Annotated in this window: 51 protein-coding genes; 25 read left to right on the top strand and 26 right to left on the bottom strand. The window is 35.1% G+C overall.

The features are described 5' to 3' along the window. Nucleotides 1-84: 84 nt before the first annotated feature. Entirely contained in the window at nt 85-654 is a 570-nt protein-coding gene (locus ACHRV5_RS21445) for a DUF3109 family protein (protein ID WP_395428128.1), read from the bottom strand. A gap of 258 nt (nt 655-912) precedes the next feature. Here ACHRV5_RS21445 and ACHRV5_RS21440 point away from each other — a divergent pair, with 258 nt between their 5' ends. The 3 genes from ACHRV5_RS21440 to ACHRV5_RS21430 all read left to right on the top strand — a co-directional run bounded on the left by ACHRV5_RS21440 (nt 913) and on the right by ACHRV5_RS21430 (nt 2,406). Next, the gene (locus ACHRV5_RS21440) at nt 913-1,491 is read left to right on the top strand and encodes a MarC family protein (RefSeq protein WP_047778984.1); all 579 of its coding nucleotides are present in this window, start codon (nt 913-915) and stop codon (nt 1,489-1,491) included. Between the two features lie 104 nt (nt 1,492-1,595). Then, on the top strand, nt 1,596-1,796 hold the full coding sequence (locus ACHRV5_RS21435; protein ID WP_047778985.1) for a hypothetical protein: 201 nt from the start codon (nt 1,596-1,598) through the stop codon (nt 1,794-1,796). Nucleotides 1,797-1,800: 4 nt separating this feature from the next. After that, complete coding sequence (locus tag ACHRV5_RS21430) at nt 1,801-2,406, top strand: FAD-dependent oxidoreductase (protein WP_230005129.1); 606 nt, start codon at nt 1,801-1,803, stop codon at nt 2,404-2,406. A gap of 248 nt (nt 2,407-2,654) precedes the next feature. Here the strand turns inward: ACHRV5_RS21430 and ACHRV5_RS21425 are convergent, their stop codons facing one another. Genes ACHRV5_RS21425 through ACHRV5_RS21410 form a run of 4 tightly spaced genes read right to left on the bottom strand, consistent with a single transcriptional unit; the run spans nt 2,655 to nt 5,645 of the window. Beyond that, nucleotides 2,655-3,020 (bottom strand): nuclear transport factor 2 family protein, encoded by a 366-nt coding sequence (locus ACHRV5_RS21425; RefSeq protein ID WP_047778987.1) that lies wholly within the window; start codon nt 3,018-3,020, stop codon nt 2,655-2,657. A gap of 16 nt (nt 3,021-3,036) precedes the next feature. Continuing rightward, on the bottom strand, nt 3,037-4,614 hold the full coding sequence (locus ACHRV5_RS21420; RefSeq protein ID WP_230003605.1) for a S41 family peptidase: 1,578 nt from the start codon (nt 4,612-4,614) through the stop codon (nt 3,037-3,039). Beyond that, nucleotides 4,615-5,046 carry a dCMP deaminase family protein gene (locus tag ACHRV5_RS21415; protein WP_047778989.1) on the bottom strand — a complete coding sequence of 144 codons (432 nt, stop codon included), beginning with the start codon at nt 5,044-5,046 and terminating at the stop codon, nt 4,615-4,617. 5 nt (nt 5,047-5,051) lie between these two features. Further along, on the bottom strand, nt 5,052-5,645 hold the full coding sequence (locus tag ACHRV5_RS21410; RefSeq protein WP_047778990.1) for a HupE/UreJ family protein: 594 nt from the start codon (nt 5,643-5,645) through the stop codon (nt 5,052-5,054). Nucleotides 5,646-5,816: 171 nt separating this feature from the next. Between ACHRV5_RS21410 and ACHRV5_RS21405 the strand changes: the two genes are divergently transcribed. Then, nucleotides 5,817-6,248, top strand: a complete 432-nt coding sequence (locus tag ACHRV5_RS21405) for a TerB family tellurite resistance protein (RefSeq protein WP_047778991.1) — start codon at nt 5,817-5,819, stop codon at nt 6,246-6,248. A 106-nt stretch (nt 6,249-6,354) separates the two neighbouring features. Here ACHRV5_RS21405 and fbp read toward each other — a convergent pair whose 3' ends face one another. After that, nucleotides 6,355-7,362 (bottom strand): class 1 fructose-bisphosphatase, encoded by a 1,008-nt coding sequence (fbp, locus tag ACHRV5_RS21400; RefSeq protein ID WP_047778992.1) that lies wholly within the window; start codon nt 7,360-7,362, stop codon nt 6,355-6,357. 171 nt (nt 7,363-7,533) lie between these two features. Here fbp and ACHRV5_RS21395 point away from each other — a divergent pair, with 171 nt between their 5' ends. Both ACHRV5_RS21395 and ACHRV5_RS21390 read left to right on the top strand, forming a co-directional pair. Continuing rightward, on the top strand, nt 7,534-8,007 hold the full coding sequence (locus ACHRV5_RS21395; RefSeq protein WP_047778993.1) for a GNAT family N-acetyltransferase: 474 nt from the start codon (nt 7,534-7,536) through the stop codon (nt 8,005-8,007). Between the two features lie 64 nt (nt 8,008-8,071). Beyond that, nucleotides 8,072-9,331 carry an aspartate kinase gene (locus ACHRV5_RS21390; RefSeq protein WP_047778994.1) on the top strand — a complete coding sequence of 420 codons (1,260 nt, stop codon included), beginning with the start codon at nt 8,072-8,074 and terminating at the stop codon, nt 9,329-9,331. A 111-nt stretch (nt 9,332-9,442) separates the two neighbouring features. Here the strand turns inward: ACHRV5_RS21390 and ACHRV5_RS21385 are convergent, their stop codons facing one another. The 3 genes from ACHRV5_RS21385 to ACHRV5_RS21375 form a co-directional block, all read right to left on the bottom strand. Continuing rightward, nucleotides 9,443-11,377 (bottom strand): OmpA family protein, encoded by a 1,935-nt coding sequence (locus tag ACHRV5_RS21385; protein WP_395428124.1) that lies wholly within the window; start codon nt 11,375-11,377, stop codon nt 9,443-9,445. 11 nt (nt 11,378-11,388) lie between these two features. Further along, nucleotides 11,389-12,306, bottom strand: coding sequence for a type IX secretion system membrane protein PorP/SprF (locus ACHRV5_RS21380; protein ID WP_395428123.1), 918 nt, complete (start codon nt 12,304-12,306; stop codon nt 11,389-11,391). Nucleotides 12,307-12,407: 101 nt separating this feature from the next. Continuing rightward, nucleotides 12,408-12,788, bottom strand: coding sequence for a helix-turn-helix domain-containing protein (locus ACHRV5_RS21375; protein WP_395428121.1), 381 nt, complete (start codon nt 12,786-12,788; stop codon nt 12,408-12,410). A 377-nt stretch (nt 12,789-13,165) separates the two neighbouring features. On the opposite strand from ACHRV5_RS21375, the gene ACHRV5_RS21370 reads away from it, so the two are divergent. From ACHRV5_RS21370 to ACHRV5_RS21360, 3 genes are all read left to right on the top strand, one after another. Further along, nucleotides 13,166-16,597, top strand: coding sequence for a hypothetical protein (locus ACHRV5_RS21370; RefSeq protein ID WP_395428119.1), 3,432 nt, complete (start codon nt 13,166-13,168; stop codon nt 16,595-16,597). A 62-nt stretch (nt 16,598-16,659) separates the two neighbouring features. Further along, complete coding sequence (locus tag ACHRV5_RS21365) at nt 16,660-17,253, top strand: hypothetical protein (protein WP_047778884.1); 594 nt, start codon at nt 16,660-16,662, stop codon at nt 17,251-17,253. A 235-nt stretch (nt 17,254-17,488) separates the two neighbouring features. Continuing rightward, nucleotides 17,489-18,559, top strand: coding sequence for a glycosyltransferase (locus ACHRV5_RS21360; protein ID WP_395428117.1), 1,071 nt, complete (start codon nt 17,489-17,491; stop codon nt 18,557-18,559). Between the two features lie 2 nt (nt 18,560-18,561). Here the strand turns inward: ACHRV5_RS21360 and ACHRV5_RS21355 are convergent, their stop codons facing one another. The 3 genes from ACHRV5_RS21355 to ACHRV5_RS21345 form a co-directional block, all read right to left on the bottom strand. Then, on the bottom strand, nt 18,562-19,857 hold the full coding sequence (locus ACHRV5_RS21355) for a porin (RefSeq protein WP_047778886.1): 1,296 nt from the start codon (nt 19,855-19,857) through the stop codon (nt 18,562-18,564). A 168-nt stretch (nt 19,858-20,025) separates the two neighbouring features. Continuing rightward, the gene (locus tag ACHRV5_RS21350) at nt 20,026-21,105 is read right to left on the bottom strand and encodes a cell wall metabolism sensor histidine kinase WalK (RefSeq protein ID WP_047778887.1); all 1,080 of its coding nucleotides are present in this window, start codon (nt 21,103-21,105) and stop codon (nt 20,026-20,028) included. A gap of 229 nt (nt 21,106-21,334) precedes the next feature. Then, on the bottom strand, nt 21,335-22,018 hold the full coding sequence (locus ACHRV5_RS21345) for a response regulator transcription factor (protein ID WP_047778888.1): 684 nt from the start codon (nt 22,016-22,018) through the stop codon (nt 21,335-21,337). A gap of 231 nt (nt 22,019-22,249) precedes the next feature. Between ACHRV5_RS21345 and ACHRV5_RS21340 the strand changes: the two genes are divergently transcribed. From ACHRV5_RS21340 to ACHRV5_RS21325, 4 genes are all read left to right on the top strand, one after another. Beyond that, nucleotides 22,250-25,027 (top strand): TonB-dependent receptor domain-containing protein, encoded by a 2,778-nt coding sequence (locus tag ACHRV5_RS21340; RefSeq protein ID WP_395428114.1) that lies wholly within the window; start codon nt 22,250-22,252, stop codon nt 25,025-25,027. A gap of 205 nt (nt 25,028-25,232) precedes the next feature. Further along, the gene (locus ACHRV5_RS21335) at nt 25,233-26,372 is read left to right on the top strand and encodes a hypothetical protein (protein ID WP_230003620.1); all 1,140 of its coding nucleotides are present in this window, start codon (nt 25,233-25,235) and stop codon (nt 26,370-26,372) included. Between the two features lie 318 nt (nt 26,373-26,690). Continuing rightward, the gene (locus tag ACHRV5_RS21330; RefSeq protein WP_230003622.1) at nt 26,691-27,032 is read left to right on the top strand and encodes a T9SS type A sorting domain-containing protein; all 342 of its coding nucleotides are present in this window, start codon (nt 26,691-26,693) and stop codon (nt 27,030-27,032) included. 576 nt (nt 27,033-27,608) lie between these two features. Then, nucleotides 27,609-28,589: an acyl transferase gene (locus ACHRV5_RS21325; protein WP_395428112.1), complete on the top strand. Its 981-nt coding sequence runs from the start codon at nt 27,609-27,611 to the stop codon at nt 28,587-28,589. Here the strand turns inward: ACHRV5_RS21325 and ACHRV5_RS21320 are convergent. Both ACHRV5_RS21320 and tyrS read right to left on the bottom strand, forming a co-directional pair. Continuing rightward, the gene (locus ACHRV5_RS21320) at nt 28,586-28,930 is read right to left on the bottom strand and encodes a hypothetical protein (RefSeq protein ID WP_230003626.1); all 345 of its coding nucleotides are present in this window, start codon (nt 28,928-28,930) and stop codon (nt 28,586-28,588) included. The two genes, ACHRV5_RS21325 and ACHRV5_RS21320, sit on opposite strands and share 4 nt — an antisense overlap. Nucleotides 28,931-28,969: 39 nt before the next feature. Beyond that, on the bottom strand, nt 28,970-30,265 hold the full coding sequence (gene tyrS / locus ACHRV5_RS21315; protein ID WP_395428110.1) for a tyrosine--tRNA ligase: 1,296 nt from the start codon (nt 30,263-30,265) through the stop codon (nt 28,970-28,972). Nucleotides 30,266-30,513: 248 nt separating this feature from the next. On the opposite strand from tyrS, the gene ACHRV5_RS21310 reads away from it, so the two are divergent. Continuing rightward, nucleotides 30,514-31,761 carry an outer membrane beta-barrel protein gene (locus ACHRV5_RS21310; RefSeq protein ID WP_395428108.1) on the top strand — a complete coding sequence of 416 codons (1,248 nt, stop codon included), beginning with the start codon at nt 30,514-30,516 and terminating at the stop codon, nt 31,759-31,761. Nucleotides 31,762-31,937: 176 nt separating this feature from the next. Next, nucleotides 31,938-32,939, top strand: coding sequence for an NAD-dependent epimerase/dehydratase family protein (locus ACHRV5_RS21305; protein WP_395428106.1), 1,002 nt, complete (start codon nt 31,938-31,940; stop codon nt 32,937-32,939). A 2-nt stretch (nt 32,940-32,941) separates the two neighbouring features. Here ACHRV5_RS21305 and ACHRV5_RS21300 read toward each other — a convergent pair whose 3' ends face one another. Genes ACHRV5_RS21300 through ACHRV5_RS21290 form a run of 3 tightly spaced genes read right to left on the bottom strand, consistent with a single transcriptional unit; the run spans nt 32,942 to nt 35,520 of the window. Further along, nucleotides 32,942-33,433: a DUF4296 domain-containing protein gene (locus ACHRV5_RS21300; protein WP_047778898.1), complete on the bottom strand. Its 492-nt coding sequence runs from the start codon at nt 33,431-33,433 to the stop codon at nt 32,942-32,944. 10 nt (nt 33,434-33,443) lie between these two features. After that, the gene (locus ACHRV5_RS21295) at nt 33,444-34,784 is read right to left on the bottom strand and encodes a dihydroorotase (RefSeq protein WP_230003635.1); all 1,341 of its coding nucleotides are present in this window, start codon (nt 34,782-34,784) and stop codon (nt 33,444-33,446) included. Nucleotides 34,785-34,794: 10 nt separating this feature from the next. Beyond that, nucleotides 34,795-35,520 (bottom strand): polyprenol monophosphomannose synthase, encoded by a 726-nt coding sequence (locus tag ACHRV5_RS21290; protein ID WP_047778900.1) that lies wholly within the window; start codon nt 35,518-35,520, stop codon nt 34,795-34,797. Nucleotides 35,521-35,625: 105 nt separating this feature from the next. Here ACHRV5_RS21290 and ACHRV5_RS21285 point away from each other — a divergent pair, with 105 nt between their 5' ends. From ACHRV5_RS21285 to ACHRV5_RS21275, 3 genes are all read left to right on the top strand, one after another. Next, nucleotides 35,626-36,294 carry a DUF4271 domain-containing protein gene (locus ACHRV5_RS21285; RefSeq protein WP_047778901.1) on the top strand — a complete coding sequence of 223 codons (669 nt, stop codon included), beginning with the start codon at nt 35,626-35,628 and terminating at the stop codon, nt 36,292-36,294. 14 nt (nt 36,295-36,308) lie between these two features. Beyond that, on the top strand, nt 36,309-37,058 hold the full coding sequence (locus ACHRV5_RS21280; protein ID WP_047778940.1) for a uroporphyrinogen-III synthase: 750 nt from the start codon (nt 36,309-36,311) through the stop codon (nt 37,056-37,058). Between the two features lie 154 nt (nt 37,059-37,212). Then, nucleotides 37,213-37,683 (top strand): Lrp/AsnC family transcriptional regulator, encoded by a 471-nt coding sequence (locus ACHRV5_RS21275; RefSeq protein ID WP_047778902.1) that lies wholly within the window; start codon nt 37,213-37,215, stop codon nt 37,681-37,683. Nucleotides 37,684-37,827: 144 nt separating this feature from the next. Here the strand turns inward: ACHRV5_RS21275 and ACHRV5_RS21270 are convergent, their stop codons facing one another. From ACHRV5_RS21270 to leuS, 5 genes are all read right to left on the bottom strand, one after another. Next, nucleotides 37,828-38,517 (bottom strand): zinc metallopeptidase, encoded by a 690-nt coding sequence (locus ACHRV5_RS21270; RefSeq protein WP_047778903.1) that lies wholly within the window; start codon nt 38,515-38,517, stop codon nt 37,828-37,830. Nucleotides 38,518-38,616: 99 nt separating this feature from the next. Then, entirely contained in the window at nt 38,617-39,213 is a 597-nt protein-coding gene (locus ACHRV5_RS21265; RefSeq protein ID WP_230003637.1) for a hypothetical protein, read from the bottom strand. After that, nucleotides 39,203-39,673: an RNA polymerase sigma factor gene (locus tag ACHRV5_RS21260; protein ID WP_230003638.1), complete on the bottom strand. Its 471-nt coding sequence runs from the start codon at nt 39,671-39,673 to the stop codon at nt 39,203-39,205. Before ACHRV5_RS21260 ends, ACHRV5_RS21265 begins: the two co-directional genes overlap by 11 nt. Beyond that, entirely contained in the window at nt 39,673-40,524 is an 852-nt protein-coding gene (locus ACHRV5_RS21255) for an alpha/beta fold hydrolase (RefSeq protein ID WP_395428102.1), read from the bottom strand. Before ACHRV5_RS21255 ends, ACHRV5_RS21260 begins: the two co-directional genes overlap by 1 nt. Nucleotides 40,525-41,163: 639 nt before the next feature. Then, entirely contained in the window at nt 41,164-44,067 is a 2,904-nt protein-coding gene (gene leuS / locus ACHRV5_RS21250) for a leucine--tRNA ligase (RefSeq protein WP_395428100.1), read from the bottom strand. Between the two features lie 718 nt (nt 44,068-44,785). Here leuS and ACHRV5_RS21245 point away from each other — a divergent pair. From ACHRV5_RS21245 to truB, 4 genes are all read left to right on the top strand, one after another. Further along, nucleotides 44,786-45,661, top strand: a complete 876-nt coding sequence (locus tag ACHRV5_RS21245; protein ID WP_047778908.1) for an ABC transporter permease — start codon at nt 44,786-44,788, stop codon at nt 45,659-45,661. 58 nt (nt 45,662-45,719) lie between these two features. Continuing rightward, nucleotides 45,720-45,965, top strand: a complete 246-nt coding sequence (locus ACHRV5_RS21240; protein WP_047778909.1) for a DUF3098 domain-containing protein — start codon at nt 45,720-45,722, stop codon at nt 45,963-45,965. Between the two features lie 83 nt (nt 45,966-46,048). Continuing rightward, on the top strand, nt 46,049-46,846 hold the full coding sequence (locus ACHRV5_RS21235; RefSeq protein WP_047778910.1) for an undecaprenyl-diphosphate phosphatase: 798 nt from the start codon (nt 46,049-46,051) through the stop codon (nt 46,844-46,846). Further along, nucleotides 46,846-47,541 (top strand): tRNA pseudouridine(55) synthase TruB, encoded by a 696-nt coding sequence (truB, locus tag ACHRV5_RS21230; protein ID WP_395428097.1) that lies wholly within the window; start codon nt 46,846-46,848, stop codon nt 47,539-47,541. Before ACHRV5_RS21235 ends, truB begins: the two co-directional genes overlap by 1 nt. Before the next feature lie 362 nt (nt 47,542-47,903). Here the strand turns inward: truB and ACHRV5_RS21225 are convergent, their stop codons facing one another. Then, nucleotides 47,904-48,521, bottom strand: coding sequence for a thioredoxin family protein (locus ACHRV5_RS21225; protein ID WP_395428095.1), 618 nt, complete (start codon nt 48,519-48,521; stop codon nt 47,904-47,906). Between the two features lie 191 nt (nt 48,522-48,712). On the opposite strand from ACHRV5_RS21225, the gene pyrH reads away from it, so the two are divergent. From pyrH to ACHRV5_RS21210, 3 genes are all read left to right on the top strand, one after another. After that, nucleotides 48,713-49,420 (top strand): UMP kinase, encoded by a 708-nt coding sequence (pyrH, locus tag ACHRV5_RS21220; RefSeq protein ID WP_047778913.1) that lies wholly within the window; start codon nt 48,713-48,715, stop codon nt 49,418-49,420. A 75-nt stretch (nt 49,421-49,495) separates the two neighbouring features. Beyond that, nucleotides 49,496-50,059, top strand: a complete 564-nt coding sequence (gene frr, locus ACHRV5_RS21215; protein ID WP_047778914.1) for a ribosome recycling factor — start codon at nt 49,496-49,498, stop codon at nt 50,057-50,059. A gap of 116 nt (nt 50,060-50,175) precedes the next feature. Beyond that, entirely contained in the window at nt 50,176-52,671 is a 2,496-nt protein-coding gene (locus ACHRV5_RS21210) for a DUF5686 family protein (RefSeq protein WP_395428092.1), read from the top strand. Nucleotides 52,672-53,326: 655 nt separating this feature from the next. On the opposite strand, the gene ACHRV5_RS21205 is transcribed toward ACHRV5_RS21210, so the two are convergent. The 3 genes from ACHRV5_RS21205 to ACHRV5_RS21195 form a co-directional block, all read right to left on the bottom strand. After that, nucleotides 53,327-55,597 (bottom strand): cation:proton antiporter, encoded by a 2,271-nt coding sequence (locus tag ACHRV5_RS21205; protein ID WP_047778916.1) that lies wholly within the window; start codon nt 55,595-55,597, stop codon nt 53,327-53,329. A 190-nt stretch (nt 55,598-55,787) separates the two neighbouring features. Then, the gene (locus tag ACHRV5_RS21200; RefSeq protein ID WP_395428089.1) at nt 55,788-56,507 is read right to left on the bottom strand and encodes a LytR/AlgR family response regulator transcription factor; all 720 of its coding nucleotides are present in this window, start codon (nt 56,505-56,507) and stop codon (nt 55,788-55,790) included. Then, entirely contained in the window at nt 56,470-57,231 is a 762-nt protein-coding gene (locus ACHRV5_RS21195) for a sensor histidine kinase (RefSeq protein WP_047778918.1), read from the bottom strand. The genes ACHRV5_RS21200 and ACHRV5_RS21195 overlap by 38 nt, the downstream gene beginning before the upstream one ends. Nucleotides 57,232-57,671: the final 440 nt, after the last annotated feature.

The following is a 57,671-nucleotide window of genomic DNA, read 5'->3' as shown; positions in this document are numbered from 1 at the left end:
TTTTAAACTTTTTTCAATCGTTACTTTTGCTTTTTTCGATCCTTTTAGAAGCATTTCTCAGCAATAGTAAAGGCTGCCGAATTTTTATGAATTTTTAAGTTCTTGTGCTACTTTTTCAAGTTCCATATACCAGTCTTCTCCAAAGCGACGAATCAAGGCTTCTTTGACAAATTTATAAACCGGAACTTCTAACTCTTTACCTAAAGAACAGGCATCGTCGCAAATTTCCCATTTATCATAATTAACTGCTGCAAACTCTGTAAAATCTTTTACACGAATTGGATATAAATGGCAAGAAACCGGTTTTTTCCAATCTACGATTCCTTGATTATAAGCTTGCTCGATTCCGCAAAGGGCGGTTTTTCCGTCAAAAATAACGTAAGCACAATCTTTATTGTCGATTAATGGTGTTTCAAGATCACCATCAGTTCCTTTTACCCAGGCTCCCTGCGCTTCAATGGCCGCAATCCCTTCTTTTCTCAAAAAAGGTTTTACCTTATCGTAAATATCTTCTAAGATTTTTGTCTCTGCTTCACTTAAAGGTGCCCCCGCATCTCCATCGACACAACATGCCCCTTTGCAAGCTGACAAGTTGCACACAAATTCTTTTTCAAGAATATCTTCTGAAATAATGGTTTTTCCTAATTGAAACATGATACTAAAAATACTGAATTTATAAAGTGCAAAGATAGTCAAACTATCTTGATGTCAGTGCGATAAATCCAAAGCAAAAATAATCCCTGCATTTCACCTACAAATCAACAAAACAAATCGTGAAATGTTACAAATATCACTTTTTTAATCCAAAAAACATGTTTTTATAACAAAAATGCAGGATTAGATTTTAAACAATAAAAGCCCTAACTTTATTATTTACATTTGCACCACATTTAACCTCTAAACAAATAAGGCATGTTAGAAATTGATTTTAAGGAAATTATCACTGTTGGAATGGTACTTTTTGCAGTAATTGATATCGTGGGATCTATTCCGATCATTGTAAATTTAAGAGCAAAGGTTGGCCACATCGAATCTGAAAAAGCTTCTCTTGTTGCCGGAATCATCATGATTGTTTTTCTTTTCGTCGGAGAAGGCTTCCTTAACATTATAGGTATTGATGTGCATTCTTTCGCCGTTGCAGGTTCGTTTGTCTTATTCTTTCTTGCCTTAGAGATGATTTTAGGAATCCGTATTTATCGTGACGAAGAACCGGGATCAGCTTCTATTGTTCCTTTGGCTTTTCCACTGATTGCAGGAGCCGGAACGATGACGACTTTACTTTCTTTACGCTCACAATTTCACACCATCAACATTATTATAGCCATTGTACTGAATATCATCTTAGTATATATTGTTTTGAAATCATCTAAAAAAATTGAAACTTTATTAGGAGAAAATGGACTTGGAGTGGTTCGCAAGACATTTGGAGTGATCCTTTTAGCTATTGCTGTTAAATTATTCGCTGCTAATGTTAAAGGTTTGTTCGTCTAACAGATATTTTTATAAATTTACCCCATAAAATTTAAAACAAGTGGTTTTACAGCATGCATTGCAGTAAAATTTCATTTTGTTATTTTAGACAAACAAACAGCCATATGAAAATTTTCACTTCAATCTTAGTGCTTTTAGCATTAGCTTTAATTGTTTTTAATATTACGTTATTGGACTTTAAGAATCCTTTTCAAGGAGACAGTGCGGTAGCTTTTATTGGAATCGCAGCTTCATTTTGCGCCGTTTTGATTCTTTTGATTTTTAGAATTTCCAAAAAAATCGAAGAGAAAACAAATGGCAGATAATAATATGTTTGACACTTTAATTATCGGCGGAGGCGTTTCAGGTATCTCTTGCGCTCTCGTTTTAGGATCAGCTAAAAACAAAGCTTTTGTTACCGATAAAAAAATAGGGATTTTCACACATCAAAAAAATTCTTCTTTACAGGAGGCTATCTTCTATAATGCTTACGGTATATCTCCCGGTAAACTAGGTTCAGAATTACTTTTTGAAAGCACACAGGACTTAGCTCAAAGCTACCCACACATTACACAGATTCCAAACGAAAAAGTAATCAAAGTTGAAGGAGCTTATCCTGAATTTACGGTTACAACAAATAAAAGCACGTACCAAACCAAAAGCATTGTTATTGGAATTGGCTCTGCCAATACTTTTGACATTGAAGGTTTACTGCAATACATTGAGCCTCACAAAAAAGCACTTCCCGAAAAACAACGCATTCAGCTTAAAAATGACGATCATAAAGTAACAGATGGTATTTATGTGATCGGAACTTTAGCAGGCTGGAGAAGTCAATTGGCAATAGCAGCCGGAAGTGGCGCTGCAGTTGCTACAGATATTCTTACTTTATGGAATAATGGTGTGCAGACTCATGCACATGATAGTATTCGATAGAGATACAACTTTCTTATGCTTAACCGCAAGGGTCGCGGGGATTTACGCAAGGTTCGCAAAGGTTTTTTATGCACGCTGATTCTACAGATTTAGCAGATTTACTTGTTTCAGAATAATCGAAACGCTGCCTTTTTTGCTTTCTTCTCTTAAAAAAATAATCCGCTAAATCTGCGAGAGAAAACTAATCACAAGTTTTTAAGATTTATTTCCCTAAGGATAAAGCCGCTACAAAAAAAATTATTCAGAACTTACTTTAGTTCTGTACAGCTACCGGCAATTACTTTTAAACCTTCTTCGAATTGTTTCCAAACACGAATGTATCGAAAAACACCATCGAAAGGCTGATTATCGTAGGCACCTTTAAGCAAAACGGAAACACTGACAACAGCTGTATCTTCAATAACATTAATAAGTTGATCTGACGCTTCAATAACCTCAATTTTCATTAAACCGGAACGATACGAATTCAAATCAAACTCTTTTGTGATCGTTTGTCCGCCAGGTAAATTAAAAAGCAAGTCATCATGCAACATTCTTTCTAAAGCAGACACATCTGCATTTTTAACCGCCAATAAAAGTTCAATCTCTGCATTTACAACATTGCTATCTTCCATAAAAAAAGAGTTTAAGTTACTTTTTTGAGTTCAAAACTGCTTTGACCATGGCATCGTCTTTTAGAATCACATTATAATAATACAATTCGCCGTACAATTGACGGGCAAACTCCGCCGTGATATATCGATTTACCAATGCCTTGGTTTTATCTAATTTTAGATCTAAACCTGTGGCCAGAATGTAATTTTTAAATTTTTTAAAATACACATCTGAGTCTTTCATTTTTACCAAAAACTCATTAAAATGAAGTCCTGCAAAAGTGTTTCTGTTTTTATCGAGTTCTTCAAAAACAAAATGTCCTACGATTCCGGTTTGAAGTAGATAGGCCACATTTTCATTTCCGTGCTCTGCTTCCATCGGCACAAAAACATCCGGAACGATTCCACCACCACCGTAGACAATTTTTCCTTTTGGTGTTTTAAATTTTAAGGTATCGGCTATTTTTATGCTGTCTTTCGCATAAAGTTCACCTGACTTAATACGATCTTCGGACTCTTTGTAATATTCTTCATTTCCTTTTTTATAAGGCTTCTGAATCGATCTTCCGGTTGGTGTATAATATCTCGCTACCGTCAACCTTACGGCCGATCCGTCGTTGAAATCCATTTCGCGTTGCACCAATCCTTTTCCGAAAGAACGACGACCTACAATAGTTCCACGATCATTGTCCTGAAGTGCTCCGGCCAGAATTTCACTTGCTGACGCACTGTTTTCGTTAATCAGAACGTATACTTTACCGTTTTCAAAACTTCCTCCTTTATTGGCGAATGTTTTTTCGGTAGATCCATTTTTGCTTTTGGTAAAAACAATCAGTTGTTTGTCTTTTAAAAACTCATCACCAATAGCCACGGCTTCTTCCATATAACCGCCTCCATTATCACGAAGGTCGATTATCAGGGATTGGATTCCTTTTTGCTGTAAACGGGTTAAACCTGTTTTGAATTCTTTATAGGTTGTTTCCGCAAAACGGTTAATTTTTATATAACCCGTACTTTTATCAAGCAGTATAGAGGCATCGACACTTTTTATTGGAATGATATCTCTTTTAATTTTAAACTTAAGTTTCTTTTGCTCCGATTTTCTAAAAACGGTCAATTCAATTTCAGAACCTTTTATTCCTTTTAGTTTTGAAAACAAACTATCAGAAGGTAGTCTTCTGCCAAATAATTTCGTTTTACCGGCAAATAAAATCCGGTCGCCCGATTTTAATCCGGCTTTTGCTGAAGGTCCATTCTCAACAGGTCTGATGATTGCAACGGAATCTTTGTACATATAAAAATTGATTCCGATACCCACAAAATCACCTTTCATACTTTCAGCCACTTCTGCTTGTTCTGTTGGCGGAATGTAAACGGAATGCGGGTCTAATTTTGAAAGAATATTATCGACCGTCAAGTTTACGATCGAGTCGGTATTCACACTGTCAACATACTCATTATTGATAAAATCAATAAGTTTGTTGAGTTTTGTTTTGGAGTAATTTCTAGCCAACAGCTGATCCTCTACGGGAGCATTCATCAGGCTTCCTAGAACTATGCCAAGAGCAAAAACAGCTCCTACAACAATGGGTAAGTATTTTGAATTAAATTTCATCTATTCTTCTAAAACGGGAATATGTAATACTTCTACACCTGCTTTTATTAAAAACTGAATTCCGGAATCGTCACGGTAACCATTCTGATAAACCACTCTTTTGATCCCCGACTGATGGATTAATTTACTGCATTCTTTACAAGGAGACAACGTGATATACAAGGTTGCTCCTTCGCAAGATTGTGTTGATCTGGCTACTTTCAGAATGGCATTGGCCTCAGCATGCAAAACATCCCAGCGCGTCAAACCTTCTTCATCTTCGCAGCAATTCTCAAATCCCGATGGCGTTCCGTTGTAACCATCAGAAATAATCATCCGGTCTTTTACGATAATAGCTCCTACCTGCTTGCGTTTACAATAGGAGAGCAAACTCCATTCTTTGGCAATTCGCAAATACGCTTTATCGTATTTATTTATTTTTTTTAATTCCATTTATTTTATCTGTTCCAAATAGGGCTTTCAATAATCATGGGAATGACAACTCCCACAATAAAAGCCGACATTACCAGTGCCCAATCGCGTTTTGAAAAACGAAAAACAGTCTGCACTATATAAGACAGTATCAAAACCACAAAAACGACAACTAACTGTGCTACTTCAATTCCTAAAGCAAACTCTCCCAAAGGTAGTAATTTTGAAGTTGCCGAACCACCTAATATAGTCTTGAAATAATTCGAAAATCCAAGTCCGTGTATAATTCCAAAAAACAAGGTCACAAAAAACAATAAATTCACACCATCATTCTTAGATGTCTTTCCTGCCGTGAACAAATGATACAAAGCGGTTATTAAAATCGTAATCGGAATCAAAAATTCAACAAGATCTACTTTTACCGTAATAATGCCAAAAACAGAAAGCACTAAAGCCACTGTATGACCAATTGTAAAAACAGAAACTAAAAGCAAAATACGTTTCCAATCCTTGAAGGCATAAGGAACTGTTAATGCGATTAAAAAAAGAACGTGATCATAGGCGTGTATATCTAAAACATGCTTTAATCCTATTTGAAAATAAATCCAAAACTGTGACATAAAAATTCTACTATTATTGATTAAGGGTCTGTAAACTTACGATTAATTTTGAAAACTAAAAGAGCGGCCGTAGTAAAACAACTTAGAAAAATTATGCTTAATTTTATGAGAAATTTAAAATTGTTAAATTAAAATAAGATTTATCTTTGTTTTATAAAAAACCGATTAATTATGCCATTTTCAGAATTATTTGATAACGAATTCAAACAAAGAAACAGAGGCCATTTCTCTGCAATTGTTCGTGTAGCTTTTGCTGACGGAAAAATTAATGACGAAGAGCAAGCCTTTTTGGACAAACTAGCTTCAAGATTAGAAATCTCGGAAGAAGAATACAAGGAAATCCTTAGTGAGCCTTGGAAACATCCAATAAACCCTCCTTACTTACACATACAACGTATAGAGCGTTTGTATGACTTAGCACGTATGGTACATATCGACCACCATTTGGGAGATCAACAAGAAATTATGTTAAGACGTATGGGGTTAGCTTTAGGTTTTACTCCGGGTAATGTAGATTATATTGTTTCTAAAGCACTAAGCCTGGTAGATAAAAAAGTAGATTTAGATACTTTTTCATTCGAAATGGAGAATATGAACAAATAGAAAGTTTGCAGTATTCAGTCGCAGTAATCAGTTACTGAAACTGGATACTGAAACAAAAAAACATAACCCGACAGGTTTCAAAAACCTGTCGGGTTTGTTTTTTTTATTATTGAGCTTCGGCCATAAATGCTTCAGCTTTCTCAACCATATTATAACTTCCGCAGAAGAACGGTACTCTTTGATGCAATTCAGTTGGTTGGATTTCCATGATTCTTCCAAAACCATCTGTTGCTTTTCCGCCTGCTTGCTCTGCAATAAAGGCCATTGGATTACATTCATACAGCAAACGCAATTTCCCTTTTGGTGCTTTTGAGCTTGTTGGATACAAATAAATTCCGCCTTTAATCATATTTCTATGAAAATCAGAAACTAAACTTCCAATATATCTTGAAGTATAAGGTCTGTCCTCTTCTTCTCTCTGGCAATATTTTATGTAGTTTTTTACTCCTTGTGGAAAATGCACATAATTCCCTTCGTTTACCGAATAAATATGCCCGTCAACCGGAAATTTCATATTAGGATGTGAAAGATAAAACGTTCCGATAGCCGGATTTAAAGTAAAACCATTTACACCATGACCTGTCGTATACACCAACATTGTCGATGTTCCGTAAATGACATAACCTGCCGCAACCTGATTAACTCCCGGCTGTAAAAAGTCCTCGCTGGTAACCGGAGTTCCAATTGGTGTAACTCTTCTGAAAACCGAAAAGATAGTTCCTACTGAAACATTCACATCGATATTTGAAGATCCGTCTAGAGGATCCATTAAAACCACATACTTATTATTATGGGCATTATCACTACCCTGAACAGTAATAAAATCGTCGTTTTCTTCAGAAGCAATACCACAGACAATCTCACGGTTAATTAACGTCTGGATAAATACTTCGTTTGCATAAACATCTAATTTCTGCTGATCTTCTCCCTGAACATTTTGCTCGCCGGCAGCGCCAACGATGTCCACTAATCCTGCTTTGTTTACTTTATAGTTCACGACTTTCGCCGCCAAACGTATAGAGTTGATAATCCGGGATAACTCCCCTGACGAGTATTGAAATGCTTTTTGATTCTCAATAATAAACTCTCCCAGTGTTTTATTGCGTTCTTCCATTACTAAATCGTTGTAGTTTTATTTTTAAGTCACAAATATCGTTTTTTTTGTGAGAATGATTTAAAAATTATTTTGTTAGTTTGCTACTATTGTATATTTGCTAAACAAAAGCAAAAAGCAACCGATAAAAACATAATATTTTAGCTAATAATCGCTTAATAATAAGAATATATGAATATTAGAAAAGGGAATCCTGAAGACATGAAATCGGTTTTAGGACTAATACAGGAGTTGGCTGTATTCGAAAAAGAACCTGAAGCGGTCACCATAACGGAAGATGATTTAATACGTGATGGTTTTGGCACAAATCCTTTGTTCCATGTTTTTGTGGCAGAGGTCGAAAACGAGATTGTTGGAATTGCATTGTATTATTATCGTTACTCTACGTGGAAAGGTAAAACTATCCATCTGGAAGATCTGATTGTAAAGGACAAAATGCGCGGATCCGGTTTGGGATTTGCCCTTTATTCTGAAATTATGAGACAGGGAAAAAGAGATCAGGTAAGAAGAGTGGAATGGAATGTGCTGGATTGGAATACACCGGCGGTTAAATTCTACGAAAATTCAGGAGCAAAAATCCTTGACGGATGGCAGGTTGTTCAAATGGACGAAGACGGAATTAATTCGTTTTTAGAAAAATTATAAAAATAAAAATTATTAAATACCGTAGAGGCGCGGCAGTGCGTCTCCACAATACAAAATTAATATAATGAGAGTATTTAAATTTGGTGGAGCATCGGTAAAAGATGCGGAAGGAATAAAAAACGTATACGACGTTTTACAAAAAGTAGGTTATGAAGATGTGATTTTAATAGTTTCGGCTATGGGAAAAACCACAAATGCGCTTGAGGTGGTGATCAAGAATTATTTTGATAAATCTCAGGAGTTAAATTCGTCTGTTCAGGAAATAAAGAAATACCATAATCAGATTTTGTTAGATTTATTTGAAGATGAAAAAAATGCCGTTTTTACAGCTGTAAAAGAGCATTTTTCTGAATTAGAATTTTTCTTAACGCATAACAAATCACCTAACTATAATTTTGTTTACGATCAGATTGTAAGTTTTGGTGAACTGATTTCAACGACGATTCTAAGTCATTTCATGAATTTCATGGGCATCAAAACACAATGGCTTGATGTTCGTAATTTCATCAAAACCAATGCAAACTACAGAGATGCAGAAGTAGATTGGGAGGTTACACAACAAAACATCAGCAAAAATGTTCCAAGAAAAACATTAAACATCACTCAGGGATTTTTGGGTGCTGATGAAAATAACTTCACTACCACTTTAGGGCGTGAAGGTTCTGATTATACTGCCGGAATTTTTGCTTATTGCTTAAATGCTGAAAGTGTAACAATCTGGAAAGATGTTCCGGGAGTTATGAATGCCGATCCGCGTTATTTTGAAAATGCGAGTTTATTAAACCAGATTTCGTATCGTGAAGCTATCGAATTGGCTTTTTACGGAGCAACGGTTATTCACCCGAAAACGCTGCAACCTTTACAGAAAAAAGAAATTCCGTTATACGTAAAATCGTTTATTAACCCCTTATTAAAAGGAACCTGTGTTTCTAAGGGCGTAGATTTAGAGCCACAATACCCTTGTTTTATCGTAAAAAGAGATCAACTTTTAATTTCGCTTTCTTCGATCGATTTCTCTTTTATTATGGAGGAAAATATCAGTGAAATTTTTGCTTTGTTTCATGAGTTTAAAATCAAAGTGAACTTAATTCAGAATTCAGCGATTAGTTTCTCGGTTTGTGTGGAAGATAAATTTGGGAATTTTAATGAATTGAACACGATACTGTCGAAAAAATTCAAAGTAGATTTTAGCGAAAATGTGACTTTATATACAATCCGTCACTTTACGGAACAAGCTGCGCAAACAGTTGAAGAAAACAAAGAAGTCTTACTGAAACAGGTAAGCCGTGAAACGATGCAAATCGTTACTAAAGAATCTAATTAGTTTTTTTTAGGTTAAAAAATAATTTGCGAAAGAGAAGCCGTCTCAATACTAATTAGTGTTAAGACGGCTTCTTTTTTGTTCTTTTTAAAAAGGCTCAAAATTAAGCTCTTTTTAAAGGGCTGTGATAATAAACTCACTTCGTCTGTTTTGTTGGTGCTCCTCTTCTGTACAAGGAACGCCGTCTGCACATTTGTTTACCAATTGTGTTTCTCCATAACCTTTACTTGTTAATCTGTCCGGATTTATTCCATTTTTTACAAGCCATTGCAGAGTAGATTTAGCTCTGTTGTCAGACAAAACCTCATTGTATTTAAAATTGGCGCGACTATCGGTATGAGAACGAATATCAATTTTCATTGTTGGATAATCATTTAATGTAGCCAGTATTTTTTCTAAATCCAAAGCAGCTTCAGGACGAATGTTATATTTGTCCAGGTCAAAATAGATCATTTTTATACCAAAACATTTTCCTAAATCATCTCCCACTGTTACATTACGGATAGACTTTTCAAGGGCAATAGATAAGGCTGTTTTTCCGGTTGTTTTTCCGGCTGTTTTTTCGATTGTAACGCTCACTTCTCTGGTGGTATAGTCTGTTTTTTCAGCTCTTACATTATAGGTTATACCACATTCGACAGGAAAACTATAAGATCCGGTAACGTCCGCAATTGTCGTAGCTTTTATCTCCATCTGATTGTTAAACAAAGTTACTTTTGCTCCGGGTAAAATGGCTCCTGTTTCAGCATCGGTAATGAGTCCGCTTAGTTCTTGGATGCATCTTAGCCTTTTGGTTTCCAAAAATTTATAAATATCATCAGAACCCTGTCCGCCGTCTTTATTGGAACTAAAATACCCTTTTCTCGAAACAGGATCAATTACATAAGCAAAGTCATCTTTTGGTGAATTAATGTCATTTCCGAGATTTTGAATGTTACGGATGGTTCCGTCTTTTGTAATTTCACCCACAAAAACATCCAGACCACCAAGTCCGGGATGTCCATCAGAGGCAAAATAGATTTCATTCTCGGCTGTTACATACGGGAAGGTTTCTTTACCCTCGGTATTGATACTGTTACCTAAGTTTTCGGGTGTTCCGAAATCACCGTTACTGTTTATAGCTACTTTGAAAATATCAGACTGTCCCAATGTTCCGGGCATATCAGAAGCAAAGTATAATGTTTTTTCGTCCGGACTTAGAGCAGGATGAGCAGTACTGTAATTGTCACTATCAAAAGATAATGGTGTTACATTGGCCCATTTACCATTTTCAAGAGTCGCTTTGTATATTTTTATTAAAGTAGTTTTATTGGCATCTTTTCCTTTTTTCCCTGTTAGATAACTGTTTCTTGTGAAATAAATCGTTTTGCCATCTTTAGTAAAGACCGGTGAAGATTCATGAAATTTTGTGTTTAACGCATTTTTTATTTTTGATACTTTAACAGAATCCACATCGGCCATGTAGATGTTGGTGAAATAATCATTTGTCCATTTGTGTTTGCGTTGCGAAAAATTTCCCGTGTCTCTTGCCGAAGCAAAATAGACTTTATTGTTGTGTACAAAAGTTCCATAATCGGAATACTTTGAATTAATACCTGCGTTTTCAATGGTATAACGACCGGAATTTTCTTTAATCTGATCCAGATAGTTTAAATTTTCTGCATAAAGTTTACCTCTGCTGTCATTTTTGAATTTTGTATCAAATTCATCCAAAATTCTATTTGCTTTATCCATCTGCCCGGTTGACTTTAAAGATTGAGCATATCTGTAATAATACTCCGATTCCACATTGGTATTCATGGCAAATAATTCGCTGTACCATTTTGCTGCACCTTCAAATTCAGAGTTAAAGTAATAGGAGTTACCTAGTTTTTTAAACATATCTTCAGACTTGTATCCTTTTTTGGCAACACGTTCATGAGTCTTTATGGCATCGTAGGCATAATAATCGTATTTTTTATCGTCGGAATTTGCTTTCGACTGCTGAGAATAACTGTCAAATGAAAAAACAATAATAACTGTCAGACAAAGTAGGATATAATTTTTCATGATTATCATTTTTAGAAGAAACGAGGAGTTATCATTTTACCTTTATTGGAGAAGAATTCGTATCGTAAAAATATTTCATGCGATCCTGAATTGTAGTTGTTTAACCTCGTAGTTTCACGATCGTAACCATATCCAATATACAAACCATCTGTGACTTGAAATCCGGCCATCGCACTCAGTGAAGCGTTCCATCTGTACGCTAAACCGGCAACAAATTTATCGTTGAACATAAAATTGGCTGAAACATCTACTTGTAAAGGAACACCTTGTATCATTTTAACGAGTGCAGCCGGTTTAAATTTGATGTATTGGTAATCATCTAAATTAAAAACGTAACCGGTCATGAAATAATAATTGATTTTATCTTTGTAGATCACAATATCATTGTCATCATAACGATTGGTTTCAATAAAGTTTGGTACCGATAGTCCAACATAAGCTTTATCAGAATGCCAGTAAACCCCGGCTCCGATATTTGGATTGAATTTATTGCTGAAATCTTGAAATTGCGGATCTCCCTGATCGGCTAGGTTCAATTTATTGATATCTAAATTGAATAAATTAGCAGATCCCTTGATTCCAAACGAAATCTTAGATTCGGCAGAGACCTGAATGCTATACGAGAGATCTGCAGAAAGCGTGTTTTCATTGGTCGGTCCGATTTTGTCGCTCACCAATGAAACTCCAACTCCCACATTACTACTATTTATAGGTGTGTTAACCGAAAGAGTACCCGTCTCAGGTGCGCCGTCAAGTCCAACCCATTGTGTACGATATAAACCGAAAGCACTTAATACTCCTCGGGATCCCGCATAAGCCGGATTGATGTTTATGGTGTTGTACATGTATTGCGTATACTGTGCATCTTGTTGCGCATGACTGGCAATCGCAGTAAACAGTATGACGAATAAAATTAATTTTCTTCTCATAGTAGTTATTTATTATACCAATTGTTTTTATCAATGTTTATGATTCGATCTCTTTTTTTCTATTTGTTCTTATTTCTTGTCTCTAAGCGCTCTGATTCGGCTTATATGGTTTCACTACAAGTCGAACCTTTTTTATTACTGTTATCCTCCTTTAAATCTCTAATTGATTGCTCCAATTCTAAGATTTGCGTTTCATATTTCTTTATTATTTTTTGATAAACACTGAGTAAAGCATTTTGGGTCATTTCATCGTGTCCGGTTTCCACGCTCTTTATTTCTTCTTCCCTTCTAAATAACACTTCTGGTTTTATCTCAAAGATTTTACATATGTTATCAATATGACCTGCCCACGATTGACTTTGACCATTTTCCATGCGAGCATATGCCGACTGCGAAATAAATAATTGATCAGACATCCGCTCTTGTGTCCATCCTATATTCTTTCTGAAAATCTTTAATTTATAACCTACAAATAAGTTCATTGTCTATAAAAAAATAAAATCTTACCAAGTTGTTACTTTATTTACGTTCAAACCTAAACTAAGATTATTCTTTACCATACAATTATTTTACAGATCAACACATCTACTTTATTTCTGTTACTGAATAAAAACTGACCGTACAAAAAAACAGTCAGAAATAACTATCTGTACTAGATACATTATTGTGTCCTTTCCATCGTGAATAAAATAGAAAAGCGAATCCTCTTTAAAAAAAATACTTAAAGGCGCTCCTTTGAAAAAGATTAAGTCACAAAATCAAAACAACCCAGCGTATTCCACTAAATCACAGTGGCATAAAAGCGCCCTGATTTCCCAATTATAAATACTACTTTTGACTTTTTAGAGTTAAAGTATTTATGTTGAAAAAATTACTGTTTTTTGCGGTGTTTCTTTGCTATTCCGGACTACAGGCCCAGAATACAGAATCAGCATACCAAACCAAAAAAGTAATTGTAACGCGGGATACCATTCACCTCGAAAAATTCAGTATCAATTCCAGTTTTTTTGAGCTTTTAAATACTAAAAAAGAACCAATTGATTCTACTTTCTATAAAATTGACTTTCAAAAGGGAACTTTACTTCTCAACGAAAAATTCACCTCAGCATCCGATACTTTAATTGTAAACTATTTAAAATACCCTGATTTTTTAACCAAAGAATATGGACTTTATAACGAAAGTCAGGTGGTTAGCAATGATATTGGTTCCGAAAAACTATACAAACTGGAGAATACCAATTCAAAAAAAGTCACTCCGTTTGATGGTTTAAATACTTCCGGGAGCATTACTCGCGGTGTGACCATTGGCAATAACCAGAATGCTGTTTTAAATTCAAATTTAGATCTTCAGATTACCGGAAAAATATCCGATAAAGTCAGTTTAAGAGCCTCACTTCAGGACAGTAATATTCCGTTACAGGATGGTGGTTATTCTCAAAAGCTGGATCAGTTTGATAATATTTTCATGGAACTTTTCAGCGATGATTGGAACATTCGTGCAGGTGATGTCTTTTTAGAAAACAGAAAAACGCAATTTTTGAGCTTTAACAAAAAGGTACAAGGACTCTCAACAAGTTTTAATTTTGATACCGAAAAAAGCAAAACCAATATTTTTGCCTCGGTTGCTTTTGTAAAAGGACAATACGCCAAAAGCACTTTTACCGGTCAGGAAGGCAATCAGGGTCCTTATAAATTAAAAGGTCAGAATGGTGAACTCTATGTTTTAGTTATTTCAGGTTCTGAGCGTGTTTATGTCAATGGTATACTACTCAAACGTGGCGAAAACAATGATTATGTGATTGATTATAATGCAGGCGAAATTGTTTTTACTTCACTCTTCCCGATTACTTCAGAAATGCGAATCACTATAGAATACCAATATTCAGATCGCAATTACAACCGACTGGTAACCTATGCCGGCGCCACGCATGAAAACAAAAGCTGGAGTTTTGGTGGTTATTTATATTCCGAGAATGACTTAAAAAATCAGCCTTTACAACAAAACCTTTCTACAGAACAGGTTCAGATTTTAAGCCAAGCCGGAGATGATCCGAATTTAATGACCGCACCATCGGCTTACGAAGACAAATATGCGGACAATAAAATTTTATACAAAAAAACAACTCTTAACGGTATTGAAATTTACGAGTATTCCAACATTCCTACTGATGTTTTATACAATGTAAAATTTAGTCTGGTTGGAAATAATCTGGGCAATTACATCATACAAAACAACAATTCGGTAGAACGCATCTACAAATACGTAGATCCGATAAACGGAATTTTACAAGGAAATTACGATCCAATCGTAAAACTGGTAGCTCCTATGAAAATTCAGGTGGCCACTTTCTTAGGAAAATACAATCCGGATGAAAAGACACTGGTTGATTTTGAAATCGCCATGAGCAATAACGATAAAAATTTATTCTCTCAAATTGATGACTCCAACAATACAGGAATTGCCCTAAAGACCACTATTAAAAAACGTCTTTTTTCCAGAGAATGGACCTTGGATGCTTTTGCCAATTATCAATTTGTACAAGACGATTTCAGATCTGTAGAACGTTTGTATACGATTGAATTTAATCGGGATTGGAATTTAAACGCGACACTTCTGGGCAATCAGAGTTTATTGGTAGCGGGATTAAATTTTGATTTATTCGCCAAGAAAAAAACTGCCAATACTGCTTTTATTACCTATCAGTTTGAGAAATTAGATTTCACAGCAAGCTATTCCGGATCACGGCATACGGTAAATGTTTTCTCTAAATTAAATAAATGGACGATTGAAAATCAGGGCAGTTTCCTGAATTCTGATGCTACTAGTTCGACTTCTAAATTTATTCGGAATTTAACTAAAACCAAGTATCATTTTGGTAAAAACTGGGTTGGCGGAAGTATTCAAATTGAAGACAACCAACAAAAAGACAAAGTTACCAATCAGTTTTCGGCCTTGAGCCAGCGGTTTTCAGAGTACGGTGTTTTTGTTGGCCGTGGCGACAGCACCAAAGTTTTTGTAGAACTGGGTTATTTGCAACGTCGCAATGACAGTTTGCAAAATGGTTTGTTACAGCACGTAAATGATTCGAAAATGTATGTTTTGAAATCAAAATTAATTCAGAACAAAAAAACAGATCTGGCGGTTTATGCCAGTTACCGAACACTGGACTTTACGGATCCTTCCCGAAAGAATGAACCTTCGTTAAATTCCAGAGTACTTTATAACGATCGTTTTTTTAATCAGCTCCTGCAAATCGGAACGGTCTACGAGACCAGTTCGGGAACTATTGCACAACAGGAATTTACTTATATTGAAGTTCCAACGGGGCAAGGAGTTTATACCTGGAATGATTATAACGGCAACGGCATACAGGAATTAGAAGAGTTTGAAGTTGCACTTTTTTCGGATCAGGCAAAGTTTATCCGTCTCTTTTTACCCAACCAGGTTTACATCAAAACCAACCAGAATAAATTCTCGCAATCGGTGACTTTGAATCCGTTGCAATGGCAAAACGAAACCGGTTTCAAAAAATTGGCTTCCTATTTTTACAACCAGACTTCGTTTATTATGGATCGAAAAGTAAAAAATAACGGCGGTCGTTTTGAACTCAATCCGTTTAATTCTTCGGATGAAAATTTACTGGGCCTCAATTCAAGTTTTAGAAACAGTCTTTTTTACAACCGTGGCAAGCAAAAACATTCGGTAACCTATTCGTACCTCATTAATAAAGGGAAAAATCTACTTTCGATTGGCTCGCAGGATGTCCGAAACAAATCGCATCAACTGCAATACACGCATTTGTATCAAAAAAGCTGGTTGTTTAATTTCTTTACCAAAACAATTAAAACCACCTTAGTTTCTGAAGATTTTACCGAAAAGAATTATGATTTGGAAGGCTATCAGATTGCCCCGAAAATCAGTTATTTGTTTTCTAAAAATACCAGTTTGGATTTCTTTTACGAATTACAAAATAAAAAAAATCAGATTGGAAACTTCGAGACTTTGGCACAAAACCGACTGGGAACCTCTTTTTCTTATGCAGGAGACAAAAAAGTAACGGTGAATGGAGAGTTTTCTTTTTATGAAAATAAATTTACCGGAAACGAATTCTCTTCAGTAGGATTCCAGATGTTAGAAGGACTGCAGGCCGGACAAAATTTGGTCTGGAAACTCCTTTTACAGAAGAATCTAACGCAGTTTTTAGATGTCAATTTAAATTATCAGGGACGAAAAAGTGAGACGGGTTCCACTATTCATACGGGCAACGTGCAGCTACGTGCTTATTTTTAACGTGTTGCGAAAAACCTGTCAATAAATTGTTTAACTTTAATTGAATTTTAAACGATACTCTTATGAAAAAATTATTATTACTTTGTCTTATAGTAGTTTTATCTACTAATTTCTACGCTCAGGACGTCACAAAAACAGCAAAAAAAACCGAGGCTTCGGCAAAGAAAACAAAAGCAAGCGCTGACAAAACGAAGGCCGATGCTAAAAAAACTACTGATAAAGCCACAAAAACAAAAGAAAAAGCAGACAAAACAGCTGCTGACGCTACAAAAACAAAGGCAGACAAAACAAAAGCAAGTGCCGATAAAGTAAATGCCAGCGCCAAAGACACTAAAGACAAAACCGCTGCAAAAACTAAAGCAAGTGCTGATAAAACTAAAGCAAGCGCAGACAAAACCAAAGCAAGTGCTGACAAAACTAAAGCAAGCGCTGATAAAGTAAACGCGAGTTCAAAAGCAACACTAGATAAAGCTACAAAAACCACAACGGCTGCCTCAAAAACGACTACTAAAAAAGTCAAAGAGACTAACGAAAAAGCACCAAAAGTGGCCGATAAAGTTACCGGAGAGTACAACGGAAAAAAAGTATATACAGGACCTAAAGGCGGTAGATACTATATCAACTCTAACGGAAACAAAACTTATATTCAGGATTAAATCATTTTTTTACTACGATACAAAGAAAGAACTGCTCAGACAGTTCTTTTTTTTGTTTAAAAAACAAATCTACTGTTAACATACGAGTAACTTTGTCAGCAAATCATGTCATTCCCACTTCTCTTTAAAGTAATTTTGCGGCCTTGACAGCTCTATAGAGTTAATAATTTAGTAATATGTACGAAATAACACAAAAAACATATTTCTTTATCTTCGTCTTAAAAAGCGCTACATTATGAGCATTGACTATTCTGCGAACAAAACTATTTTAGTAGCTCCGTTAAATTGGGGCTTAGGACATGCAACAAGATGTATTCCTATCATAAAAGCGCTTCAGGAAAACAATTACATCCCAATAATCGCTTCTGACGGAATTGCATTGGCTTTACTGCGAAAAGAATTCCCATACATAGAAACACTTGAATTGCCTTCTTATCATATAGAATATGCCAAAAACGGCAAAAACTTCAAATGGAAACTAATTAAAAACCTCCCTAAAATGATTACAGCCATTTTAGATGAGAAAAAAATGGTGAAGGGACTAATAAAAAAACACGGAATTGACGGTATTATATCCGATAACCGATTGGGCGTTTTCAGCAAAAAGATTCCATCGGTTTTTATGACACATCAGCTCAATGTGATGACGGGGAATACCACCTGGTTTACCAGTAAATGCCATCAACACATTATAAAAAAATACGCTGAATGTTGGGTTCCTGATACTAATGAAGTTGTAAACTTAACCGGTACTTTGGGACACCTCGAAACTAATGAGTTGAATTTAAAGTATATTGGTCCATTAAGCCGAATGCGTAAAAAAGAAACGCCTAAACTTTATGATCTTATGGTTATACTGTCGGGACCTGAACCTCAACGTACTTATTTGGACGAAAAACTACAGGAAGAGGTTAAAAATTATAAAGGCAAAGTTGTTTTTGTAAAAGGAGTAGTAGAAAAAACACAAACCAAACAGGAAATTGGAAATGTTACTTACTACAATTTCATGAATTCAAAACAATTGGAACAAACCTTTAACGAAAGTGATTTGGTTTTATGTCGTTCGGGATACACCACTGTTATGGATTTGGCGAAACTGGGTAAAAAAGCCTTTTTTATTCCAACCCCGGGGCAGTATGAGCAGGAATATCTGGCCATAAAACTTCAAGACGAGAATCTGGTACCTTATGCAACGCAAAACGACTTTACGATTGAAGATCTTTCAAAAGTAAAATCGTTTAAAGGTTTATCTCAATTTAAAAATAACATCGACTGGGATTCGTTATTTTCTATTTTTGAAGCGTAATTTTAGAAGTTGAATTGCGCTTGTAATCGCAATACATTTCCTTGTTGTCTGTTGATAGGCAGAACGCTGTCTTCAAAAGTCCTGTCAGCAATAACATATTCTGCGGTAAGTTCAAGCGCTTTGATTGGTTGCCATTCAACTCCTATTTCGAAGTCTCTTACAACATAACTTCTGGCATCTTTCTCGTATTTCTTTCCTCCGTCATAATATTGAAATTTTGCAAAAGGATATAAATGTTGTTTTTTGAAATCTAACTTATAATTTAATAATACATAACCACCGTTCAGACTTGTTTCATCAACCGTTTTGGTAAGGGTATTGTATCTTGGTCCTGTTCCAATATTATACTCTGCCTGGATTCCAAAAGGTTTTGGATATAAAACGAAGGTCGCTCCTAATCTTTGGTCTTTCACATATTGCGGATCATTAACGGTAACTCCTGAAGAAATTTCGCCTGTAAAAGCCCATTTTCCAGTATATGCCTGAATCCCCGGTTCTATAATCTGATTACCAATTACAAAAGGATAGGTAACTCTTGCTACAACATTCAAGTCTCTGTTTCCGTCCAATTTATTAGCTATCTGTCCGTTGTAAACTCCAAAAGCAAAAACACCATAATCACCTGAACCTTTATAACCATCCTCTACCAGCATAGCAAAACGTTTTCTGATTTCGCTTGGTGCCCAATAGAAGATAAGTCCCAAGTCACGTTCGTTCAATATTGCACTGTTGATTGCATCACTTCTGTCTAATGTTAACCTTTGAGAACTGGACTGCATGTTTTCGAACCCATAAGGAATCTTGCTTTGTCCTACACGAACACGGTATTCTCTTTTTTTATCGAAAGAAAGATCAAAATACAAATCTCTAATTTGTACAAAATTCTGAATTCCGGTAACCGGTGAGCTTGCAAAGTCAGGTTGAAAATAAAAATATACATTTGGATGTACTTGCCCTGAGAACACTAATCGTGCACGTCTGATAAAAAGTCCATTATTGGCTTTTGCATCGGGTGCTGTTGAAGTTGTTCCCCAGGATTTATCACACTGTTCGCAGGAAACTTTATCGTTTGTAGAAAGTAAACCGTTGTATCTTATTTGAGCGTAACCTCTTAGAGAAATTTTATCGTACCAATGTTCAGAAGTACCACTTTCTTCTTTTACCTCAGAAGCTTTTGCTTTGTTTATAGAATCCATAAGACGGATTACTTCTTTCTTTACGTCTTCTTTCTTTAAATCTTGGGCATTTACTGCACCTGTAATTAGCAATAAAACTGCGATTATTTTTGTTTTTATCATTTTCACGACTGCACTTAATTTTCAGGTGCAAAGATGTATCACCTATGTTAAGATATCATTAACAAGACGTTACTATAATAAGAAGATTTGTTTCGAAATAGTTATGCCATCATGAACCCCTTTCGCAAGCCCAGATTTTATAGTACTTCGTCTCAATAAAGCTTACATTTACTTAACTTCAGCTTTTTGATTTTTGTACGCTTTTTCTAACGTAAAAGAGAACTCAGAACCAATTCCGAACTCACTTTCTACGTATACTTTCTCTTTATGTGCTTCAATAATATGTTTTACAATGGCAAGTCCAAGTCCGGAACCACCTTCAGAACGGGTTCCGCTTTTGTCAACTCTGTAAAAACGCTCAAAAAGTCTTGGAATGTTTTGTTTTTCAACTCCTTCACCATTATCACTAATACGGATTAAGACTTTTTTCTTCGTCAGGTTTACCACACCCACTTCTGTCAAACCACCTTCTTTACCGTATTTAATAGAATTTACAATCAGATTTTCTAATACCTGTTGAATTCTGTCCTTATCTCCGCGTATGATAACAGAATGCACATTTTTACTTTCAAAAGCCAATTTGATTTTCTTTTTATCGGCTTTCATTTCCAATAAATCAAAAACATTCTGGATCAGTTCGACGATATCGAAATCTGTAATTAACAAATCTAAATCACCTGACTCCAATTTGGTAATCATATCCAGATCCTCTACAATATAGATGAGACGCTCTACTCCTTTCTCGGCACGTTTCAGATATTTTTTACGAATCGTTTTATCATCCATCGCCCCATCAAGCAAAGTCGACACATACCCTTGAACAGTAAACAAAGGTGTTTTAAGTTCGTGCGAAACATTACCCAGAAACTCTCTTCGGTATTGCTCCCGAATTTCGAGCATTTCGATTTCGAGTTTTTTATCTGTGGCAAACTTTTTCACTTCGCGTGAAAGCGTTTCCATGTCGGTTGTTATGGGCTGATTGATCAGTGTTGTTGATTCTAACAAGGAAACCTCATCGTATATTTTTTTTACTCTCCTGTATATAAACCGCTCTACTCGATATTGTAAAACCAGAAAGGAAAAAATATAAACCGAGATAATAAAGACTAATCCAAACGCAATCTGATGTTTTAACTGGTTCTTATAAAACAGAGACATCAGAATCAATACAAATCCTGTTGTAAAAAGACTGATATACAATGCTGACTTTACAGCAAATTTGTAGGTTTTTTTAAAATTAATTTTCATTGGATCATTTAAAATAATAAACTATAGGGATTACTTTTTTTATCAGATAAGCGATATAAGTTCATTACCTATAAAACCTTATTTCTAAGGATTAGATAACAACCTAAAAAAGTAAATCTTTGTCAAAATTAAAACTTTGACAAAGATAAATTTTCAATTACAAAAGTATGTACCCTATAATTTAAAATGAACTTATATTATTTATAAGATTCAAATTTATATAAGATGTTTAAACTTCAAATTTATAACCAACACCTTTAATTGTTTTAAAAAGATCTTCTCCAATCTTTTCACGTAACTTTCTGATGTGTACATCGATTGTTCTTCCTCCTACTACTACTTCATTACCCCAAACTTTATCAAGGATTTCATCTCTTTTAAAAACTTTTCCCGGTTTTGAAGCCAATAGATAGAACAATTCGAATTCTTTTCTTGGCAAAGCGATTTCTACATTTCCCTTGATGATTTTGTATTCTTCTCGGTTAATTTCGATTCCGCCCACGTTTAAGGTGTCACTAACAACTTCTTGTTCTTTTAACCTTCTTAACAAAGCCTTTACTTTGCTTACCAATAATTTTGGTTTTATTGGTTTGGTAATATAATCATCTGCACCTGCATCAAAACCGGCAACTTGAGAATAGTCCTCACTTCTTGCGGTTAAAAAGGTTATGATTACATTATTTAATTCTGGTATTTTTCTGATGTGTTCGCAAGCTTCCATTCCATCCATTTCGGCCATCATTACATCCATAATAATTAGGTCCGGTATTTCTTTCTGCGCTTTTGCGATTGCATCTTTTCCATTTGAAGCAGTTACAATCTGATAGCCTTCCTGAGCAAGGTTATAGCCAACAATTTCCAGGATATCCGGCTCATCATCAACTAATAAAATCTTGGTTTGTGTTTTTTTCATAAAATAGCAAAAATTGAGTTTTCTTATCAAATTTCATATCTTAAAATCCGATAGTTTTTTAATTGCGATGGTAAATATAACGATAAAACGACCGTTAAAAATTGCTGTTAACGGTAATTTAATCTGGTAACAATTTGATAATCTACAGCACACAAAAACATAACAAGTGCGTAACATGAACTTTACAGGGCGGTTCTTTCTTTGCAAAAAAATAAATTAAACACAACTCAAATGAAATTCAATTTTAAATTTCTATTAATCACATTATTTATCTGTTCGATTTCGATCGCTCAAAACAAAGGTACAATTTCTGGTGTATTAACCGATAAAGAATCGAATAATCAATCACTACCTTTTGCTAATGTCTTACTAAAAGGAACAAAAATTAGCGCAAACACTGACATTGACGGAAAATATTCCTTAAGTGTAAACCCTGGAAACTATACTATTATTTTCAGTTTTGTGGGTTATGAATCTGTTGAACAACCCGTAACAGTAACCGCAGGTCAAACCGTAACCGTAAATCAGATCCTTTCTTCGGGAGGTTATACATTGAAAGATGTTGTTGTAAAATCTACGGCAAACAAACAAAAAGAAACGGCTTTATTATTAGACCAAAAAAATGCAGTTGCCTTTAAATCTGCTATTGGTGCTGAAGAAATAACAAGAAAAGGAGTTAATGATGTTGCAACTGCTGTATCTAAAGTTAGTGGTGTATCAAAACAGGATGACTCCGGAAATGTTTTCGTAAGAGGACTTGGAGACCGTTACAATGTTACTACTCTAAATGGCCTTCCATTACCATCAAATAATCCTGCCAACAAAAACATACTTCTGGATATTTTCTCTACCAATATTGTAGATAATATCGGTATAAGCAAAACATTTGAGGCGCAAAATTATGCCGATTTTGGAGGGGCAAATATTGATATTAGTGCAAAAAAATTCAGCGGCAAACCTTTCCTTACTTTTTCAGTTGGTACAGGTGCCAATACTAATGTTTTAGGTCAGGATCATTTTTATTTACAAGACGGACCTTCTTACTCTGGATTTAAAACCGTTGGAGTTCCTGATGCTCCACTGAAACCTTATAATTACGCTACAAGCTGGGACAGACAAGAGAACAAAAATGTATTAAATGCTTTTTATGCCTTAACCGGAGGAAGAAAATTTATACTAAATGACGAAAGTTCAATAGGTACATTTGTTACTGCTTCTTTTAGTGCAAAAAATAAATACACAGAAGGTTACAGCAGAGGAGGTATCACTTCTGACGGAGATATCCTTTCTGATTTTTACAGAAAAGCTTACAAACACAGTACTACTACAACCGTTATGGGTACGGCCGATTATAAAATCAACAATAAAAACTCCATCTTTTTTACTTCGTTATTCTTAAACTCAAGCGATCAGGACTATAGTGAGTACGAAGGAACTAACGTAAACTTTGATGGTGGTGGTGCTACCGCTCTAGATCAAATTACAGGTTTTATCAAACGTGGAACTTTCGAAAGAACGCGATTGACTGTAAATCAACTTACAGGAAAAAACAAATTTAATGATCAATGGAATTTAAACTGGGGACTTGGATACAGTATTTCTAATAGTGCAATTCCAGATCGTATGCAAAACTCTTTTGTTTATGCTCCTAATGGAACAGATTACACTTTCTTTACCAATTCAAACATCAATAATCACCGATTTTTTCAAGATTTAAAAGAAAAGGAATTTGCTGCAAACATTGCTCTTTCTTATAACTTCAACAAAAAAAGTAACGATGACGGATACAGAGGGAAAGTAACTTTTGGTTACTCAGGAAAAATGAAAAAATTAGATTATACGATGCAGCAATTTTCATTCTTCCCGGACAGAACAACAATATCTTTCCCGAAAGAAGACATTCATCATGTTGACAATTATCTGGATGAGGCACACTTTGGGTCTTCCCAATCTAACAGAATACATCAATTGTACAATGGAAACTTAGATATCCATAGTGCATTCGCAAATGTTCAGTACTCACTTACCGAAAAACTAAGCGTGATTTTAGGAGCCCGATTCGAAAAATTAACTCAGGATGTCTTTTACGTGACTACAACAGTGCCTGACGGAGACAACTCAAACTATTCTAAATTCAACATTTTACCAAGTTTAATTTCGAAATATACTTTGAATGAGAAACAAAATTTAAAGTTCTCTGCCAGCAAAACCTATACGCTTCCTCAGTTTAAAGAAAAAGTGCCAATTCTTTACGAAGATGTAGCACAAGCTTATGAAGGAAACCCTAAGTTATATCCTTCTACAAATTACAATTTTGATTTAGGATGGGAGTATTTTCCGAAATCAGGTGAATTAGTTTCTGTAACTGCTTTTGGAAAAATTATTCAAAATCCAATTAACGAAATGTTCCTGAATTCTTCTTCTAATGATATTACTTATGCTAATACAGGTAAAAAAGCAACGGTAGCCGGAATTGAATTAGAAATTAGAAAAGACATTTTTGAAATCGAAAATGAGAATAGTCTAAAAACAAAACTTTCCTTTGATGCAAACGGGTCTTATCTTTATACTAATCAGGATCTAAGTAATGACAAAGTAAATGCTGAAAATCCTTTTGGAGCTAATTTCACTTTTACAGAAAGTAAATTAACAGGTGCTTCTAACTTCTTAGCCAATGCAAACATCTCGTTCTTAAATGAATTTTCACACGACAGAGACATCTCCGCAACAGTATCATATTCTTATTTTTCAGATAAGTTAGCTGTAATTGGAACTTCAAAAGTTGGAAACATAGTGGACAAAGCTGTAAATAAATTAGATTTCATTTTAAATACCAGTTTGACTAAAAGCTTAAAACTGGGACTAATTTACAATAACATATTAAATCCAACTTTTAAACGTGTACAAGAGCAAGGTGAAGTACCAGGAAAAAGTGCTGTAGGTGATGTATTAGTAACTTCATACAAAGCAGGCTCTGATCTTAGACTTACTTTAAACTATACATTTTAAGAACTTATTTTAAAAAAAACACAAAGGTGATTAGCTACTACTAATCACCTTTTTTTATGTATCAAAATCGAATGTAAATTTTACATTAAGTCGCTCTGCATTTGATAAGATATGCTTAATACATTAATAATATCCGCTTAACTCGGCAAAAAAATATCTTCCTTTACTTTGCCATAAATAAACAAAACAACAAAAAATTAATAAAATGAAAAAAACATTTTTAGCAATGACTGCACTATTCGGACTTGCTTTAACGAGCTGTAGTTCTGATGACAACAACAATAACAACAACAGTGGAGACAAAAGCACATTCGTGTTAAAAGTTGATGATTTAAAAGGAAACATTAATGACGGTACAGTAACTTTAGACCCAACTAAAACTTACACTTTAACTGGTGGCTTAGTAGTAAAAGGTGGAGCAACTTTAGTTATTCCTGCCGGAACAGTAATCAAAAGTTCTGCTACTGCAGAATCTACTTCTTTATTTATCGCTGTAGAAAGAAATGCTAAAATCAACATCAATGGTACCGCTGCTAAACCAGTAGTTATGACATCTGGAAAAGCTACTCCTGCACAAAGTGACTGGGGTGGATTAATTATCGCTGGTAATGGTATCGTAAACACTGGAGCAAACGGAACTTCTGAAGTAGGTGGTTTAAGCTACGGAGGAACTGACAATACGGATAACTCAGGAAACATTAACTACTTGAAAATTTCTTATACTGGTTCTAAATTCTCTGCAACTAAAGAATACAATGGAGTATCTTTCTTCGGAGTAGGTTCTGGAACAAAAGTATCTGACATCTATACTTACGAAAGTGGTGATGATGGTATTGAATTTTTCGGAGGAGCTGTAAACGCTACAAACCTTACAATAATCAACTCTTATGATGATTCATTAGATTTTGCTGACGGATGGCAAGGTACCGCAACTAACGTATATATTAAAGGTGTTTCAAAAGCAGGTGTTGAAGGTTCAAACAATGAGAAAGATCCTAGTGGAGCGCTTCCTGTAACAAATGCTAAAATCGTTAATGTTTCTATTATAAAAGGTGGAGCTACTTTCTTATCAGACGAAAAAGCAATCAACTATAAAGAAGGTGGTGGAAAACAAGCTTACACAAACTTATATGTTGCTGACGATATGCCTATCGCTCTTGCTAAACTAGCTACTGATGCTGGTGCTGTTGCAAACATGAATGCTGGTTTCTTTACGATCACAAACTATACTTTTGGTGCTCAAATCACTAATGTAACTGGTCCTAAATTATCTGGAGCAACTAGTGGTCAAACTGGTGCTGGTGCTGGTGCAAATTTACCTACTTGGGCTGATTGGACTAAGTAATTAAATAACAATCATATAGAAAAGCAGTCTGAAAATTATTTTCAGACTGCTTTTTTCTTTTGCAACAATTTGCCTTTTGTTGAAAACGGGTGCCGAAAACTATTTTCTTAAACTTCACTACTGGAATCACGCCTTCAGTTGAACTACGAGTAATAACTAACAAGAGATACATAACTGCTATGAGGCAACTCACTGATTTATTGACTTCTAATTTAGAAAAACCCATTTTGTTAAAAACATCCTAAATTTTCAGGATGTAATTTTTTGGTGTAATTTTTGTAATTTTTTTTTGTATATTTACTTATCTAAAAAAATGCGATGGCAAAAAATTACTTTTATATTATAATCTTACTGGCTTTTTTCTTTACTGTTAGCTCTTCTGCACAAGACAGTAAACAAACGTCAAAACCTCAAGATGGATCTGCCACTATTGAGGGGCTAAGTTTGTACCCTAATCCGGTCACAAATGGAAAGGTTTATATCACCTCTAAAAACGATTTAGAAAAGGAAATTATTGTCTTTGATCTCTTGGGTAAAAAAGTAATTCAGACACATTTAGTTTCCAAAGAATTAAACGTTGCTGATTTATCTCCCGGCGTTTACATTATAAAAATAAGCGAACAAAATGTTTCCGCTACGCGAAAGTTGATTATTCGATAAAAAACATAAAAATAAAAAAAAGGCTGTTCAAAATGAACAGCCTTTTTTTTATTTTTCAGTCTCGGTCTTCCGTTTTCAGTTTTTGGGGTCGATCTCAGGTTCGATTTTTGGGGTTGCTTAAATTTTCTTCGAAATCTGCTTTTCTAATTCTTCTAAAATGATTCACTCGTGCTCCCTTTTTGTCAATTGACGGAGGAGTACTCGCATTCAACTGAACGTGATCTGCGTGTGTGATCTCTCCTTCGTCGAGATGACAATACTGTGGAAAATAATATTCTCATGGATCAAATACAAAACCCTTCGACTTCGCTCAGGGCGACAATGAATGTAAAAACTAAAACTGAAAACGGAAGACTGAGACTGAATACTGAGACTGAATACTAAAAAACCCTAATGTCAGGCTGAGCGAAGTCGAAGCCCTGCTTAACACAAAACCCTTCGACTTCGCTCAGGGTGACAAATGAATGACAAGACTCAGACTGAAACTGAAAACTGAGACCGAAAACTGAGACTGAAAACTGAGACCGAAAACTAAAAACTATCTACAATAATACCTACCTTTGCGCAAAAAAAGTTTTGATTACAGCCAACGATATATTTACCATTTCGAGTCAGAAACAATTTGAAAAAATAGCCTTAAAGGTGTTTCGTTTTCAGCATGAGAACAATCAGGTATATCGTGATTTTTGTGATTTTTTGAAAGTAAATCCACAACAGGTAAAATCAATACAACAAATTCCTTTTTTACCCATTCAGTTTTTCAAAAGTCATAATGTTGTTTCGAATGCAGATCCTGCTCAGGTTACTTTTACCAGCAGCGGAACTACCGGAATGATTACCAGTAGGCATATCGTAACCGATGTTTCCTTATATGAAGAAAGTTACCGAAAAGGGTTTTCTGAATTTTACGGCAATATCGAGGATTACGTTGTTTTAGCCCTTTTACCGTCTTATCTCGAACGCGAAGGCTCTTCGTTAATCTACATGGTAGAAGATCTGATAAAACTATCCAATCAGCCTGAAAGCGGGTTTTATTTACACAACCACGAAGAACTTACCCAAAAACTAATCGAATTAGACCAATCCGGACAAAATACCATTCTGATTGGAGTGACTTATGCTTTATTGGATTTAATTGAAAAACATCAATTTCAACTTCAGAACACCATTATCATGGAAACCGGAGGAATGAAAGGCAAACGAAAAGAAATGATTCGCGAAGAACTGCACGAGCAACTTTGCGAAGGTTTTGGTGTTACGGCCATTCATTCCGAATATGGAATGACCGAACTTTTAGGTCAGGCCTATTCTTTAGGTGAAGGTATCTTTGAATGTCCGTCCTGGATGAACATTTTAGTTCGCGACCCTGAAGATGCTTTGACCTATGTAAAAGAAGGAAAAACGGGCGGAATAAATGTGATCGATTTGGCCAATATCAATTCCTGTTCTTTTATCGCAACGCAGGATTTGGGCAAAAAATATCCCAACAACTCTTTCGAGGTATTGGGACGTTTTGATAATTCTGATATTCGTGGCTGTAATTTGATGGTACTTTAATTTTCTTCCAGCAAACCAATACTATCTATTCCTTCTTTTCTAAGCAACTCTTTTTCTTTCTTGCCTTTGCTTTCAAGTGATTTATAGACTGCATAACAACCTAATCCTCCTAAAATTGAATAACATATATTATGAGCCGGGCTATCATAATTTCCATTTTCTATAGTCTCAAATCCATCAACAAGTCCCATCACAATCATAAAACTTACTGCGAATATAAAAGACAAACCAAAATAAGACCCTAGTCCTAAAAAGAAATATTTCCATTTATTTTTATTGTACAAAATCGCCAAATTGCTGAAAGCTTTCCAAATCCAATAAATAAAAATAAATCCGAACATATATTAATTTAGACAATAACCGTAGTTAAGTTAGTATTCTTATTTTACTCTAATCACAAAATAGTTTTTCTTTCCACTTTGCAACAACACAAATTGATTATTGATCAGATCATTTGCCGTTAAAACAAAATCTTCTTTTATTTTCTCTCTGTTTACCGAAATAGAATTTGCTGTTAGCGCACGTCTCGCTTCTCCGTTTGATTTAAAGAAACCTGTTTTTTCATTTAAAACAGTTACAATTTCCAATCCGTTTTCAAGATCTGCTTTTGCAATTTCTGCTTGTGGAACTCCGTCAAAAACTTCTAAGAAAGTAGCTTCATCTAATTGTTTCAAATCTTCTGCAGTCGAGTTTCCAAACAAGATATTCGAAGCTTGAATCGCTTTTTCCAACTCTTCTTTACTGTGCACAAAAATGGTAATTTCTTCAGCCAGTCTCTTTTGTAAAACTCTCAAGTGTGGTGCTGTTTTATGCTCTTCGATTAAGGCATCTATTTCTTCTTTCTCTAAAAAAGTAAAAATTTTAATATACTTTTCAGCATCAACATCAGTGGCATTTACCCAAAATTGGTAGAATTTGTATACTGAGGTTTTATCAGTATCCAACCATACATTTCCTCCTTCAGATTTTCCGAATTTAGATCCGTCTGCTTTTGTAATCAATGGTGTTGTTAAGGCAAAAGCTTTTGCACTTTCTCCTCCCATTCTGCGCACTAATTCTGTACCTGTGGTGATATTACCCCATTGGTCAGAACCTCCCATTTGCAAAAGACAGTTGTTGTTTTTATATAAATGATAAAAATCGTAACCTTGAATCAATTGATATGTAAACTCTGTAAAAGACATTCCTTCTCCTTCTCCACTCAATCTCTTTTTTACAGAATCTTTCGCCATCATATAGTTTACGGTGATTCGTTTTCCAACTTCACGCGCAAAATCAATAAACGAAAATTCTTTCATCCAATCGTAGTTATTCACCATTACCGGGGCATTTTTATCTGCCGAATTAAAATCTAAGAAACGAGACAGAACACTTTTAATACCGGCTACATTTTTAGCCAAAGTCTCTTCGTTTAATAAATTTCTTTCGTCCGATTTTCCAGATGGATCACCAATCATCCCGGTTGCACCTCCTACCAAAGCGATAGGCTGATGACCAAAATTCTTTAAATGAACCAATAAAATAATCTGAACCATACTTCCAATATGAAGTGAATCTGCTGTTGGATCAAAACCAATATACGCTGTTGTTACTTCTTTCAGTAATTGTTCTTCCGTTCCAGGCATACTGTCATGATATAACCCGCGCCATTTTAATTCTTCAACTAGATTTTTCATTTTTAAAATAATTTGTGCAAATATAATTAATTCCGCTAGTAGTGGGATACTATAAAATTTTATATCCGAAAAGATTTTTTAGTTACCACTTTATTTTAATTCTCAAACTGGCACCGCAAAAAACAAAGCATCAGACTCATACTGAAAGCATTACGACAAACCTTTCTAAATCGTAAAAAAATTCTTAAAAAATCAACATATTTTCAAATTTCATTGGCTACTTTTGGCGAAAAACCAAAAACCTTTTTATGAAAAAACTATTACTGATTGCCTTATTACTTTGTTACTCATTTACTAACGCACAAATTACCTTCGAAAAAGGATACTTTATATCCAATGACGGAAACAGAACGGAATGTTATATTAAAAATTTAGACTGGAAAAACACTCCAACAGATTTCAAATACAAAACACAACTTAGCGATTCCGAAATCAAGACAGAAAGCATTGCCACAACCCAGGAATTTGGTATTGATAATGAAACTACCTACAAAAGATTTAAAATAAAAATCGACCGCTCCAATGATGATCCAAGAAAAATGACAACAAACAGAAATCCGGATTGGAAAGAAGAAACTCTATTTTTAAAAACACTTGTAACCGGTGATGCAATTTTATACAGCTACACAGAAGACAATACAAACAGATACTTTTACGCTACCAAAACAGTTCCTACAGAACAACTAATCTACGTTAAATACCTTACGACGGATCAAAACGAAGGGGCTGAAAAAGTAACAGAAAATAATGAATACAAACAGCAGCTTTATAAAAATGTTGCCACTACAGCGACAACCGAAAAAAGCATCTTAAATCTTACCTACAAAAAAGCAGATCTTGTTGCTTATTTTTCGAAATACAATAACATCAGCCCTGACGCTATGAAAAAAGAAAATGCGAAATCGAGCAAAGGTCAACTTTTGATTAAGGTAACAGCAGGTTTAGGCATGGTTTCGTCATCACTAAGCAATGAGGGGAATTCGCAGCAAAATACTGAATTTGACAACAAAACGATTTTCAAATTTGGTGCCGAGGCTGAATACATACTTCCTTATAATAAAAACAAATGGAGTGTCTTCATCAATCCTGTCTATCAAAAATACCAGGGCGAAAATGATTATACTATCCCTAGTGGCTTTATGGCGTTTCCGGACATACAATACAATGTAAAAATAGACTATAACGCTGTACAAGTACCGATTGGTGTGAGACACTATATGTTCTTAAATGAAAAATCAAAAATATTCATTAGCGCAGCCTATTCATTTGACCTAGGCAGCAACACCAAAATAACGTACACGAATAAAACAGGAAATAACATAACCAGTTTCGAAGGTAATTCAAGTGGTAATTTAGCTTTTGGATTAGGCTATAATTTCAGCAACAAATTCACTGTAGAAGCAAGATTGAATACAAAAAAAGAGCTTGTAAACTACAACTCTTATTCGGCAAAATACAATGCAATAGATTTCATATTTGCCTATACTATTTTTTAGTAAGCAATAAAATCATTCGATCTCTAGGTGATGCAAATGAATTAAAATTCTTAATTCATTTGCATCACCTTTTTTTAACCATTTGCATAAAAACAAAGATTACCAATTTCAAAACAAACAAAAACTTCACACCTTCCCTACTTTGCACCTTTAAACCAAAATAGTATATTTACAAAATGGTATTAGTAACAGGAGGAACAGGTCTGGTAGGCTCACATTTAGCACTTCATTTAATTGAAAATGGAGAAACTGTACGAGCAATATATAGAAATCCAAACAAAATTGAGAAAACAAAAGCTGTTTTTGAATTATACAAAAAAGCCGATTTATTTGAGAAAATAGAATGGCTGGAGGCTGATATTCTTGACATTCCTTCATTAGAGATTGCTTTTATTGGCATTGAATATGTTTACCACTGTGCCGCATTTATTTCGCTTGATCCAAAAGACGAAGATTTACTGCGAAAAACCAATATTGAAGGAACTGCCAATATGGTTAATTTTTCTATTGCGAAACAAATAAAAAAATTCTGTTTTGTGAGTTCAATAGCCGCTTTAGGAGATCTGGCAGCTCATGAAACCACCATTACCGAAGAAACAGAATGGAATCCTGAGAAACCACACAGCGATTATGCAATTTCTAAATATGGTGCCGAAATGGAAGTCTGGAGAGGACTTCAGGAAGGCTTAGAAGTGATCATTATAAATCCGGGAGTAATCTTAGGACCAATTCCAACTACAAAAACAAGCGAGCAGGGAAGTGCTGAATTTTACACCAGAGTTGCCAAAGGCCTTCCTTTCTATACCCTTGGAAGTACAGGATTTATTACTGTAAATGATGTAGTAAAAATTGCTTTTGAATTAATGAAAAGCAATATCAAAAATGAGCGTTTTACGCTAATTACAGAAAATATCGTATTTCGAGACATCCTCAACACTATAGCCGACAGCTTAAAAGTAAAAAGGCCGAATATCCACGCGAAACCAATATTGTTAACTATAGCCTGGCTAGCAGACGGAATATTTTCAACTTTGTTTTTCCAAAAAAGAAGCATCACTAAAGCCACTTTGAAAGCTTCTTATTCCAAAAATCTGTATGGTAATGAAAAAATAAAAACCGCTCTGGGAACGGTTTTTCTGGATGTACACCAATATGTAAAAGACGTTTCTAAGTTATAAAACTATCTTGTTTGCCTTATTCTTCTTGCATGCATCGCCGTTTTTATCGAATCAATATTCGCTTTAGCTGGTATTGCTTCTTTAAGTTCAGGATTCAATTTTCTCAATTTTTCTTCCTGCTTTTTCTTCTTAATGGCTTTCTTCTCGTCTATTTTAGCCAATGAATCTGCTGCTCTTTGATTTTTCTCCAAGCGCTTGGCAATTGCATCAAACATATCTTTATACCCTTCGTAATCTGCTGCGTAATAAATATTACTTTGCGCAAACTGCAGACTATCTACTTTATATTTCTGCAAAACAAACCTTTTTTGATTTGCATCAATCGAGTCTAAGGATAACGGATGTTGGTATTTTACGGCTTCCAAAATAGACAAATCATACATAATATCAAGCATCTTCTCTTTCTCAATAAGCCCTTTGGGTTGTTTTACCAACTCTTTTTCGCAGCTCACCGAAAGAAACAAAACCAATGTTAGTATTATAAAATTCTTCATCTATACTTTTTTATCTGTCAAACAATAATCTTTTTCCATTGCGAAGGTCTTTCACCTTAAAGTTATTGTAAACCAGTTCTCCGTTTACAAAAGTATGTGTGATTCTTGATCTGAAAACAAAGCCTTCAAATGGAGACCAGCCGCATTTTGCTAAAATATTATCCGCATTCACACTCCATGGTAAGCTCGGATTCACGATAACTAAATCGGCAAAATAACCTTCTTTTATAAAACCTCTTTTCTCGATTTTGAAAATCTTAGCCGGATTATGACACATTTTTTCAACGATCTTTTCAATAGAGATTTTCCCTTGGTGATGTGCCTCAAACATAGCTACAACAGCATGTTGAACCAATGGCCCACCGGAAGGTGCATTTAGGTAAGGTTGTTTTTTCTCTTCTTTTGTATGTGGAGCGTGATCTGTAGCAATTACATCGATACGACCATCATTTAAAGCTTCCCAAAGTACTTTTCTGTCCGCTGCCGTTTTCACAGCCGGATTCCATTTTATGAAATTACCTTTTGTTTTATAATCTTCATCTGTAAACCACAGATGATGTATACAAACCTCAGCCGTTATTTTTTTATCTTCTAATGGAATTTTGTTCGTAAACAACTCCATTTCTTTAGCAGTCGAAAGATGGAAAATATGCAAACGAGCACCTGTCTTTTTGGCTAAAGCCACAGCTTTAGACGACGAAATATAACAGGCCTCAGCACTTCTGATTAAATGATGCGCCGTTACCGGAATATCATCACCATACTGCTCTTTGTACAAGGCCAAATTGTTTTGAATAGTTGTTTCATCTTCACAGTGTACCGCAATTAACATTGACGTACTTGAAAATATTTTCTCTAAAGTGGCTTCATTATCCACTAGCATATTTCCGGTTGAAGAACCTAAAAATATTTTTATTCCTGCAACATTTTTTGGATTCGTTTTTAAAACTTCTTCCAGGTTATCATTGGTTGCTCCCATCATGAACGAATAGTTCGCATATGATTTTACGGCAGCAATTTGATATTTATCTTCCAGTATTTCCTGAGTAACAGCATTTGGCACCGTATTCGGTTGCTCGATAAAAGAGGTAATTCCTCCCGCAACTGCGGCTCTGGATTCTGACTCAATATCTCCTTTGTGTGTTAACCCTGGTTCTCTAAAATGTACCTGATCATCGATCGCACCCGGAATCAAATAACTTCCTTCGGCATCAATCACTTTACAATCCGATGATTTTAAACTGATGCTGTCTGAAATTTCAACAATTAAGTCGTCTTCGATCAATACATCACCTTCAAAAATGGATCCTTCGTTTACAATTTTTGCGTTCTTTATTAAAATTCTGTTCATCACCGTGACTTTATAAAGTATTGAATAATTTTTTTAATCGAAGTGTTATTACACCCAGAATTGCTTCTTTTATAATGGCGTTGCTCATTTTCGAAACCCCTTTGGTACGATCCGTAAAAATGATCGGAACTTCGGTAATTTCAAATTTAGCACAATACGTTCGATATTTCATTTCGATTTGAAAAGCATAACCAACAAATTTAATTTTGTCAAGTTTTATCTTTTCTAAAACTACTCTTTTATAGCAGATAAAACCTGCTGTAGCATCATGAATTTTCATTCCGGTAATAAATTTGACATACACGGAAGCAAAGTAAGACATCAAAACACGGCTTAGTGGCCAGTTTACGACATTTACACCTTTTACATATCGTGATCCGATAGCTAAATCGGCACCACCAAAATGACAGGCGTCGTACAGCTTTTCGAGATCGTTTGGATTATGAGAAAAATCGGCATCCATCTCAAATATAAACTCATATTTGCGCTCTAAAGCCCATTTGAAACCATGAACATAAGCGGTTCCTAAACCTGATTTTTTGGCTCTTTTTTCTAAAAACAATCTATCGGGATATTCTTCCTGCAATGCAATTACTTTATTAGCAGTAAAATCCGGCGAATTATCGTCAATAATTAAAAGATGAAAAGGTTTATGTTGAGAAAGTACAGCTCTAACTATACTTTCTATGTTTTCAATTTCGTTATAAGTGGGAATTATGACAATACAATCATTCATTTTTCTGGGTAATTTCACCGCAAAAGTAAACTTTTTATGCCATTTGATTCACAATAAATTTATAATAAAAGTATTGATACAAAAAATTACTAATTTTGCAACGTTATGATTGAACAACTTCATCCCCGAATTATCGAAAACAAAGACTGGGCGACACTTTTATTTGTGTTGGCTTTTGCTCTTGTTGCCATTACTAAATCAGCATATGAATCCCGATTTAGCGAATTCAGCAAGCTTATTTTCTCTGATAAATATGCCAAAATCTATCGGGATTCAAGTAATCTGAAAGGCAGCTTTATTGTTGGTTTGTTTTTTGTGCAGATTATTTCATTTTCTTTTTTCATTCAGCTTACGATGCATACTTTTGGATATGCCTCAAAAACGGACTGGGTTTTATTCATTCAAATCGCCACTTTTTTATTATATTTTATTCTGGCAAAATATTTAATCGAAAAAATCGTTGCTACTTCATTCAATATTGAAGATTTTATAGACCTTCTTAACTTACAAAAAGCAACATACCGTACGTATATTGGTGTTTTAATCCTTCCTTTTAATGCGGTTTTGTTTTATTATGACAACATTCCGAAAAGTGTACCACTAGCAATCATCGGTGTTTCACTGTGTATAAGTCTATTCTCCTATTTTATTTCGATTAAAACGCATCAAAATATAATAATCAGCAAGTTATTTTATTTTATTTTATATCTTTGCGCTCTTGAAATAGCCCCTTATTATTTCATCTATTATTGGATTACAAAAGAGGCGGCTTAGTAAAAGTTTATAATATGAAAGTGAAAACAATTTTGGTGTCACAGCCTGAACCTAAAGTGGAGAATTCTCCGTACTTTGAGCTCCAACAAAAACACAAAATAAAAATTGATTTCAGACCATTTATTCATGTGGAAGGGGTTAGCGCAAAAGAGATTCGATTACAAAAAATCGATCTTAATCATTATACTGCGATTATTTTGACAAGCAGAAATGCCGTGGATCATTTTTTCAGAGTAGCCGATGAAATGCGTTATAAAGTACCTGAAGGACTGAAATATTTTTGCCAGTCTGAAGCAGTTGCGTTTTACTTACAAAAATATGTAGTGTACAGAAAACGTAAAATTTATGTAGGCGCAAAAGATTTTGCAGATTTATCTCCATTAATTAAAAAGTACAAAGACGAAAAGTTCTTACTTCCAGCTTCTGACCAATTAAATGCAGATGCACCCGTTACTTTAAACAATTTAAAAGTAGACTGGACTCAAGCCATTTTTTACAGAACCGTAATGAGCGACTTATCTGATTTAGCAGACGTTTATTATGATGTCTTAGCCTTTTTTAGCCCAACAGGAATCAAATCTTTGTTTAAAAACTTCCCTGATTTTAAACAAAACGAAACCCGAATTGCTGTTTTTGGAAGCACCACTCAAAAAGAAGCTTTAGATTATGGTTTAAGAATTGATATTCTTGCTCCAACTCCTGAAACTCCTTCTATGACAATGGCTTTAGAAAAATACATCAACGAAGCAAACAAAGGAAAATAACCTTTTAGAATATACAGCATAAAAATTCCAAATTCTAAATTCCAAATTCCAACTTAATCGTTGGGATTTGGAATTTTCTTTTTTACAGCATTTTAACTACATTTGGTTTCTATTCAAAACCCAAAACACTAATTATAGTTTCAAATTGTAAATTATGAAAATCAACTCCCTCTTAATTGAAATTGACGGTATCGATAAAGAAATCCTTCGTTATTTAATGGATGATGCGCGAAAACCCATTCTACAAATCGCCAATAAAATAGGCATTTCGGGAGCCGCGATCCATCAGCGTTTAAAAAAACTGGAACAATCGGGTGTCATTTCGGGATCAAAATTTATTGTAAATCCAAAAGTATTGGGCTACAACACTATGGCTTTTGTGGGCGTATATCTGGACAAAGCCTCCCGGAACTCTGAAGCTGTAAAAGATCTGAAAAAAATCCCCGAAGTTTTGGAATGCCACTACACAACCGGAAACTGGTCCGTATTAATAAAAATCATTTGTCGCGATAACGAACATTTAATGCAGCTTTTAAATACCAAAATTCAAGCCATTGAAGGCGTCTCCAGAACAGAAACCTTTATATCCTTAGACCAACAAATTGACCGACAAATACAACTTTGAGGTTAAATTCTAAAATCCAAAATTCCAAATTCCAGATTCCAAATTTGTTGGGATGAATTAAACCCGACAGGTTTTAAAAACCTGTCGGGTTGTTTTTTTAATTGGAATTTGGGATTTTAGAATTTGGAATTTATTTTTTAAAATTTAATCCCTTCTGTTACTTCCGGAATAAATAGAGATATAGTACAGCAACGTTGCAATTGAACCGAGCGCTGCTACTACATAAGTTCGTGCAGCCCATTTTAAGGCATCTTTTGCTCCCGCCTGCTCTTCTTGTGTCAGCATATGTTTATTCTCTAACCAAGCCAGCGCTCGATTGCTTGCGTCATATTCTACAGGCAAAGTAACGATCGCAAATAAAGTTGTTGATGCAAATACAATAATCCCGATAAGCAATAATTGTGGAAAAATATTAATCATCAATATCCCCGCCAGCAAAATCCATTGCATATAACTGGATGCTACATTAACAATAGGAACTAATGTCGAACGCATCGTCAACATTTGATAACCGATAGCGTGTTGTACTGCGTGACCGCATTCGTGCGCCGCGACCGCAGCTGCAGCAGCATTACGATGACTATATACTGCTTCACTTAAATTTACCGTTTTATCCGATGGATTATAATGATCGGTTAACTGTCCGGGTGTCGAAATAACACGTACGTCAGTTATACCGTTATCGGCGAGCATTTTTTCAGCAATTTCAGCGCCACTCATTCCATTTCTTAATTGTAGTCTTGAATAAAGTTCAAATTTACTTTTCAGCTTTGAGCTTACCATCCAGCTAAGTAACATTATGACTCCTGCAATTATAATATATCCGTACCCCATGTCTTTCGTTTTTTAGTTTGAATTTTAAAGTTACAAAACAAACTGCAAATTGCGAACCACTTTAACAAAATGCCAAGAGGTCATGGAAAGCGCCTTTAATCAAAAATCAGTAGTCAATTGCTTATTTATGGTTTCAAATTTTTCAATCAGCGCATTGATTTTCGCATTCTCTTTTTTGATTTGTTTTGGACGCAGATAAAGCCAAACAAAGCCAAACCACAGCAACAGCATTGCATAAGTAAAAACAGCCCAGAATGCAGTCATTCTTGACGTATATTCAAACATATACAAACACAACCCCACTCCCAGCATTACAAAGTACAAACTCAACATAGTGGATTGCAGGAATTTCTGCTTCGTTTTTATTTCAATTAATTTTTGCAAATATTCTGTATTGCTTTTTGTACCGTCAATTTTCTTATAAGCACCAAATAATCTATTGTAAACCGCCAAATAAACGACCATTGCAACAACACACAAAACAATTCCGATTTTGGTCGAAATAAATTCGGGTTTGAAGCGGTACCAGATAAAAACAATAAATATACAGGTAGCCAAAAGCAGCGCATTGGTTAGCATTAATTTCCTCAAACTCGACTGTTTGAAACGACTTAACTTAACCAACAAATCTTTTATATCGGGTGGACTTACGGACTGTTTGTTCCATAAATCTTTAAAATCTATCTTATTGTCCATTTTGTTTGAATTTTTGAGTCAGTTTTTCTTTTATTCTGTGAATTTTAACTCTTGTATTAGCTTCAGAAAGTCCGACGATTTTAGCGATTTCAGCTTGTTTGACGTCCTCCAATTCTAAAGAAATAATGATCCGCTCTGCTTCCGGTAATTCAGCAATACACTTATACAAAAACTGGATCCGTGGTTCTATGGAATACTGTTTTTCCTCTGTAAGATTAGAAGGCAATTCCGATTTAGGAAAACGCTTTTGCTTTTCGATCTGCCTTAAACAATTATTAGACGCAATTCTAAAAATCCAGGTCCCAATACCTGATTCATTCCTGAACGTATCCAATTTCTGCCAGACTATAATAAAAGTCTCCTGAGCCAAATCTTGTGCAGCATCATAATCATTGACAAAACCCATGCAAAGCCTGAAGATTCTGTCCCAATACATTTTATAAATGCTTTCAAACTCCATTATTTAACTTTTATAAAGTTGTTTAAATGTTTGAAATAAAATTCTTTGTCATCATACATAATAAAATGTAATCCTTTAGACGCATATTGAAGGTTAGCGGTTTTAAGATTTTTATACTGCGCTTCGATAGCCGGTTTTATATTTGCAAAATAAGACTCTAATAAAATCAATGCAGGACATTTTATAGTAGCAATCTTATCTCTTAAATCTGTATTAGAAAAATCACAATACATCTCAGCAAAAGTCTTTCTGTCCGATTTTGCACTCCAACCTAACAACAAGTCATGCTTAGAGGCATCTTCCGTCAGTCTTACCAAATATTTCTTTTGATTTTCCAAAAATTGTTCATCGGTCATGCCGGTCATTTGATCCACAATTGGCTTACAATCGTTATTTACTTTTGGCTTAAAAGAGGCATCCATCAAAGCCGCGAGGCAAGGAACGGCATCAACAACAACTATTCTGTCAGCCAGATCGGGATAATCTGCAGCAATTGCCAAAGCTAATCCTCCGCCCATACTATGACCAATTATAATCGGTTTCTCGATTTTATTGTCTTTTATATAACCCGCTATAGCATCTTCCCAATTTTTAAAAGAAGCATTGGACTGTGGTTGTACACCGGCGAATCCTGCCATGGTAAGCGTATAACATGTAAAATTCTTTTCGAAATTTGCTTTTGTATCGTTCCATACTTCTCCCGAAGAAGCAAAACCCGGAATAAATAAAATAGCCTGTTTTCCTTTTCCCGATTTAACAACCTCAAAAGGATATGATTTTGTTTGTGCAAACACATTTAAACATACTGCAGAAAATAATAATGCGATAACCAGGATGATATACTTTTTCATTTTTAATAGTTTTTTAAATTGTTAATGAATCAAATTCGCCTTTTGGATACGGGAAAAATCAAAATGTTACAAATTTTAGAAAATAAAATTAAAATTCAATTTTTTAAATTCCAAATTCCAATTTTTGACGACATTGTAGAGACGCACAGCAGTAGAGACGCACAGCAGTGCGTCTCTACTCTACCATTGTGCGTCTTTGCCATTGTGCGTCTCTGCAGTGCGGGTAAATTTTAACACGGATTGCACGGATTTGCACGGATTGTTTTTTTTGAAAATTTGTGATGAAAAAAAATTTCGCCACGAATTACACGGATTTCCACGAATTGATTTGTGATCATTCGTGAAATTTGTCGCATAAAAAAGTAGAGACGCACAGCAGTAGAGACGCACAGCAGTGCGTCTCTACGGAGGCATGTCAATACCGTATGATTAAATTTAAACACGAACTGCACGAATTTCCACGGATTGTTTTTTGAAAATTTGTGGTGAAAAAAAATTTCGCCACGAATTACACGAATCTCCACGAATTAATTTGTGATCATTCGTGAAATTTGTGGCAAAAAAAAAAATTCCAAATCCCAACAGAATTGGAATTTGGAATTTGGAATTTGGAATTTAAAATATTGGAATTCACTCCCTTTATCCAACCAAATTAATGATCTTCCCGGGAACAATAATCACTTTATTCGGAGTTCTTCCGTCTAATTGACGTTGTGTTCTTTCGTCTTTCATGATGATTTCTTCAATTTGCGCTGCCGTTAAATCTAACGGTAACTCGATCGTGAAACGCATTTTTCCATTAAATGAAACTGGATATTCTTTACTGCTTTCTACCAAATAGTTCGGTTCAAAAACAGGGAAAGCAACTGTTGAAATCGAAGTGGTGTGCCCTAACAAACTCCAAAGTTCTTCTGCAATATGCGGTGCATAAGAAGAAACTACAATTGCCAATGGCTCTAGAATGGCACGTGAATGGCAATTTTGAGTCGATAATTCATTCACACAAATCATAAACTGAGAAACAGAAGTATTAAAAGAGAAATTCTCGATATCCTCTGCTACTTTTTTGATTGTTTTGTGTAATGATTTTAGATTGTCTTTTGTTGGTTCCTCTTCGGTAATAATCAAACCATTGTCATCAAAATACAAACGGCATAATTTTTTAAGGAATCCGAAAACTCCTGAGATACCAGCGGTATTCCAAGGTTTTGCCTGCTCTAATGGACCTAAAAACATTTCATACAAACGCAATGTATCTGCTCCGTATTCATTACAAATATCATCCGGTGTTACTACATTGTATTTCGATTTTGACATTTTTTCAACCTCGCGGCCTACAATGTATTTTCCGTTATCATCTAAAATAAACTCAGCATCAGCATAATCCTCTCTCCAGGCTTTGAATCTTTCAATATCTAGTTCATCAGATGAATTTACCATTGAAACATCAGCATGAATTGGTTGCACGCTCTGATCTCCAATTTTATTCTTAGACACAAAGCTATTTGTTCCTTCAACTCTATAAACAAAAGCACTAGTCCCCAAAATCATTCCCTGATTGATCAGTTTTTTGAATGGTTCTTCGGTTGGAGCGAATCCTTTGTCTTTTAAGAATTTATTCCAGAAACGAGAATACAGTAAATGTCCGGTTGCGTGTTCGCTTCCACCAATATACAAATCAACACTTTCCCAGTATGCTAAAGCATCTTTGCTTGCAAATTCGGTTTCGTTGTGTGCATCCATATAACGCATCCAATACCATGAACTTCCAGCCCAACCCGGCATCGTGTTTAATTCTAAAGGAAAAATCGTTGCATGGTCTACTAAATCAGTATCTACAACTTTATTCTCTTTGGTATCCCAAGCCCAAACTGCTGCGTTACCTAAAGGTGGCAAACCGTCTTCGGTTGGTAAATATTTCTCTACTTCCGGCAAAATAATTGGCAAATGTTGTGCGTCAATCATTTTCGGAAGACCGTTTACATAATATACCGGAAAAGGCTCTCCCCAATAACGCTGACGCGAAAATACGGCATCACGCAAACGGTAATTGGTCTTTCCTGTTCCTTGTTCAATTTTCTCTAATTCAGCAATTGCTTTTTGAGTAGCTGTTTTATAATTTAATCCGTTTAAGAAATCAGAATTAGCGATTTCAACATTATCTTTTGAACCGTAAGCCGCCTCAGAAATATCGACATTCGCGAAAATATTTTTGATTTCCGGCATTCCGTTTTGACCTTTAAAGAAATTTGCAAAAGCATAATCTCTTTCATCTCCACAAGGAACCGCCATTACAGCACCGGTACCATAACCCGCCAAAACATAATCCCCAATCCAAACCGGAATTGGCTCTTTTGTAAACGGATGTTCTGCATAAGCTCCGGTAAATACTCCCGAAATAGTCTTAACATCAGCCATACGTTCACGCTCCGAACGTTTTGCCGTTTTCTCGATATACCCCTCAATAGCCGCTTTTTGTTCCGGAGTTGTAATTTCGGCTACCAAAGGATGCTCCGGAGCCAAAGTCATAAACGTAACTCCAAAAATAGTATCAGGACGCGTGGTAAATACTTCGATAAATTTTGCTTCAGGTTTCACGTTTAAAGTTTCCTCACTTTGAGACTTGAAACTTGAAACTTGAAACTTAACCATAGCACCAACAGATTTTCCAATCCAGTTGCGTTGGCTTTCTTTGATGCTTTCGCTCCAGTCAATATCATTTAGGCCTTGCAACAAACGCTCTGCATAAGCAGAAATACGCATGCTCCATTGGGTCATTTTTTTACGGATAACAGGGTAACCACCACGTTCCGAAACCCCGTTTATAATTTCGTCATTTGCCAAAACCGTTCCTAAACCGGGACACCAGTTCACTTCCGTTTCTGCCAAATATGTCAATCTGTATTGTAATATTATTTTTTCTTTTTGATCTTCTGAATACGAATTCCATTCGCTTGACGAAAAAGGAGCAATATTATCATCTGAAACGGCATTTACGTTTGTATTTCCTTCTTTTTCAAAAACAGAAACTAAGGTCGAAATATCCTCAGCTTTATCAGCCTCTTTATTGTACCACGAATTAAACAACTGAATGAAAATCCACTGTGTATGTTTGTAATAATCCGGATTTGATGTACGAACTTCTCTCGCCCAGTCAAATGAAAATCCAATTTTATCCAATTGTTTTCTGTATCCCGCAATTTCTTTTCCTTCTTTATCTACTCCACCGTCAATATTTACACGGGTCGTATCTTCCGGACGTTGCCCGGTTTGAATGGCATATTGTTCTGCCGGCAATCCGAAACTGTCGTAACCCATCGGATGCAAAACATTAAAGCCCTGATGTCTTTTGAAACGCGAATACACGTCTGAAGCAATATATCCGAGTGGATGTCCGACATGTAATCCAGCACCGGATGGATATGGAAACATATCTAATACGTAGTGTTTTGGTTTGTCAGAATTATTTACGGCTGCAAAAGTTTGATTATCGGCCCAATATTTTTGCCACTTGGCTTCTATTTCGTTCGGATTGTATTTCATTTTGTGAGTTGCTGAGTTACTGAGTAACTGAGTTGCTAAGTTTTAATGCATTATGTAATAAGATCGCAAATTTACATTTATTACAGATTGTAACAAAAAGTATTTTAACACATAAAACAATTAACTCAATACGTGCAATTAATTTTAACACATAGAAGCATAGCTAACAAAGCTTAAAAAAGACGTTTCACTCCAAATAAATCACATCAGAGCCTGTTTAAATTTCTAATTCCAAAAAGAAAAAACCACACTATCTTAATCGATCACTATTGCTTTTCAATATAAAAAAATCCGTTTTCGTCAGCGTTTTTGCCCTTGCAAATCCGCATAATCCGCGTCCAATTCTACGTACTCTTTACATACAGACCTTGCAACTTAATTTCAGACACGGATTAAACAGATTCGTTATCACGAAGACGCGGATTAAAACGGATTTGAAATTCTTTCCGATGAAATCTAAACAAGCATTTAAGAGTACATGAAAAAATTGTGATTTCCTTGAAACATCTCAAATAGTAAATCCTAAATCTATGTCTTTATGTGTTAAATAAATTTAGCGAAATAACCCCAAATGCGTTAAATTTTAATTTCTTCATTCTTATTCCGATAAAATGCAACACTAAAATTGCTTATATTGTACAAAAGTTAAAACTTTGATCGTTATTAACTTTAAATAAAGAAATTGTTTATTATTTTTACCACATAATTTAAGCAAACTATGAGTTCTAACTTTGATAAATTTCAAAAGCGCAGGTTAATTTCCTCTTATTTTTCGGTTGTATTAAGTGTCTTTCTGGTACTATTCCTTTTGGGAGTATTGGGATTGTTCATCGTTAATTCTAAAAAACTGGCAGACGATTTTAAAGAAAAAATCGCCATGACTGTTTTCTTTAAAAACGAAGCGAATGACAGTGTTATAAAAGCCTTTAATACCGAACTAAAAAGAGCTCCTTTTGCAAAATCATACGTTTATGTAACTAAAGAAAAAGCGGCTAAAGAACATACTGATATTATTGGTGAAGACTTCCTGACCTTTTTGGGAGAAAATCCATTATTGAATTCTTACGACATTCACTTCAAAGCGGATTATGTTGAAAGAGACAGCATTCAGAGAATTGAAAGTCATCTGCGTAAAAATACCATGATTTCCGATATCGTTTATGACAAACAATTGGTCAATCTGGTTAATGACAACATCAAAAAAGTGAGTATGTGGATTTTGATTATCAGCGGATTTCTGACTGTAATTGCGGTTTTACTAATCAATAGTTCCCTTCGTTTATCGATACATTCTAATCGTTTTATCATTAAAACCATGCAAATGGTTGGTGCAACAAAATCGTTTATTCGTAAACCGTTTGTAATGCGCAGTGTAAAACTGGGCATGTTGGGCGCTGGTCTGGCGATTATTGCCTTGATTGCGCTTTTAGTTTATGTAGAAACCAATTTCCCGGGACTAGGAATTTTAGACGACAAACTGGTAACCGGTTTGATCTTACTTATTGTTTTCGGATTGGGAGTTTTAATCACCTGGGTAAGCACACACTTTGCCACACAACGTTTTCTGAATTTAAGAACTGACGACCTTTATTAACTAATAAAAACAGTCACAGTCGCAGTTTTCAGTCACTTTATAATCGAACTTAACAGCAATGAAAAATAATACAACAGAACAAAAACAAGAATTCCTTTTTGAAGGCATCAACTACAAAATCCTTTTGATCGGAATTGCGGTAATTGCATTGGGTTTTATCTTAATGTCCGGTGGTGGTAGTGATAATCCGAATGTTTTTAACGAAGATATTTTTAACTTCAGACGCATCCGATTAGCTCCAACAACTGTTTTAATAGGGTTTGGAATCACGATTTACTCGATTTTTAAAAAATCAAAACAATAGCATTTTATAGATTTTCATTCCGCTTCCTTGCATTTAGTAAAGGCAACCGATCTAAAATCTAAAATCTAAAATCTAAACTTTTAATGAACACATTACAAGCTATTATCCTTGCCATTATTGAAGGAATTACAGAATTTTTACCTGTTTCTTCAACTGGTCATATGATTATTGCCTCTTCTTTTTTTGGAATTGCCCATGACGATTTCACTAAACTCTTTACAATAGTTATTCAATTAGGCGCCATCCTTTCGGTTGTCGTTTTATATTTCAAACGTTTCTTTCAGACACTTGACTTTTACTTTAAACTTTTAGTGGCTTTTATTCCAGCAGTCGTTTTAGGATTATTGTTAAGTGATTTTATAGACGGATTGCTAGAAAACCCGGTTACAGTTGCCATATCTCTTTTGATTGGGGGACTTATTTTACTAAAAGTTGACCAATGGTTCAATCAGCCAAATGCAACTGAAGCTTCTCAGGAAATTACCTATTTACAGGCTTTCAAAATAGGCCTTTTTCAATGTATTGCCATGATCCCCGGAGTTTCCAGAAGTGGTGCCAGTATTGTGGGTGGAATGTCGCAAAAACTAAGTCGTACTACCGCAGCCGAATTTTCTTTTTTCCTTGCTGTGCCAACGATGTTAGGCGCAACGGTAAAGAAATGTTACGACTATTACAAAGACGGTTTTGTATTATCTCACGATCAAATCAATCTGTTAATTATTGGAAACATTGTAGCTTTCATTGTAGCACTTTTAGCCATTAAAACTTTCATTGGTTTCCTTACTAAAAACGGTTTCAAAGTATTTGGTATTTATCGAATAATTGCCGGAATCATTTTATTGGCCATTCACTTTTTCATTCACCCGCTTACCATTATATAATGACTCCTGAAGAATATTTAAACGGACAGGTTTTATTGATCGACAAACCTTTAAAATGGAGTTCGTTTCAAGCAGTCAATAAATTAAAATACCTTTTAATCAACAAAGTCGGACTTCCAAAAAAGTTCAAGATCGGTCATGCGGGAACGTTAGATCCTTTAGCGACCGGATTATTATTAATCTGTACTGGAAAATTCACCAAAAGCATTTCTGAATTGCAAGGTCAGGCCAAAGAATATACGGGAACTTTTCATATTGGAGCCACTACTCCATCTTACGATTTAGAAACCGAAATCGATCAGACCTTTCCAACCGAGCATATCGATGAAGCTCTGATTCATGAAACGGTAAAACAATTTTTAGGTGAAATTGATCAAAAACCGCCTATTTTTTCTGCCATTAAAAAAGACGGCGTTCGTTTGTACGAACATGCACGTGCGGGAGAAACTGTTGAAATCGCAAGTAGAAAAACAACTATTCACGAATTTGAAATCACGCGAATTGCATTGCCGGAAATTGATTTTAGAGTAGTTTGCAGTAAAGGAACTTACATTCGCTCTCTGGCTTTTGATTTTGGGAAAGCGATGAATTCGGGTTCACACCTAACTGTTTTACGCCGAACTAAAATTGGTGACTACGATGTAAAAAACGCCATCGACATCACTTTGTTTGAAGAAACTCTGGAACAAAAATAAGACATCAAGCACATTACAAAAGACAATAGTAATGTGCCTACCCTCAAATTAGAATAGTGCTATTTTTATCCCTGCTGTTGTTTTGGACTAGTAGTGAGTCGCTTTTTCACTTCCAAACAAAAAACCTGAAATAAAATCATAAAACCTTTCGAATAACTTTTTCATAATGGTGGTATTTTTTAGTTGTTAAATAATAAAAACACCAATAAAAAGAGCAAATAAAAAGTAAATAATAGAATTGGGATTCCTCAAGCAAGATACAAAATGTATTAAAATAAAAAAAACATTTTAATACATTTTAAACATTTAGCCTATTTAATATCAACCAATTAGCAGCAAATTAAGGGCATCACAACCCAAAATTACAGGCGATCGTATTTGATATTCTCCATAATCTCCAGTAATTCTTCCTGAACAGAAAGTCCTTTGTCTGCCAGATACCATAACTGCAAATCGGTTTTGATTTTTTCATCAATTACACCAAACTCTTTTTTATAGTTTGCCATTAATTCTGTGGCTCCTTTGGGTCTTGGTCCCCAATCGGTACGGACAATTCCGGCTTCTTTACAAATCACAATGACTTTGGGTATTGCCCTTCCTCCGTTTGTTAAATAATTACTCATTAATTCATCATTTTCATCGCGCAAAACAATTCGCAGATCAACTTTTTTATCTGATGATGAGGCCATCTTATTTAGTATAGGAAGTATTTGAGCTGCATCACCACACCAGCCTTCCGAAATTACGAGCCAGATATAATGATTCTCCAGTTTTTGAAGTTTTTCGATTGTTTCTTCCGAAATTTTTATTGTTTTCTCCAATCGGTTCATTCGGGCTTCATTGAGACTTGTGTAATGCGTTAAACTTTCAGATTGTTCATCGCCTGTTGATTTCTCGTCGGATAATAAATCGGTGACTAGTTTTCGATATTCAGAATAAGAGTGACTATTGAATAATGCTTTGGCTACAATACTTTTCATACTTAATTTGTTTAGAATACCATAAAAATACGATTTTTAAAAAGACCTTGAATTGATTTTTATCACATTCAAAAGAAATAAAACCGGACTCCTCTGAAAAGAGCAAAGTATACAATCCGAAATTATTTTTAAAACACTATTTCTAAAAATCAGAATATGTCTATATTTGCACAAATTAACGCAAGACACACATGAAATATAAAAGGATTCTTCTAAAACTAAGCGGTGAAGCCTTAATGGGTGATTTACAATACGGAATTGACCCAAAAAGACTAGCCGAGTATGCTGAGGAAATTAAGCAAATTCACACTAAAGGAGTAGAAATTGCTATTGTTATTGGAGGAGGAAATATTTTTAGAGGCGTTGCAGGAGCAAGTGCCGGTATGGATCGCGTACAAGGCGATTATATGGGAATGCTTGCAACCGTAATTAACGGAATGGCATTACAAGGTGCTCTTGAAGATAAAGGAATGAAAACGCGCTTACAGACTGCTTTGAAAATGGAATCTATTGCAGAGCCTTACATCAAAAGAAGAGCAGATCGTCACCTTGAAAAAGGAAGAATTGTAATTTTTGGTGCTGGAACCGGTAATCCTTATTTCACTACTGATACAGCTGCTGTTTTAAGAGGAATCGAAATCAATGCTGACGTGATCCTAAAAGGTACCCGTGTTGATGGTGTTTACGATTCTGATCCTGAAAAAAATGCATCGGCAGTAAAATTTGATTACATCTCTTTTGATGATGTATTGAAAAAAGGTTTAAATGTAATGGACACAACTGCTTTTACATTAAGCCAGGAAAACAAATTGCCAATCGTTGTTTTTGATATGAACAAAATTGGAAATTTATTAAAAATCTGCGAAGGCGAAAACATAGGAACTGTAGTTAATATATAAGTCTTCAGCGACAGTTTACAGTCACAGACTGCTTAAACTGAAAATGAGGATTGAAAACTGAAAACTAAAAAAACAATGACTGAAGAAATAGAATTTATATTAGATAGTACTGAAGAATCAATGAATGGTTCGATAGCGCATTTAGAGAAAGAATTTCTTAACATTCGCGCAGGAAAAGCTTCACCGGCAATGCTTGGAAGTGTTTTTGTAGACTATTACGGATCTGCAACACCACTTTCGCAAGTGTCAAAGATTAGTGTTCCTGATGCGAGAACAATTACCTTACAACCTTTTGAAAAAAACATGTTGTCTGTAATTGAAAAAGCAATTATGGTTGCTAATATTGGTTTCAACCCAATGAACAACGGAGACGTAATCATTATCAGTGTACCACCTTTAACAGAAGAGCGTCGTAAAGACCTTGCTAAACAAGCAAAATCTGAAGCAGAAGATGCAAAAATTGGTGTTCGTAACGTACGTAAAGACTCCAATACTGATATTAAAAAACTAGAAAAAGAAGGAACTTCTGAAGATGTTTGTAAATCTGCTGAAGAAGAAGTTCAGAATTTAACGAATACTTATATTAAAAAAATTGATGAATTATTGGCTGCGAAAGAAGCTGAGATCATGAAAGTTTAATTTTATTCGATACAAAACAAAATCCGTCTGGTATATTTAACCAGACGGATTTTTTTATTCTTATTTTTACCTATTGAAAATTAAATATTTTCGTTTCTGAAACCATAATCCTCTGTATGAAGCTATTTTGTTTATTGACTTTGTTTTTTACGCTTACCATTCAGGCGCAATTTCAAATAAACGGAATTGTTACGGACTCCGGCAACAAACCGCTTCCCTTTGCCAGCATTAAAACAGCAGACCACAATAACACCATTACAGATGTTGATGGCAAATTTTCTTTTACGGTTTCCTCTGAAACCGGATTTTTTACGGTTTCCTATATTGGTTTCGAGACCAAAAACATTACCCTAACAAACAACAAAAAATTCTACTCCGTTTCACTTTCTCAAAAAACGGATGATTTAAAAGAGGTTGTTATTTCAAATGAAAACCCGGCGCTGAGCATTTTAAGAAAGGTCATTTCTAATAAAAACAGCAACAATCCACAGAAAAAGCTGAGTAGTTTTGAGTACAAAACTTACAACAAACTTATCGTCACTGCCAATCCTGATTCTATCGACGGACGCATCGACTCTTCGGCAACTTATAAAGATTTAAAGAAAAAGAAAATCAATATTGATTCTTCCGATTATAAATTCAAAGAAATAATAAGTAAACAACATTTATTTCAAACAGAAAAAATATCTCAATATCAATTTGGGAGTAAAAGACTTAAAGAAACCGTATTGGGTACAAAAATGGCGGGTTTCAAACAGCCTGTGTACGAAATTATCGCTTTCAGTCTGCAATCTATTTCTATTTATGATCCGAAATACGAATTGCTGGAAACGAAATATGAGAGCCCGATTTCAAACAATGCACTTAAAGATTACACGTACAAGCTGCTTGACACGGTAAAAATACAAGGTCGCGAAACCTACATGATCCATTACAAAAACAAGCAAAAGAGAAATGCATCGGGTCTGGAAGGTGTTTTATACATAGACGCAGAAAATTTTGCAATTGCCAAAGCTGTAATGCGTATAAAAGGTGTTCTGGACATTAGCGGAATCCATGAGTTTGAATATGTTCCAAGTGAAAAAATATGGTTTCAAAGCCGTACCACATTCAAAATCGTAAAAGGTAAAAACGACGAGGATATTAAAATTCTGGGAGGAACCATTCAATTTGATGCAGACACCGGAGAAAACTTTGAACCGAGAAAAAAAGCAGCGTCTGACTTCACCTATTTGCTTTCTGAGAGCAACAATTTTGATATTCACTACAACACTAATCCGGTCATAAAAAACCCGGCACTTTATATCGAAATTAAAGAGGATGCCAGCAAAAAACCGGAAGCTTTCTGGAACGAATATCGCAAAGAAACACTTGATCTGAAAAGTCAAAAAACCTATTTATTGCTGGACAGCATTTCTATAAAAAAGAGAATTGAAAAACGTTTGGGCCTTGGTCGAAAAATCATCAACGGTTACATTCCGATGGGGCCAATTGATTTTGACTTAAAAAAACTAATCAGCTACAATAATTACGAAGGCTTTCGTCTGGGTCTTGGCGGAATTACGAATGACCGTTTTTCTAAAAATTTCCGAATTGAAGGATATGCCGCTTACGGAACAAAAGACGGCACAACGAAATACAGCATCGGCTCCGGCTTTTTACTCGATAAAAACACCAATACATGGTTAAATGGGTATTACTCGGATGATGTTCGGGAAATTGCGAGTACCGTTTTTGCTGTCGACAAACGCGTTTTTAAAATTTATGATCCACGTCCGATAAACATTAGTACTTTCTATCAGTATGTAGGCTGGAGGGGTAATATTCAGACTAAGATCATTCCGAAAACGGAGGCTGTTCTGGAATTATCACGAAATCACATCGAACCTAAATTTGATTATCTTTTTAATCTACACGGAAAACTGTATTCAAGCTATATCATGACTACAGCAATGCTTTCTATTGCCTGGTCGCCGTTTAGTGATTTCATGCAAACCCCAACCGGAAGAACCGAAGCGGATAAAAGGTTTCCAAAGTTTACTTTTCAATACACCCAATCGCTACCCGATGTATTTGAAAATGATTTTAAATTTGGCAAAATCGATTTCAAAGCTGAATATGAAAAAAAATATTTAAACGGTCAGAAAACTGGTGTACTACTACAAGGTGGATATGCTTTTGGCGATGTGCCCATTACCCACCTATACAATACGGCTCCGAATAACCTGACCAAAGAAACGATTGTTCAACGTATTACTTTTGCCGGCAGAAACAGTTTTGAGACTATGTATTTTAATGAGTTTTTCTCCAGTCAATATGTAATGTTCCAAATTAAACATGGTTTTGACCGAATCCGAATCCTCAGAAAAGTTCGCCCTTCTTTGGTATTGGTTACCCGAATGGCGTGGGGAAATATGGAAAATCCGCAGCAACATGTTGGCCCTGCTTATAAAACACTTGACAAAGGTTTCTTTGAATCCGGAATCGAATTAAACAAAATCTATAAAGGCATCGGTTTAGGAGGTTTCTATAGATATGGACCAAATCAACTGCCAAGATTTGAGAATAATATTGCGGTTAAAATCTCTTATGTATTGGATTTGGGGATCTAAAAAATTTTAAAATTCCAATCCTTTAAAATTCCAAATTCCAATGGAATGCTTTTTATGATTCTGAAATTTGTGAAATGTGAATACATCTGTGTTTACTGAGCTTATCTTTACGGAGTTGCTTGCGGAGATTTCTCCTTCGTCGAAAGGACAAATGGGGTGTCTTTTTTAGATAAACTAAATTGCCACTTTTAATCTTTTACTAGCACTTGATCCCTAAATCTGCGGCTTTTGTTTTTTGCCACAGATTTCACAGATTAAAATGATTTCTCTATTTGCTTCCTTGTATCTTCTGGATTTGATCTTGTACCGTCGCAATGCTTCTTTACACCCAAAAAAACCAACAAATTTGGAATTTGGAATTTAAAAAGATTGGAATTTAACTCCTGTATTTTATAAAATTAAATATAGGTCCTTGAGTTAGATGCACTGCTGTGCATCTCTACGGGAGGGAAAAACAAAAAAATCCCAAACCCCAACAAGATTGGAATTTGGAATTTAAAAAGATTGGAATTTAACCCCTGTATTTTATAAAATTAAATATAGATCCATTGAGTTAGATGCACTGCTGTGCATCTCTACGGAAGGGAAAAACAAAAAAACCAAACCCCAACAAAATTGGAATTTGGAATTTAAAAAGATTGGAATTTAACCCCCTCTACGGTTTCAAAATCAGAACTGAGGGCGTATTATTCAACCATATGCTTTGTGATTCAATCAGTTTTTTCCAACTATCTAGACTGATGATCATCAGATTCTGACTTTCTAAAAACTCTTTTTTGATTGTTCGGTCGTGCATGATCATGATGTGATTTGGAGCGATTTGCTCTATTGAACGAATGGTTTCCTGAATATCACGGGTACTTTTCATTTCACCACTTGCATCTAAAACCGTGATCTGAGAACCATTATTATTGATTAACTTTTTAGCATATTCAATTAGAAAAGCATCTTCTTTATTGAAAATCGGCATAAAAATCTGGTTGACGTCTTCTAAGTCTTTATCGATAAAAATACCGACCGGCATTTTACTTTTAGCAATAATATGACGTGTTCTTTCATCAAAAGGAGAATTTTCAAACAGCCCTTCTTTTCCTGTGAATTTATCAATTAAGCGATCCGGGTTTACAATTCTGGAGGTAAAGCCAAGTATTTTTCCAAGCAAAGTCCCTTCAAAAATAGATTGCCCCAAACCTACCAATAACAAATCATAGTCCCCTTGATTGGCGGTATCGATGATGTCGGTATCAATATCGTTTGTTACTTTAAAAACACTAACCATATTTTGATTCAGACGTTCTGACTCTTCGATAACCGGAACCAGCATTTTACGTTCCTGATCTTTCACATCAAACGAATGCACTTCTGTACTTAAAGACAAATGCATCGCTGTAACAATAGAATTATCAGATTGTTTTTTAACGAGGCTGTTCGCAATTCGCAACAGTTTTTTACCTTTTTCGGGAGTTGCAAAGGACAGCAGAATCTTAAATTTACTTTTGTTCCCAATCTCTTGTGGAATGGCCGTTATTTTATCTTTAAAAATAAAGCCTATAAAATCCAACGCCGGGCCTGTCATAAAAGTGGTCACTAACGCCATAATTACCATCATAGTAAAAATCTCAGTAGACAAAACACCTAAATCATATCCGATATTCAGTACTACCAGCTCCATTAAACCCCTCGTATTCATTAAAGCGCCAATCGCCAGACTGTCTTTCCAGCTTTGTCCCATAAATTTGGCAGCGAAAGCACTTCCAAAAAACTTCCCTACTACGGCAACGGCAATAATTAAACCTGTGATTTTCCATAAATAAGGATCATTCAATAAACCAATTTGTGTACGTAATCCAGTAAATACAAAAAACAACGGCAATAATACGATGATGGCAACATCTTCGACTTTTTCAATAAAAATATTTCTGAACGTATTGTTTTCCGGCATAATGGCTCCGGCTAAAAAGGCTCCAAATAAAGCATGAATTCCAATTAGCTCAGCCGCATAAGCAGAAAATAATAAGGTTATAAAGAAAATCGCAACAACCGGTTTATTCAGACTTTCGCGGGTTGAGTTTAAGTCTCCCACTCGTTTTAGAAACGGACGAACTATTTTGAGCATGATAATAACATACAAAACCGCCAAACCGATTACATACAAAGAACTTGTAAAAGAACCCGCTTTTACAATTGCAATTACAACAGCCAAAATACACCAAGCTGTAATATCATCAGCTGCAGCACAGGTTATCGCAATCGTACCCAATTTTGTTTTTTGCATACCTCGCTCCTGCACAATTCTCGCCAAAACAGGAAATGCGGTAATACTCATGGCAATTCCCATAAACAATCCGAAAGAAGAGAACTCTACGCCAATTGGAGCAAAAGTGTGGTAAATAAAATAGGCTAAACTTAACCCTAGCGCAAACGGAATTACGATACTGGCGTGACTTATTACGACTGCATCATGGGCTTTATTCTTCAGTACTTTTAAGTCCAGCTCCATTCCAATAACGAACATAAAAAGGATTAAACCAATCTGACTTAAAAACTGCAGATTCCCTAAAGATTCTTTTGGAAATAGTGTAGCGGAGAATTCCGGGAAATACATTCCGACCAAAGACGGCCCTAACACAATTCCGGCAATCATCTCGCCAATAACGGAAGGTTGCCCAATTTTTCTAAAAATCCACCCGAATAAACGAGCCACTAAAATAATCGTAACAATCTGCGCTAACAAAATTGCCAAAGGATGTTGCAGGTTCTCGACCATAGAATGCAGAAAATCATTCCAATGATTGCTTTCTATTTTTTTGCGAACAATTCCACGGCCTACTTCCAGCGAAGCGCCCTTAACAATCACCCAATATATCAAAGCAGTAAAACCTCCAATAATGGTAACGTAAAACGCTGAGTTTTTTATGCTGTTCATAACTTCTCTTTTAGTTTTTATGGGGCAAATATCAGAAGTGATTTCTTATCCAAGAAGTAAATTTAAACCTAATTTTCAATCCATGTAACAAGTCCGAAAAACTTTGTAATAAGTTGGAATAGTTGATAAAAAAGAGCTTCGACTTTGCTCAGTCTGGGCTTCGGCTTCGCTCAGCCTGACAATTGGAAAGTTATATTTTTGTTTTTTTCAGGAAGTCTGAACGATAGGTTTCGCTAAGTAATAGTGTGCTGTTTTTTTCATTCTTTTCTAAATGATGCAAAACAATTTCGTTGTGATTGAAAAACTTAATGGCTTTTACGGCGACAATCTCTTTTTTGTTTACGCGACAAAAGTCGGTTTCGGGTAATTCTTTTAAGAGGGTATCAAATTTAACATTTTTCAAATTCAGAAAACTGCCATCGGTCAGCAGTACCGTTTTATCACGGCTGTCGCTGATTGCGGTTTTTATGTATTGAATCTGATCAAAATACAATAAAGTTTTTCCTTTATCGGTATTGAGCTGTATGAATTTTTTGGCTGCGTCGGGTTTATGGAATCGTTCTGCTGCTTTTGAGATCGCTTTCTGCAAACGTTCCAATTTTACCGGTTTCGTGATATAATCTACTGCCTCGATTGTAAAAGCATCTGCAGCATATTCTTTATAAGCGGTACAAAAAATAACCAGCTTATTTTGCAACATTTCCGCCAAATGCAAACCGTTAATTCCCGGCATTTCGATGTCAGAAATTAATAAATCAAAATCGAGTTGGTCCATTTCGGCCAATAGTTTCTCGGGATTATTAAACGTTTTTACGATTTCGACTTCGGAAATTTGTTCGCAAAGCATTTTCAAATACGTCAATCCGGGTAACTCATCGTCCAGAAGCAAGCATTTCAGTTTTGTATTCAAGTAGATCAATTTTTAGGTGAGCAATGTAAACATCATTTTCTACAAATCTCTCGAGTTTGAAATTATTTCTGTAAATAATCCGCAGACGATGTTCTAAAGTCGAGTGGCCAATACCGCTTCGCTCTTTTTTCAGTACTTTTTTATCTGAGATTTTATTGGAAACGGTCATAGAAAATGCGTTGTCCTTAAACTCAAAAATCACAGAAATAAAAGCATCGGCACTTTGCAAATCGGCATGTTTGAAAGCATTTTCGATTAAATCAATAGAAATTAGTGGTGCCAGCAAAGGCTGCTCGTACAATTTGTCCTCTTTATTGATATTGGTTTTGATTTTCAATTCAAAAAGCGGACTGATCTTAATTTTATTGATTTCGATTAAATTCAAAGCAAAATCAATTTCTTCTTTTGCAGTGACAAATTTCTTTTTGCTTTCGTATAAAATATAATCCAAAACATTCGCCAGTTTATCTAAAGCAAAATAGGTTTGATAGGCATGCGATTGAATCGAATTTAGAATATTCTTAAAAAGATGGGGATTCAGTTTTGCTTCCAGTGTTTCCAGCTGCAAGTCATTGACTTTCATCTCGAGCGCATAAAAACTTTTTTCTGCATCGTCTTTTGCTTTTTTTGAATGCATTAATTGATACACCATAAAACCAATGATGACAACCAATAATAAAATAATGGCTAAAAAAATAAAAGTAATGGTATCGTTTTCCTGCATAGTACTATTTTTTTTCAACACGAATTTCACGAATTTTCATAAATTGAGCTCTCTTTTGACGCTAAAAAAATCATTTAATTCATGTCATTCGTTACGTTGTTCTGCCACAGATTAAACGGATTAAACGGATTCTCGCGGATTCTTTTTTAGCTTGGTGCTAAAACTTTAAACCTGTAACCAGTTTTCTTGCCACGAATTACGCAAATTTCACAAACTAAAATATACGATCTGTGCAAATCTGTTTAATCAGATAAATCTCTGGTGGTGTTTTTTTGCCACAGATTAAACGGATTAAACGGATTCTCGCGGATTCTTTTTTAGCTTGGCGCTAAAACTTTAAACCTGTAACCAGTTTTCTTGCCACGAATTACGCAAATTTCACAAACTAAAATATACGATCTGTGTAAATCCGTTTAATCCGTTTAATCTGCGACCTTTTT

Source organism: Flavobacterium sp. FlaQc-52 (assembly GCF_044007495.1).
In the GTDB taxonomy this organism is placed as follows: Bacteria; Bacteroidota; Bacteroidia; order Flavobacteriales; family Flavobacteriaceae; genus Flavobacterium; species Flavobacterium cupriresistens.
The sequence above is the reverse complement of the archived record's forward strand: the minus strand, read 5'-3'. Positions and strand labels throughout refer to the sequence as shown.

Coding starts and splice junctions, on each gene's coding strand:
- ACHRV5_RS21445 (WP_395428128.1), bottom strand. CDS start 654: ATGTTTCAATTAGGAAAAACCATTATTTCAGAAGATATTCTTGAAAAA.
- ACHRV5_RS21440 (WP_047778984.1), top strand. CDS start 913: ATGTTAGAAATTGATTTTAAGGAAATTATCACTGTTGGAATGGTACTT.
- ACHRV5_RS21435 (WP_047778985.1), top strand. CDS start 1,596: ATGAAAATTTTCACTTCAATCTTAGTGCTTTTAGCATTAGCTTTAATT.
- ACHRV5_RS21430 (WP_230005129.1), top strand. CDS start 1,801: ATGTTTGACACTTTAATTATCGGCGGAGGCGTTTCAGGTATCTCTTGC.
- ACHRV5_RS21425 (WP_047778987.1), bottom strand. CDS start 3,020: ATGGAAGATAGCAATGTTGTAAATGCAGAGATTGAACTTTTATTGGCG.
- ACHRV5_RS21420 (WP_230003605.1), bottom strand. CDS start 4,614: ATGAAATTTAATTCAAAATACTTACCCATTGTTGTAGGAGCTGTTTTT.
- ACHRV5_RS21415 (WP_047778989.1), bottom strand. CDS start 5,046: ATGGAATTAAAAAAAATAAATAAATACGATAAAGCGTATTTGCGAATT.
- ACHRV5_RS21410 (WP_047778990.1), bottom strand. CDS start 5,645: ATGTCACAGTTTTGGATTTATTTTCAAATAGGATTAAAGCATGTTTTA.
- ACHRV5_RS21405 (WP_047778991.1), top strand. CDS start 5,817: ATGCCATTTTCAGAATTATTTGATAACGAATTCAAACAAAGAAACAGA.
- fbp (WP_047778992.1), bottom strand. CDS start 7,362: ATGGAAGAACGCAATAAAACACTGGGAGAGTTTATTATTGAGAATCAA.
- ACHRV5_RS21395 (WP_047778993.1), top strand. CDS start 7,534: ATGAATATTAGAAAAGGGAATCCTGAAGACATGAAATCGGTTTTAGGA.
- ACHRV5_RS21390 (WP_047778994.1), top strand. CDS start 8,072: ATGAGAGTATTTAAATTTGGTGGAGCATCGGTAAAAGATGCGGAAGGA.
- ACHRV5_RS21385 (WP_395428124.1), bottom strand. CDS start 11,377: ATGAAAAATTATATCCTACTTTGTCTGACAGTTATTATTGTTTTTTCA.
- ACHRV5_RS21380 (WP_395428123.1), bottom strand. CDS start 12,306: ATGAGAAGAAAATTAATTTTATTCGTCATACTGTTTACTGCGATTGCC.
- ACHRV5_RS21375 (WP_395428121.1), bottom strand. CDS start 12,788: ATGAACTTATTTGTAGGTTATAAATTAAAGATTTTCAGAAAGAATATA.
- ACHRV5_RS21370 (WP_395428119.1), top strand. CDS start 13,166: ATGTTGAAAAAATTACTGTTTTTTGCGGTGTTTCTTTGCTATTCCGGA.
- ACHRV5_RS21365 (WP_047778884.1), top strand. CDS start 16,660: ATGAAAAAATTATTATTACTTTGTCTTATAGTAGTTTTATCTACTAAT.
- ACHRV5_RS21360 (WP_395428117.1), top strand. CDS start 17,489: ATGAGCATTGACTATTCTGCGAACAAAACTATTTTAGTAGCTCCGTTA.
- ACHRV5_RS21355 (WP_047778886.1), bottom strand. CDS start 19,857: ATGATAAAAACAAAAATAATCGCAGTTTTATTGCTAATTACAGGTGCA.
- ACHRV5_RS21350 (WP_047778887.1), bottom strand. CDS start 21,105: ATGAAAATTAATTTTAAAAAAACCTACAAATTTGCTGTAAAGTCAGCA.
- ACHRV5_RS21345 (WP_047778888.1), bottom strand. CDS start 22,018: ATGAAAAAAACACAAACCAAGATTTTATTAGTTGATGATGAGCCGGAT.
- ACHRV5_RS21340 (WP_395428114.1), top strand. CDS start 22,250: ATGAAATTCAATTTTAAATTTCTATTAATCACATTATTTATCTGTTCG.
- ACHRV5_RS21335 (WP_230003620.1), top strand. CDS start 25,233: ATGAAAAAAACATTTTTAGCAATGACTGCACTATTCGGACTTGCTTTA.
- ACHRV5_RS21330 (WP_230003622.1), top strand. CDS start 26,691: ATGGCAAAAAATTACTTTTATATTATAATCTTACTGGCTTTTTTCTTT.
- ACHRV5_RS21320 (WP_230003626.1), bottom strand. CDS start 28,930: ATGTTCGGATTTATTTTTATTTATTGGATTTGGAAAGCTTTCAGCAAT.
- tyrS (WP_395428110.1), bottom strand. CDS start 30,265: ATGAAAAATCTAGTTGAAGAATTAAAATGGCGCGGGTTATATCATGAC.
- ACHRV5_RS21310 (WP_395428108.1), top strand. CDS start 30,514: ATGAAAAAACTATTACTGATTGCCTTATTACTTTGTTACTCATTTACT.
- ACHRV5_RS21305 (WP_395428106.1), top strand. CDS start 31,938: ATGGTATTAGTAACAGGAGGAACAGGTCTGGTAGGCTCACATTTAGCA.
- ACHRV5_RS21300 (WP_047778898.1), bottom strand. CDS start 33,433: ATGAAGAATTTTATAATACTAACATTGGTTTTGTTTCTTTCGGTGAGC.
- ACHRV5_RS21295 (WP_230003635.1), bottom strand. CDS start 34,784: ATGAACAGAATTTTAATAAAGAACGCAAAAATTGTAAACGAAGGATCC.
- ACHRV5_RS21290 (WP_047778900.1), bottom strand. CDS start 35,520: ATGAATGATTGTATTGTCATAATTCCCACTTATAACGAAATTGAAAAC.
- ACHRV5_RS21285 (WP_047778901.1), top strand. CDS start 35,626: ATGATTGAACAACTTCATCCCCGAATTATCGAAAACAAAGACTGGGCG.
- ACHRV5_RS21280 (WP_047778940.1), top strand. CDS start 36,309: ATGAAAGTGAAAACAATTTTGGTGTCACAGCCTGAACCTAAAGTGGAG.
- ACHRV5_RS21275 (WP_047778902.1), top strand. CDS start 37,213: ATGAAAATCAACTCCCTCTTAATTGAAATTGACGGTATCGATAAAGAA.
- ACHRV5_RS21270 (WP_047778903.1), bottom strand. CDS start 38,517: ATGGGGTACGGATATATTATAATTGCAGGAGTCATAATGTTACTTAGC.
- ACHRV5_RS21265 (WP_230003637.1), bottom strand. CDS start 39,213: ATGGACAATAAGATAGATTTTAAAGATTTATGGAACAAACAGTCCGTA.
- ACHRV5_RS21260 (WP_230003638.1), bottom strand. CDS start 39,673: ATGGAGTTTGAAAGCATTTATAAAATGTATTGGGACAGAATCTTCAGG.
- ACHRV5_RS21255 (WP_395428102.1), bottom strand. CDS start 40,524: ATGAAAAAGTATATCATCCTGGTTATCGCATTATTATTTTCTGCAGTA.
- leuS (WP_395428100.1), bottom strand. CDS start 44,067: ATGAAATACAATCCGAACGAAATAGAAGCCAAGTGGCAAAAATATTGG.
- ACHRV5_RS21245 (WP_047778908.1), top strand. CDS start 44,786: ATGAGTTCTAACTTTGATAAATTTCAAAAGCGCAGGTTAATTTCCTCT.
- ACHRV5_RS21240 (WP_047778909.1), top strand. CDS start 45,720: ATGAAAAATAATACAACAGAACAAAAACAAGAATTCCTTTTTGAAGGC.
- ACHRV5_RS21235 (WP_047778910.1), top strand. CDS start 46,049: ATGAACACATTACAAGCTATTATCCTTGCCATTATTGAAGGAATTACA.
- truB (WP_395428097.1), top strand. CDS start 46,846: ATGACTCCTGAAGAATATTTAAACGGACAGGTTTTATTGATCGACAAA.
- ACHRV5_RS21225 (WP_395428095.1), bottom strand. CDS start 48,521: ATGAAAAGTATTGTAGCCAAAGCATTATTCAATAGTCACTCTTATTCT.
- pyrH (WP_047778913.1), top strand. CDS start 48,713: ATGAAATATAAAAGGATTCTTCTAAAACTAAGCGGTGAAGCCTTAATG.
- frr (WP_047778914.1), top strand. CDS start 49,496: ATGACTGAAGAAATAGAATTTATATTAGATAGTACTGAAGAATCAATG.
- ACHRV5_RS21210 (WP_395428092.1), top strand. CDS start 50,176: ATGAAGCTATTTTGTTTATTGACTTTGTTTTTTACGCTTACCATTCAG.
- ACHRV5_RS21205 (WP_047778916.1), bottom strand. CDS start 55,597: ATGAACAGCATAAAAAACTCAGCGTTTTACGTTACCATTATTGGAGGT.
- ACHRV5_RS21195 (WP_047778918.1), bottom strand. CDS start 57,231: ATGCAGGAAAACGATACCATTACTTTTATTTTTTTAGCCATTATTTTA.